This window comes from Cedecea sp. FDAARGOS_727 (genome assembly GCF_012273235.1).
GTDB classification, from domain to species: domain Bacteria; phylum Pseudomonadota; class Gammaproteobacteria; order Enterobacterales; family Enterobacteriaceae; genus Cedecea; species Cedecea davisae.
In genome coordinates this window covers 3,217,617-3,275,287 of sequence record NZ_CP050966.1, presented here as the reverse complement: position 1 = coordinate 3,275,287, position 57,671 = coordinate 3,217,617, and the positions used below count along the sequence as shown (strand labels likewise).

General features: G+C 51.8%; 50 protein-coding genes (1 of these 50 only partly in view). 18 read left to right on the top strand and 32 right to left on the bottom strand.

Annotated features, from left to right (window positions below; genetic code table 11):
• The 4 genes from menF to FOC35_RS15510 form a co-directional block, all read right to left on the bottom strand.
• A protein-coding gene (menF, locus tag FOC35_RS15525) for an isochorismate synthase MenF (RefSeq protein ID WP_172569393.1) crosses the window boundary here: on the bottom strand, positions 1-191 show its 5' end (the start). 1,111 nt of this gene lie to the left of the window's left edge; 191 of the gene's 1,302 nt are visible here — the first part of the coding sequence; the start codon lies at positions 189-191; its stop codon lies beyond the left edge, outside the window.
• A gap of 125 nt (positions 192-316) precedes the next feature.
• The gene (gene elaB / locus FOC35_RS15520) at positions 317-613 is read right to left on the bottom strand and encodes a stress response protein ElaB (RefSeq protein WP_016537423.1); all 297 of its coding nucleotides are present in this window, start codon (positions 611-613) and stop codon (positions 317-319) included.
• Between the two features lie 69 nt (positions 614-682).
• Positions 683-1,132 (bottom strand): GNAT family N-acetyltransferase, encoded by a 450-nt coding sequence (locus FOC35_RS15515; protein ID WP_172569392.1) that lies wholly within the window; start codon positions 1,130-1,132, stop codon positions 683-685.
• A gap of 37 nt (positions 1,133-1,169) precedes the next feature.
• Entirely contained in the window at positions 1,170-2,030 is an 861-nt protein-coding gene (locus FOC35_RS15510; protein ID WP_216845766.1) for an NmrA family NAD(P)-binding protein, read from the bottom strand.
• Positions 2,031-2,140: 110 nt separating this feature from the next.
• Between FOC35_RS15510 and FOC35_RS15505 the strand changes: the two genes are divergently transcribed.
• Positions 2,141-3,043 (top strand): LysR family transcriptional regulator, encoded by a 903-nt coding sequence (locus FOC35_RS15505; RefSeq protein WP_172569391.1) that lies wholly within the window; start codon positions 2,141-2,143, stop codon positions 3,041-3,043.
• Positions 3,044-3,097: 54 nt separating this feature from the next.
• On the opposite strand, the gene nuoN is transcribed toward FOC35_RS15505, so the two are convergent.
• The 14 genes from nuoN to lrhA form a co-directional block, all read right to left on the bottom strand.
• Complete coding sequence (nuoN, locus tag FOC35_RS15500) at positions 3,098-4,555, bottom strand: NADH-quinone oxidoreductase subunit NuoN (protein ID WP_172569390.1); 1,458 nt, start codon at positions 4,553-4,555, stop codon at positions 3,098-3,100.
• Between the two features lie 7 nt (positions 4,556-4,562).
• Positions 4,563-6,092, bottom strand: coding sequence for an NADH-quinone oxidoreductase subunit M (nuoM, locus tag FOC35_RS15495; RefSeq protein WP_016537428.1), 1,530 nt, complete (start codon positions 6,090-6,092; stop codon positions 4,563-4,565).
• A 121-nt stretch (positions 6,093-6,213) separates the two neighbouring features.
• Positions 6,214-8,055, bottom strand: a complete 1,842-nt coding sequence (gene nuoL / locus FOC35_RS15490) for an NADH-quinone oxidoreductase subunit L (protein WP_016537429.1) — start codon at positions 8,053-8,055, stop codon at positions 6,214-6,216.
• Positions 8,052-8,354: an NADH-quinone oxidoreductase subunit NuoK gene (gene nuoK, locus FOC35_RS15485; RefSeq protein WP_008459783.1), complete on the bottom strand. Its 303-nt coding sequence runs from the start codon at positions 8,352-8,354 to the stop codon at positions 8,052-8,054. The genes nuoL and nuoK overlap by 4 nt, the downstream gene beginning before the upstream one ends.
• Positions 8,351-8,908: an NADH-quinone oxidoreductase subunit J gene (gene nuoJ / locus FOC35_RS15480; RefSeq protein WP_016537430.1), complete on the bottom strand. Its 558-nt coding sequence runs from the start codon at positions 8,906-8,908 to the stop codon at positions 8,351-8,353. The genes nuoK and nuoJ overlap by 4 nt, the downstream gene beginning before the upstream one ends.
• A gap of 11 nt (positions 8,909-8,919) precedes the next feature.
• Positions 8,920-9,462 (bottom strand): NADH-quinone oxidoreductase subunit NuoI, encoded by a 543-nt coding sequence (gene nuoI, locus FOC35_RS15475; protein ID WP_016537431.1) that lies wholly within the window; start codon positions 9,460-9,462, stop codon positions 8,920-8,922.
• Positions 9,463-9,476: 14 nt separating this feature from the next.
• Complete coding sequence (gene nuoH / locus FOC35_RS15470; RefSeq protein ID WP_016537432.1) at positions 9,477-10,454, bottom strand: NADH-quinone oxidoreductase subunit NuoH; 978 nt, start codon at positions 10,452-10,454, stop codon at positions 9,477-9,479.
• A complete protein-coding gene (gene nuoG / locus FOC35_RS15465) occupies positions 10,451-13,174 on the bottom strand; it encodes an NADH-quinone oxidoreductase subunit NuoG (protein WP_039899371.1) in 2,724 nt (907 codons plus the stop codon). Before nuoG ends, nuoH begins: the two co-directional genes overlap by 4 nt.
• A gap of 128 nt (positions 13,175-13,302) precedes the next feature.
• Positions 13,303-14,649 (bottom strand): NADH-quinone oxidoreductase subunit NuoF, encoded by a 1,347-nt coding sequence (gene nuoF / locus FOC35_RS15460; RefSeq protein WP_016537434.1) that lies wholly within the window; start codon positions 14,647-14,649, stop codon positions 13,303-13,305.
• Positions 14,646-15,146 (bottom strand): NADH-quinone oxidoreductase subunit NuoE, encoded by a 501-nt coding sequence (gene nuoE / locus FOC35_RS15455; protein ID WP_008459776.1) that lies wholly within the window; start codon positions 15,144-15,146, stop codon positions 14,646-14,648. Before nuoE ends, nuoF begins: the two co-directional genes overlap by 4 nt.
• Positions 15,147-15,148: 2 nt before the next feature.
• Positions 15,149-16,960, bottom strand: a complete 1,812-nt coding sequence (gene nuoC / locus FOC35_RS15450; protein WP_172569389.1) for an NADH-quinone oxidoreductase subunit C/D — start codon at positions 16,958-16,960, stop codon at positions 15,149-15,151.
• Positions 16,961-17,046: 86 nt separating this feature from the next.
• Complete coding sequence (gene nuoB / locus FOC35_RS15445; protein ID WP_016537436.1) at positions 17,047-17,721, bottom strand: NADH-quinone oxidoreductase subunit NuoB; 675 nt, start codon at positions 17,719-17,721, stop codon at positions 17,047-17,049.
• A gap of 15 nt (positions 17,722-17,736) precedes the next feature.
• Positions 17,737-18,183 carry an NADH-quinone oxidoreductase subunit NuoA gene (gene nuoA, locus FOC35_RS15440; protein WP_016537437.1) on the bottom strand — a complete coding sequence of 149 codons (447 nt, stop codon included), beginning with the start codon at positions 18,181-18,183 and terminating at the stop codon, positions 17,737-17,739.
• A 631-nt stretch (positions 18,184-18,814) separates the two neighbouring features.
• A complete protein-coding gene (gene lrhA, locus FOC35_RS15435) occupies positions 18,815-19,750 on the bottom strand; it encodes a transcriptional regulator LrhA (protein ID WP_016537439.1) in 936 nt (311 codons plus the stop codon).
• Between the two features lie 1,005 nt (positions 19,751-20,755).
• Here lrhA and alaA point away from each other — a divergent pair.
• Complete coding sequence (gene alaA, locus FOC35_RS15430; RefSeq protein WP_016537441.1) at positions 20,756-21,970, top strand: alanine transaminase AlaA; 1,215 nt, start codon at positions 20,756-20,758, stop codon at positions 21,968-21,970.
• A gap of 80 nt (positions 21,971-22,050) precedes the next feature.
• Positions 22,051-22,650: a 5'-deoxynucleotidase gene (gene yfbR, locus FOC35_RS15425; protein WP_172569388.1), complete on the top strand. Its 600-nt coding sequence runs from the start codon at positions 22,051-22,053 to the stop codon at positions 22,648-22,650.
• Positions 22,651-22,768: 118 nt separating this feature from the next.
• Here yfbR and FOC35_RS15420 read toward each other — a convergent pair whose 3' ends face one another.
• From FOC35_RS15420 to yfbV, 4 genes are all read right to left on the bottom strand, one after another.
• Positions 22,769-24,601 carry an SLC13 family permease gene (locus FOC35_RS15420; RefSeq protein WP_039898505.1) on the bottom strand — a complete coding sequence of 611 codons (1,833 nt, stop codon included), beginning with the start codon at positions 24,599-24,601 and terminating at the stop codon, positions 22,769-22,771.
• A gap of 91 nt (positions 24,602-24,692) precedes the next feature.
• A complete protein-coding gene (locus FOC35_RS15415) occupies positions 24,693-25,352 on the bottom strand; it encodes a sugar phosphatase (RefSeq protein WP_172569387.1) in 660 nt (219 codons plus the stop codon).
• A 12-nt stretch (positions 25,353-25,364) separates the two neighbouring features.
• A complete protein-coding gene (locus FOC35_RS15410; protein ID WP_016537445.1) occupies positions 25,365-25,859 on the bottom strand; it encodes a YfbU family protein in 495 nt (164 codons plus the stop codon).
• A 152-nt stretch (positions 25,860-26,011) separates the two neighbouring features.
• Positions 26,012-26,467: a terminus macrodomain insulation protein YfbV gene (gene yfbV / locus FOC35_RS15405; RefSeq protein WP_016537446.1), complete on the bottom strand. Its 456-nt coding sequence runs from the start codon at positions 26,465-26,467 to the stop codon at positions 26,012-26,014.
• A gap of 338 nt (positions 26,468-26,805) precedes the next feature.
• On the opposite strand from yfbV, the gene ackA reads away from it, so the two are divergent.
• Both ackA and pta read left to right on the top strand, forming a co-directional pair.
• On the top strand, positions 26,806-28,008 hold the full coding sequence (gene ackA / locus FOC35_RS15400) for an acetate kinase (RefSeq protein ID WP_172569386.1): 1,203 nt from the start codon (positions 26,806-26,808) through the stop codon (positions 28,006-28,008).
• An 85-nt stretch (positions 28,009-28,093) separates the two neighbouring features.
• Positions 28,094-30,235, top strand: a complete 2,142-nt coding sequence (gene pta / locus FOC35_RS15395; RefSeq protein ID WP_038483321.1) for a phosphate acetyltransferase — start codon at positions 28,094-28,096, stop codon at positions 30,233-30,235.
• Positions 30,236-30,292: 57 nt separating this feature from the next.
• Here pta and FOC35_RS15390 read toward each other — a convergent pair whose 3' ends face one another.
• The 5 genes from FOC35_RS15390 to FOC35_RS15370 all read right to left on the bottom strand — a co-directional run bounded on the left by FOC35_RS15390 (position 30,293) and on the right by FOC35_RS15370 (position 34,291).
• Complete coding sequence (locus tag FOC35_RS15390) at positions 30,293-31,246, bottom strand: transketolase family protein (protein WP_172569385.1); 954 nt, start codon at positions 31,244-31,246, stop codon at positions 30,293-30,295.
• The gene (locus FOC35_RS15385) at positions 31,239-32,072 is read right to left on the bottom strand and encodes a transketolase (protein ID WP_172570378.1); all 834 of its coding nucleotides are present in this window, start codon (positions 32,070-32,072) and stop codon (positions 31,239-31,241) included. Before FOC35_RS15385 ends, FOC35_RS15390 begins: the two co-directional genes overlap by 8 nt.
• Positions 32,072-33,463: a PTS ascorbate transporter subunit IIC gene (locus FOC35_RS15380; protein ID WP_172569384.1), complete on the bottom strand. Its 1,392-nt coding sequence runs from the start codon at positions 33,461-33,463 to the stop codon at positions 32,072-32,074. The genes FOC35_RS15385 and FOC35_RS15380 overlap by 1 nt, the downstream gene beginning before the upstream one ends.
• Positions 33,464-33,487: 24 nt before the next feature.
• Complete coding sequence (locus FOC35_RS15375; protein ID WP_016537453.1) at positions 33,488-33,760, bottom strand: PTS sugar transporter subunit IIB; 273 nt, start codon at positions 33,758-33,760, stop codon at positions 33,488-33,490.
• An 87-nt stretch (positions 33,761-33,847) separates the two neighbouring features.
• On the bottom strand, positions 33,848-34,291 hold the full coding sequence (locus FOC35_RS15370; RefSeq protein ID WP_172569383.1) for a PTS sugar transporter subunit IIA: 444 nt from the start codon (positions 34,289-34,291) through the stop codon (positions 33,848-33,850).
• 256 nt (positions 34,292-34,547) lie between these two features.
• Between FOC35_RS15370 and FOC35_RS15365 the strand changes: the two genes are divergently transcribed.
• A complete protein-coding gene (locus FOC35_RS15365; protein ID WP_016537455.1) occupies positions 34,548-35,567 on the top strand; it encodes a LacI family DNA-binding transcriptional regulator in 1,020 nt (339 codons plus the stop codon).
• Positions 35,568-35,581: 14 nt separating this feature from the next.
• Here the strand turns inward: FOC35_RS15365 and FOC35_RS15360 are convergent, their stop codons facing one another.
• A complete protein-coding gene (locus FOC35_RS15360) occupies positions 35,582-36,523 on the bottom strand; it encodes a LysR family transcriptional regulator (RefSeq protein WP_016537456.1) in 942 nt (313 codons plus the stop codon).
• Between the two features lie 255 nt (positions 36,524-36,778).
• On the opposite strand from FOC35_RS15360, the gene FOC35_RS15355 reads away from it, so the two are divergent.
• From FOC35_RS15355 to FOC35_RS15345, 3 genes are all read left to right on the top strand, one after another.
• Positions 36,779-37,942 carry an MFS transporter gene (locus tag FOC35_RS15355; RefSeq protein ID WP_172569382.1) on the top strand — a complete coding sequence of 388 codons (1,164 nt, stop codon included), beginning with the start codon at positions 36,779-36,781 and terminating at the stop codon, positions 37,940-37,942.
• 399 nt (positions 37,943-38,341) lie between these two features.
• Positions 38,342-41,878 (top strand): ACP S-malonyltransferase, encoded by a 3,537-nt coding sequence (locus FOC35_RS15350; RefSeq protein WP_172569381.1) that lies wholly within the window; start codon positions 38,342-38,344, stop codon positions 41,876-41,878.
• 2 nt (positions 41,879-41,880) lie between these two features.
• Positions 41,881-43,365, top strand: a complete 1,485-nt coding sequence (locus FOC35_RS15345) for a hypothetical protein (protein WP_172569380.1) — start codon at positions 41,881-41,883, stop codon at positions 43,363-43,365.
• 76 nt (positions 43,366-43,441) lie between these two features.
• Here FOC35_RS15345 and yfcD read toward each other — a convergent pair whose 3' ends face one another.
• From yfcD to yfcF, 3 genes are read right to left on the bottom strand one after another with little or no spacing between them, the layout of a single operon-like run.
• Positions 43,442-43,984 (bottom strand): NUDIX hydrolase YfcD, encoded by a 543-nt coding sequence (yfcD, locus tag FOC35_RS15340; RefSeq protein WP_016537462.1) that lies wholly within the window; start codon positions 43,982-43,984, stop codon positions 43,442-43,444.
• Between the two features lie 58 nt (positions 43,985-44,042).
• A complete protein-coding gene (gene yfcE / locus FOC35_RS15335; RefSeq protein WP_172569379.1) occupies positions 44,043-44,594 on the bottom strand; it encodes a phosphodiesterase in 552 nt (183 codons plus the stop codon).
• Between the two features lie 57 nt (positions 44,595-44,651).
• Positions 44,652-45,296: a glutathione transferase gene (gene yfcF / locus FOC35_RS15330; protein ID WP_172569378.1), complete on the bottom strand. Its 645-nt coding sequence runs from the start codon at positions 45,294-45,296 to the stop codon at positions 44,652-44,654.
• Positions 45,297-45,828: 532 nt separating this feature from the next.
• On the opposite strand from yfcF, the gene FOC35_RS15325 reads away from it, so the two are divergent.
• The 6 genes from FOC35_RS15325 (at position 45,829) to FOC35_RS15300 (ending at position 53,390) form a co-directional block, all read left to right on the top strand.
• Positions 45,829-47,475, top strand: a complete 1,647-nt coding sequence (locus tag FOC35_RS15325; protein WP_172569377.1) for an alpha-keto acid decarboxylase family protein — start codon at positions 45,829-45,831, stop codon at positions 47,473-47,475.
• Positions 47,476-47,503: 28 nt separating this feature from the next.
• Entirely contained in the window at positions 47,504-48,649 is a 1,146-nt protein-coding gene (locus tag FOC35_RS15320) for an iron-containing alcohol dehydrogenase (RefSeq protein ID WP_172569376.1), read from the top strand.
• Between the two features lie 15 nt (positions 48,650-48,664).
• Complete coding sequence (locus tag FOC35_RS15315; RefSeq protein WP_172569375.1) at positions 48,665-49,579, top strand: malate dehydrogenase; 915 nt, start codon at positions 48,665-48,667, stop codon at positions 49,577-49,579.
• Positions 49,580-49,928: 349 nt separating this feature from the next.
• Positions 49,929-51,539, top strand: coding sequence for a thiamine/thiamine pyrophosphate ABC transporter permease ThiP (thiP, locus tag FOC35_RS15310; RefSeq protein ID WP_172569374.1), 1,611 nt, complete (start codon positions 49,929-49,931; stop codon positions 51,537-51,539).
• Positions 51,523-52,218, top strand: coding sequence for a thiamine ABC transporter ATP-binding protein ThiQ (gene thiQ, locus FOC35_RS15305; RefSeq protein ID WP_172570377.1), 696 nt, complete (start codon positions 51,523-51,525; stop codon positions 52,216-52,218). Before thiP ends, thiQ begins: the two co-directional genes overlap by 17 nt.
• Before the next feature lie 290 nt (positions 52,219-52,508).
• Complete coding sequence (locus tag FOC35_RS15300; protein ID WP_172569373.1) at positions 52,509-53,390, top strand: LysR family transcriptional regulator; 882 nt, start codon at positions 52,509-52,511, stop codon at positions 53,388-53,390.
• 318 nt (positions 53,391-53,708) lie between these two features.
• Here FOC35_RS15300 and FOC35_RS15295 read toward each other — a convergent pair whose 3' ends face one another.
• On the bottom strand, positions 53,709-54,542 hold the full coding sequence (locus FOC35_RS15295) for an N-acetylmuramoyl-L-alanine amidase (RefSeq protein WP_172569372.1): 834 nt from the start codon (positions 54,540-54,542) through the stop codon (positions 53,709-53,711).
• A 286-nt stretch (positions 54,543-54,828) separates the two neighbouring features.
• Here FOC35_RS15295 and FOC35_RS15290 point away from each other — a divergent pair, with 286 nt between their 5' ends.
• From FOC35_RS15290 to yfcG, 3 genes are all read left to right on the top strand, one after another.
• Entirely contained in the window at positions 54,829-56,196 is a 1,368-nt protein-coding gene (locus FOC35_RS15290; protein ID WP_172569371.1) for an MFS transporter, read from the top strand.
• A 26-nt stretch (positions 56,197-56,222) separates the two neighbouring features.
• Positions 56,223-56,627 (top strand): hypothetical protein, encoded by a 405-nt coding sequence (locus FOC35_RS15285; protein WP_172569370.1) that lies wholly within the window; start codon positions 56,223-56,225, stop codon positions 56,625-56,627.
• Between the two features lie 395 nt (positions 56,628-57,022).
• Entirely contained in the window at positions 57,023-57,652 is a 630-nt protein-coding gene (gene yfcG, locus FOC35_RS15280) for a GSH-dependent disulfide bond oxidoreductase (RefSeq protein WP_172569369.1), read from the top strand.
• Positions 57,653-57,671 lie beyond the last annotated feature (19 nt).

Genomic DNA, 57,671 nt, shown 5'->3' with positions numbered 1-57,671 from the left:
ACTTCTTCGTTACCGTTACGCTGCTGCCAGTAAAACTGAGGAAAGAGCGGCTGGGCGGTTAACCACGCCAGCGGGTCGGAGGCATCGCTGAGGGTGACCGCAACACACAGGCGCTGCAGGCCCGGCTCGTCGGCAAATTCTCCTGCTAATTCCTGCTGCATCTGCTGCAGTGCTACGGCTACTGAATTCACGACTACCTCACCCTTGCGTAAAAACCCCTGATTATACGTGGTCGTTGCCGCAAAAAAAAATCCTACCCTGGGGGTAAGATCTTTATTTGCTGCGCCCGTCTTTCACGGCGGGCGCCAGGCTAACGCTAACGACGCAGAAGTAGCCCTACGACCAGCCCAATGGCCGCACCGGCACCAATGCCTCTCCAGGGATTTTCGTGCACATAATCATCGGCACGGTAAACCGCTTTTTTGGCGCGATAGTAATAGTTATCGGAAGCATTGCTGATACGTTCTTTCACTTCGTGCAGCGCCTGTTCCGCTTTGGCCTTCAGCTCAATATATTTTTGGTCGGCCGGGTCGCCGGATGAACGCAGCACTTCTTCCAGGGTTTCGCTCAGCAGCGCCAGGTCATCATCAAGACGAGATTCATACGGTTGCATACCTGTTCTCCGTGTTAAAAAAATTTCTCGTCCGCTAACTATAGACAACCGGGGCTGATTTCGCCTGCGTTAGCCGTTGGCCATGCCGATATGCGGGATGCCGTCTTCGTCGTACACATCCGTTACCGGCTTAAAACCGAAGCGGGCATAAAACGCCTGCAAATGCGCCTGCGCCCCGAGGTAGATAGGTTTGCCGGGCCACTGGCGCTCGCAGGCGGCAAGGGCCTGTTCCATAAGCTGATTACCAAGCCTTTCTCCGCGAACGGAGGCGTCCACGATGACGCGCCCAATAACAACAGGTTCCAGGTCATTCTCACTCTTCAATATTCGGGCATAGGCGACAAGTTTACCCTCCTTCCAGCCAAGGATATGGCGGTTCTCGCTCACCAGATCTTCACTGTCAATGTCGAGATACGGGCAATTTTGCTCAACAACAAATACCGCGCAACGCAGCGCCAGCAGAGAATAGAGAGCGGCGACGCTCAGTTCAGAATGGTGTAAATCCTGCCATTTCAGCATTGAAAATTCCTTATAATTCAAGCGTCGCCGACCAAGTTTAGCGGTGACTCTGCATTAAGTGTTTTAGCACAGTTTCGAGTGGAGTGGCACCCTTGAGCGTCTCGCCTTCGAAGTCAATCCATCCCTCGTTAAAACCATCAAGCATTTGCATGCGTGGCAGAGGGTTTTTCATCCCCTGGGCGAGGAAATCCGCCTCCCAGTTTTCACGCGGAACCGCCTTCACCGTGACCGGGCGACCAAGTACCTGAGAGAACGCCTGCGCCGCCAGCTGTGGACTATAGCGCTGCGGGCCTTCCAGTTCGATGACCCGGGTCCCGGTTTGCGGCTGGGTTAACAGCTGCGCGGCAAGAGCGCCAATATCAACGGTTGCAACCATAGGAGTAGCGCGTTCCAGCGGCTGGAGATGGCTGTAAATAACGCCGGTCTCCTTCGCGCTATTAATATCCCACAAATAGTTTTCCATAAACCAGCCCGCCCGCAGAAACACGGTTGAATCGCAGATATCCGCAAGCTCCTTCTCCATCAGCCCCAAAGCATTGAGCAGGTTTGGCCGGGTAGCCTGAGCGCCTATCGTCGAGAGGCAGACAACGTGCTGCGGGCGGCTGGCCAGCAGCGCCTGCTTAATTGCGGCAATATTGGCGCGCGGCTCGGCCATATCTCCGGCAGGGTCAAAGACCGGCGGCAGCAAAATAAATACCGCCTCAGCGCCGCGGAATGCCTTAGTCAGCCCTTCGGCATCGTTCATTGCCGCAAGCGCCAGCTCGGCCCCCTGCTCAACCCAGGGCTGCCCTTTGGGTTCATTGCGCACCACGGCGCGAACGTCATGCCCGGCGGCTATCAGCGTTTTAGCCAGCGCACCGCCAACCTGCCCGGTAATACCAGTAATTGCGAACATCATGCTTCTCCATTGTCAGATTTCACCTTGCGGCGTGGGGAGCATTATGTTGAAACGGCTAAGGTGCATCGATAACATCATAGACAATTCACTGATGACTCCAGGGCACCAATATGATTTTTAACGATCGCACTTTTGATGGTCTCGCGGTCTTCACCGCCGTGGTGGAAAGCGGCACTTTTGCCGCCGCGGCCGAGGTCATCAATATGTCTCCGCCGGGCGTCAGCCGCGCAATTGCAAGGCTTGAAAAAAGGCTCGGCATCCGCCTGTTCGACCGCACCACGCGGGCGGTTTCGCTCACCGTCGAAGGCAGGGAGTTTTACCGCCAGGTGCTGCCGCTTCTGGCGGCGCTGGAAGACGTCACCAGCGGCGCGTCATTATCCAGTAAAGCGGTCGTGGGCAGGCTCAGGGTCAATATCGATCCTTTCTTTTCCAGCCTGGTGTTTGGCCCGCAAATTGAAAGCTTTATGGCACGCTACCCCGAGCTTGAGCTGGATCTGGTCACCCGCGACAGGCTGGGCGATATGGTTTCCGACGGCTTTGACCTGGCGGTCAGGTTCGGCGTCCCTCGCAACAGCAGCCTGGTAGCCAGAAAGCTGCTGGAAACGCGCATCATGACCGTGGCAACGCCAGCCTATCTTGAGCGTTTTGGTCGCCCCACAACCCCCGAGGCGCTGATGGAACACACCTGTATCCATTTTCGCGATCCGGAAACGGGCAGGCCGTTTGAGTGGGAGTTTCACCGTAAAGGTCAGGTAGTCAAAGTACCGGTCAACGGGAGGCTGACCCTGAACGATGCCCGCACCCTGCACGAAGCGTGCCTCAGCGGCCACGGCATCGCGCAGATGATGACATTTGGCTCGGAGGACCTGGTGAAAAAAGGCTTACTGGTTGATTTATTCCCGGACTGGCCCGACGAACGCTTTCCGCTCTACGCTTACTACCCTTCCCGTATCAATCCGGCGGCCAGAACGCGCTGTTTCCTCGATTTTATCCTCGGGCTGGCCAAAGCCTGAGCCCATAAAAAAACCGCCAACAAGTGGCGGTTTTGAACGGTTTCGGAAACCCGATTACATCAGAGGCTGCGCTAACTGCACCAGGCTGATAAGCGGCTGCGGGTAAACACCCAGCAGCAGAACCAGCAGAGCAGAGATAAGCACAACTACGCCGCCCGCGGTCAGCGCCCAGTTGGATGGGGTATCGCGGTTAAGCTGCTGAGGCGCGCTCAGGTACAGGCTCACGGTGACACGCAGGTAGTAGTAGAGGCCGATGGCGCTACCCAGCACCACGGCGCCGGTCAGCCACCACAGATGCGCCTGAACGCCTACTGCAATGATGTAGAACTTACCGATAAAGCCGAGGGTCATCGGGATACCGGCCAGGGAGAGCATCATCACGGTCATCACCGCAGACAGCACCGGCTTGTGCCAGAACAGACCGCGGTAGGAGAACAGTGAATCGGCATCCGGGCCACGGTACGGGCTGGACATCAGGCTAACCACGCCGAACGCACCCAGGCTGCTGAACAGGTAAGCGGCCAGATAAACGCCTACCGCTTCCATCGACATATTGCCGGTTTGCAGCGCAATCAGCGCCACCAGCAGGTAGCCGAGGTGGGCGATGGAGGAGTAGCCCAGCAGACGCTTGATGTTGGACTGGTTCAGCGCCATCAGGTTACCGAAGAGGATGGAGGTGAAGGCGATAATGCCCAGCACCACACGAACCGCTTCGCTGTTGCCCACAGGTGCGTAGAGGAACAGACGCATCACCACGCCAAAAATGGCAATCTTGCTGGCGGTTGCCAGGAAGGTGGAAACCGGAGCAGGTGCGCCCTGGTATACGTCCGGCGTCCACAGGTGGAACGGCACCAGAGAAAGCTTGAAGCCAAGGCCGACGATCATCAGGCCCAGACCCGCCAGCAGCAGAGGCTCGTGCAGCATGTTGTCCGCCAGGCTCTTACCGAGGCTGACAAACGACAGGCTGCCGGACTCGGCGTAAACCAGCGCCATACCGAACAGCAGGAAGGACGAAGCCGCCGCCGACAGGATGGTGTACTTGATGCTCGCTTCCAGAGAACGCTTCTGGCGGAAGGCATAGCCCACCAGGCCGAACAGCGGGAGAGAGATAAGTTCAATGCCGAGGAACAGCGCCGCCAGATGGTTAGCGTTAGCCAGCAGAATGCCGCCGAGGGAGGCAATCAGCACCAGCAGGTAGAACTCTTCGCGGTTGTCGGTGTAGCCCTGTAGCCACGGGTAAGCGAAAGTACAGGTCGCCAGGCTAGCCAGCAGCACCAGCCCGGTATAGAGCATGGCGTAGCCGTCAACGCGCATCAGCGGAGTCACGTCCATCGCCCCGGCCTGCCCCACAAACCAGAGTGAGATAAGCGCGGCGTTAAGGCCGATAACCGATAGCGTAGCATTCAGGAAATGATCGCGGCGCCACGCAATGGAGAGCATCACAACCACCACCGTCAATCCGACGATCAACAGCGGTAGCAGCGCGATCAAGTGTTGAGGAGTTAAAGTCATGAGCGAATTACGGCCTTGTAGTAGAAAGTGAACTGGTAAACCACTGCTGAATATTGCTCATCGCAGAATGAGAGGTATCCAGAATCGGCTGCGGGTAGAAGCCCAGCAGAACTAACAGCACCACCAGCAACAGAATGATAAAGAACTCGCGCATCGACATGCCCGGCAGTTGCTTATCGCTGATTTCACTTTTCGCTTTACCAAAGTACGCGCGGTGCAGCATTGCCAGCGAGTAAACCGAAGCAAACACCAGGCCGAAGGTAGAAATCACGGTAATGACCGGCACAACGTGGAAGCTGCCGAACAGGATCATAAATTCGCCGACAAAGTTACCGGTGCCCGGCATCCCGAGGGTTGCCACCGCAAAGAACATCGACAGCGCAGGCAGCCATTTAATTTTGTTCCACAGGCCGCCCATCATACGCATATCGCGGGTATGCAGACGCTCGTACAACTGGCCGCAGATGATGAACATACCGGCAGCGGACAGGCCGTGCGCAATCATCTGAATCACCGCGCCCTGGTAGGCCAGCTGGTTGCCGGTGTAGATAGCAATCAGTACAAAGCCCATGTGGGAAACGGAGGTGTAGGCAATCAGACGTTTAATATCGGTCTGAGCAAACGCCATCCATGCGCCGTAGAAGATACCGATAACACCCAGCCACATGGCGATTGGCGCGAACTCGGCAGAAGCTTCCGGGAACAGCGGCAGCGAGAAGCGCAGCAGGCCGTAAGCAGCGGTTTTCAGCAAGATACCGGCAAGGTCAACGGAACCCGCGGTGGGTGCCTGAGAGTGCGCGTCCGGGAGCCAGCCGTGCAGCGGAACCACCGGCATTTTTACCGCGAAGGCGATAAAGAAGCCCAACATCAGCAACCATTGCACGCCGTGGGACATCGGCGTTTTCAGCAGCAGCTCATAGTTAAAGGTCCACACGCCGGTAGCGTTGTAGTGCACAAACACCAGGCCGAGAATAGCAATCAGCATCACCAGGCCACTCGCCTGGGTATAGATGAAGAACTTCGTTGCCGCGGTAATACGCGTCTTCCCGTCGGAGGCTTTGTGGCCCCACAGCGCAATCAGGAAGTACATCGGCACCAGCATCATTTCCCAGAAGAAGAAGAACAGGAACATGTCGATGGCAAGGAACACGCCGATTACGCCGCCGAGGATCCACATCAGGTTGAGGTGGAAGAAGCCCTGATACTTTTCAATTTCATTCCAGGAACAGAGCACCGCCAGCACGCCAAGCAGGCCGGTCAGCACCACCATCAGCAGCGACAGACCGTCGAGCGCGAGGTGGATTTCAATGCCAAAACGCGGGATCCACGGCAGAACAAACTCAGACTGCCACTGCGGCAAACCTGCCGACTGAATCAGAGAGTAGCCGCCCTGCAGCCAAAGCTGCAGCGAGAGCGCCAGTGTCAGCCCCATGGTTATTAGCGCTATCCAGCGAGGCACTTTCACGCCAAAGCGTTCGGTCTGCCAGCAGAAGAAGCCGCCGATAAAGGGGATTAGTATTAGCCAGGGTAATAGCATGGCGTTTGTGTCCCTAAGTCAAAATAATTCTTAAACATCGCTCACTTCCCGGTGCCGGGTGACGGGTTTAGCCCTCACTCCGGCCCTCCCCCGTAAGGGAGAGGGGGACGAAGAAATCCTGTTAACGCAGAACCAGCAGCAGGCCAAGTACCACAACGGCCCCGATGCTCATCGACGCAACATACCAGCGCAGGTAACCGTTCTCGCTTACCAGCAGGCCGCGGCCTGCGAAGCGGGAAAGAATTGCCGGAATGTTCATCAGCGCGTTCAGCGGGTCACGACGCAGCAGCCAGGCAATGCCGAGGAACGGCTTGACGAATACTTTGTCGTACAGCCAGTCGAAGCCCCATGCATGGAACCACCAGGTGCCGAAGAAGCGGCCCGGCGCGCTGTTAGCAATGGAGGTAACAAGCGTGCGTTTACCCAGCCACAGGAAGGCGGCAATCAGGATACCGGCGATAGCCACTACGCCCGAGATGATTTCCAGGGTCAGCACGCTGCCGTGGGCAAGCTCCGTCGTTTCCGGCAGTACGCCGCGCAGCGGTGGAACAATCATCGCGCCAACGAAGGTTGACAGCACCAGCAGCACAATCAGCGGCAGGTGGTGAGTAATGCCTTTGCCCGCGTGAGCGTGGATTTTCTCTTCGCCGTGGAAGACAATGAAAATCATGCGGAAGGTATACAGCGAGGTCATGAATGCCCCGACCAGGCCCGCAACCATCAGGTTGAGGTGGCCGTTCGCCATTGCACCGGCAAGAATTTCGTCCTTACTGAAGAAGCCTGCGGTGATCAGCGGCAGAGCAGACAGCGCCGCACCGCCTACCAGGAAGCAGACATACACCAGCGGGATAGACTTGCGCAGCCCGCCCATCTTGAAGATGTTTTGCTCGTGGTGACACGCCAGGATAACTGAACCGGAAGAGAGGAACAGCAATGCTTTAAAGAACGCATGGGTCATCAGGTGGAAAATTGCCGCATCCCACGCCTGAACGCCCAGCGCCAGGAACATGTAGCCAATCTGGCTCATGGTGGAGTAAGCCAGCACGCGTTTGATGTCGGTCTGAACCAGCGCGGCAAAGCCCGCCAGCACCAGAGTGACCGCACCAATAATGCCGACCAGATGCAGAATTTCCGGGGTCATCAGGAACAGGCCGTGGGTACGGGCTATCAGATAGACACCTGCGGTAACCATGGTGGCCGCGTGGATAAGCGCAGAAACCGGCGTTGGGCCAGCCATCGCGTCGGCAAGCCAGGTCTGCAACGGCAGCTGAGCGGATTTACCCACCGCACCGCCTAACAGCATCAGGGTTGCCCAGGTCAGCATCTGATTACCGGCAGCAAAGTGCTGCGGCGCCAGCTCAACCATTTCGCGGAAGTTCAGCGTGCCCAGCTCGTTGTAGAGAATGAACAGGCCGAAGGCCAGGAACACGTCGCCTACGCGAGTCACCACGAACGCTTTCATTGCCGCAGCGTTGTTCTTCGGATCGGTGTAATAGAAACCGATCAGCAGGTAAGAACAGAGGCCCACGCCTTCCCAGCCGAGATACATCAGCAGCAGGTTATCGGCAAGAACCAGAACCACCATGCTGGCGATGAACAGGTTGGTGTAGGCGAAGAAGCGGGAGTACCCCTCTTCACCGCGCATATACCAGGAAGCAAACATGTGGATCAGGAAGCCAACGCCGGTGACCACGGAAAGCATGGTCAGGGAGAGGCCGTCCAGCACCAGATTGAAGCCGATATTGAAATCACCGACCGACATCCAGGTCCACAGCGGCTGGGTAAACGCCTGCTGGCCGTTGCTGAAGAAATCAACACCGGCAATCGCGGTCACTACCGCCGCCAGACCAACAGATCCCATCCCGACGGTAGCGGACAGGTTTTCTGACCAGCGCCCGCGGGAAAATGCCAACAGTACAAAGCCAATAAATGGCAGAACAATGGTTAACCAGAGAAGGTTCATCCACGCATCTCACTTACTGAATCGATATTCAGATTCTGGCGACGACGATGGAGCTGCAGTAACAGCGCGAGGCCAATACTGGCTTCGGCGGCAGCTAAGCTAATCGCGAGTATATACATCACCTGACCGTCAGCCTGGCCCCAGTAGCTACCGGCGACCACGAAGGCCAGCGCGGCGGCGTTGATCATCACTTCCAGGCTTATCAGCATAAACAGCAGGTTGCGACGGATAACCAAACCGGTCAGTCCCAGCACGAACAGAATGGCGGCGAGGATCAGTCCATGTTGCAGCGGGATCATACGTTCTCCTCCGTTTTTCTTCTCACGGCCATGTCGGACTGGCGGTTGCTCAGCACTTCACCGGCACGATCTTCACGCCCCAGATGGAACGCGACCACCAGGCCCGCCAGCAGCAGCATGGAGGCCAGCTCCACCGCAAGCACGTAAGGCCCGAACAGCGCGATACCGACCTGTTTAGCATCGATGGACGTGCCATCAATGCCCTGGTCGTTCACGGTACGGATAGCGTAAATCAGCACCACCAGCAGCACCGCAGAAAGGACGCCAGGCCCAATCCACAGCTGCGGCTTCAGCCACTCACGTTCCTGCTGCTGCACCGCGTTGCCGAGGTTAAGCATCATCACCACGAAGACAAACAGCACCATGATGGCCCCGGCGTAAACGATAATCTCCAGCGCACCGGCGAAGTAGGCCCCCAGGGAGAAGAATACCCCGGAGATAGCCAGCAGAGAGATAATCAAATACAGCAGCGCGTGCACCGGATTGGTGTGCGTGATCGTCCGCAAGGTAGTCAGGACGGCCACAATGGCGCAGATATAAAAAGCGAATTCCATTGCCTTGCTCCTTAAGGTAACAGGCCTTTGACGTCGATAGGCTTGGCTTCGTTTTCCGCTTCGCCCTTATCTTTGCCGTCGATTGCCATACCTGCCATCCGGTAGAAGTTATATTCCGGGTATTTGCCCGGACCGGAGATCAGCAGATCCTCTTTTTCGTACACCAGATCCTGGCGCTTGTACTCGCCCAGCTCGAAGTCCGGGGTAAGCTGGATCGCGGTGGTCGGGCAGGCTTCTTCACACAGGCCGCAGAAAATGCAGCGTGAGAAGTTGATGCGGAAGAATTCCGGATACCAACGGCCGTCCTGCATCTCGGCTTTTTGCAGTGAGATACAGCCTACCGGGCAGGCTACCGCACAAAGGTTACAGGCAACGCAGCGCTCTTCCCCGTCCGGGTCGCGCGTCAGCACGATACGGCCACGGTAGCGCGGCGGCAGATACACTGGTTCTTCCGGATACATGCGGGTTTCGCGTTTGGCGAAAGCGTGCATGCCAATCATCCAGATACTGCGTACCTGGGTGCCGAAACCAACCACTAACTCTTTCAATGTCATGGTTTTTTCACCCCTTATGGTGCCTGGTAAAGAATGACCGCAGCGGTCACCAGCAAGTTGACAAGCGTCAGCGGAAGGCAAACCTTCCAGCCGAAGGACATCACCTGGTCATAACGCGGACGAGGTAATGCGGCGCGAATCAAAATGAACATCATCATGAAGAACGCGGTTTTCAGCGCGAACCAGATGAACGGCGGTAACCACGGGCCATGCCAGCCACCAAAGAACAGCGTCACGATCAGCGCAGAGACGGTGACGATGCCGATGTATTCCCCGACGAAGAACAGGCCGAACTTCATGCCGGAATATTCGATGTGATAACCATCGGCCAGTTCCTGCTCGGCTTCCGGTTGGTCAAACGGGTGACGGTGGCACACCGCAACCCCGGCAATCGCGAAGGTCACGAAGCCGAAGAACTGCGGGATAACGTTCCACAGATTTGCCTGGTTGTTGACGATGTCGGCCATATTAAAGGAACCGGCCTGCGCCACCACGCCCATCAGGGAAAGCCCCAGGAACACTTCGTAACTCAGGGTCTGCGCGGAAGCACGCATCGCACCAAGCAGGGAGTATTTGTTGTTGCTGGACCAGCCGGCAAACAGCACGGCGTATACCGCCAGGCCTGCCAGCATCAGGAAGAACAGAATGCCGATGTTCAGGTCCGCGACTACCCAGCTCGGGCTGACCGGCACAATGGCGAAGGCCAGCAGCAGCGAGGTAAAGGCAATCATCGGTGCCAGAGTAAAGATTACGCGGTCAGAGAAGCGCGGAACCCAGTCCTCTTTGAAGAACATCTTGATCATGTCCGCAACCAGCTGGAGTGAACCACCCCAGCCTACGCGGTTCGGTCCGTAGCGGTTCTGGAACAGACCGAGCAGGCGGCGTTCGCCGAAGCTCATGAATGCCCCACAGGTCACCACGACCAGCAGAATGACAACCGCTTTGAGGATGCTCAGCAGAATGTCGATAACTTCCGGTGTCAGCCAGCTCATTGCGCAGCCTCCTGCAGATTTTCAAGACGAGCACCCGCAAGCACAGGCGCGATTCCCGGCATCCCCATCGGTAAACCAACCTGACCGGCAACCAGCCCTTCGGACAGCTGCAGCGGCAGGCTCAGCGTCTGGCCTTCGTAGCTGAAGGAGACCAGGCTACCAGCGTTGACGCCAAGCTTCGCGGCATCGGCCGGGTTCAGCTTGATGTACGGCTCAACCATACGCTTCTGGAACACCGGAGAACGCTGGGACAGCTCGTCGCTACCGAACAGATGGTAGTAAGGAGCGATGAGCCATTTGCCCTCTTCCGCATGGAAGGTTTCCGGAACGGAAGTGAAGTAGTCCAGACCGTTTTCAGAGGCTTCAATCAGGCGAACGCCCGGGTCGCCGTGGCGCAGGTGACCGCCCACTTCGGCCTGGAATTTGTTCCATGCCTGCGGGGAGTTCCAGCCCGGAGCCCAGGCAAACGGGATCTGCTGACGGTCGGCCAGCGGGCTGTTGTTCCCTTCCATAGAGAAGGCAAACATCGTGTCTTTATCCTGCGGCTGACGCGGCTCGTGCACGCTGATATTGGCGCGCATTGCGGTACGTCCGCTGGAGCGGATAGGAGAACGAGACAGCTTCTGGCCTTTAATGCGGAACGACGCATCCGGCGCGGCATCTTTGATACCGGCCAGCTGAGGCAGAGCCTTCACGCAGGCGTCGATAACGTCATCAAGCTGCGTCCAGTCAACTTCGCGGCTTTGCACGGTGCTGTGCAGCGAGTGCAGCCAGCGCCAACTTTCCAGCATGGTTACGCTGGTGTCGTAGTATGCCGGGTCGTATACCTGGAAGAAGCGCTGTGCGCGGCCTTCGTTGTTGATTACCGTACCGTCGCTTTCGGCGAAGCTTGCAGCGGAAAGTACCAGATGGGCTTTATCCATGATGTCCGTGCGCTGATGGTCGATAACCATCACCAGCGGCGCTTTGCTCAGGGCAGCATCGACGCGGGCGGCGGAAGCGTGGCGGTGCAGATCGTTTTCCAGCACCACTACCGCATCGGCAGCACCGCTTTCCAGCTCGCTTAATGCCTCTTCCAGAGAGCCACCGCCGATGATCCCCAGACCAACGCTGTTAACCGCGCGGGCAATCATCGTCACGCCAACGTCTGCGCCGCGGCCTTTCAGGGCTTTAGCCACGTTAGCGGCGGCCTGAATAACGGCTTCGCTCCCGGCGTTGGTGCCGGAAACAATCAGCGGCCTCTTCGCACCGGCCAGCGCCTGTACGATGACGTCGACTTTATTTTTCAGGTCACGATCGAGTTCAACCGCCGGAGAGTTGTTGTCCAGCGCGTTGGCAATCGCAAAGCCGAGACGCGCCTGGTCTTCTACCGGAGCGCGGTAGGTCCACGCGGCGATATCATCCAGACGGGTGCTGTCTACGTTGGTCACGAACAGCGGATGTTTGGCGTGCTGGCCGATGTTCAGGATTGCAGCAATTTGCCAGTCGGCTACTTTCTGAGCCGCCGCCATTTCGCGAGCCTTCCCTTTCACCGCCTGGCGAATCGCCAGCGCGGCACGGGCGCCGGTCTGGGTAACGTCTTCGCCCAGAATCAGTACCGCATCGTAGGATTCGATTTCACGCAGAGCAGGAGTATGGATCCCGCTTTCACGCAGCACTTTCAGCATCAGCTGCAGGCGAGCCTGCTCACCAGCAGCAATGCCGGTGTAGAAGTTATCTGCCCCGACCAGCTCACGCAGCGCAAAGTTGCTTTCCACGCTGGCACGAGGTGAACCGATACCGATAACTTTCTTAGACTGGCGCAGGATATCCGCCGCGCCTTGCATCGCCTGCTCGGCGTTGAGGGTAATGAAGTCGTCCCCGCGGCGCTGAATTGGCTGGCGTGGACGGTCTTTCAGGTTAACGTAGCCGTAACCGAAACGACCGCGGTCGCACAGGAAATAGTGGTTCACGGTGCCGTTATAGCGGTTTTCGATGCGACGCAGTTCGCCATAACGTTCGCCCGGGCTGGTGTTACAGCCCAGAGAGCATTGCTGGCAGATGCTTGGCGCAAACTGCATATCCCACTTACGGTTGTAGCGCTCGGAGTGGGTCTTGTCCGTGAATACGCCGGTCGGGCAAATTTCTACCAGGTTACCGGAGAACTCGCTTTCCAGCGTGCCGTCTTCCGGGCGACCGAAGTAGACGTTGTCGTGTGCGCCATAAACGCCCAGATCTTTGCCGTCCGCATAGTCTTTGTAGTAACGCACGCAGCGGTAGCAGGCGATACAGCGGTTCATTTCGTGAGAGATGAACGGGCCGAGATCCTGATTGCGGTGGGTACGTTTGGTAAAGCGATAGCGGCGGAAACTATGACCGGTCATAACGGTCATATCCTGAAGGTGGCAGTTGCCGCCCTCTTCACAGACCGGACAATCGTGCGGGTGGTTAGTCATTAACCATTCCACAACGCTTTCGCGGAACTGTTTCGCTTCGCCGTCATCAATAGAGATGAAGGTGCCGTCAGAGGCCGGTGTCATACAGGACATCACCAGGCGACCGCGGGTATCTTCAGCGTTCTGATATTGCTTCACCGCGCACTGGCGGCAAGCTCCGACGCTGCCCAGCGCCGGATGCCAGCAAAAATAAGGAATATCAAGGCCGAGGGAGAGACAAGCTTCAAGCAGGTTGTCCGCCCCGTTAACCTCGTATTCTTTGCCGTCTACATGAATCGTAGCCATAGTCAGCATGCTTCCAGTTGGCCTGAATAACTTCAGGCGTTAATCAAAAATTCTTGTGCAATGCGCCCTCACCCGACTTCGCTTTCTCCCTCGCCCCTTTGGGGAGAGGGCCGGGGTGAGGGGCTATATCACCAGCGCGTTTTTAACAGGTTCGGCTGAATGCCACTGATGGCACGCAGATTACCGAAGTCCTGTTTGGCAATGCCTGCTTCGAATTCGTCGCGGAAATATTTAATCGCACTCTGCAATGGCTCAACCGCACCCGGCGCGTGGGCACAGAAGGTTTTACCCGGTCCGAGGTGGCGGCACAGCTGCTCCAGGGTTTCGATATCCCCCGGCTGCCCTTCGCCACGCTCAAGCGCGCGCAGGATTTTTACGCTCCACGGCAGACCATCGCGGCACGGCGTACACCAGCCACAGGATTCACGGGCAAAGAACTCTTCCAGGTTACGCACCAGCGGCACCATGCCAATTTCATGGTCAACCGCCATTGCCAGCGCCGTACCGAGACGGCTGCCTGCTTTACCAATACTTTCAAATTCCATCGGCAGGTCGAGGTGCGCTTCCGTCAGGAAGTCCGTCCCCGCCCCGCCCGGCTGCCAGGCTTTAAACTTCAGGCCATCACGCATGCCGCCGGCATATTCTTCAAGGATCTCACGCGCGGTCGTGCCGAACGGCAGTTCCCAGACGCCAGGATTTTTCACGCGCCCGGAGAAGCCCATCAGCTTGGTACCGGCATCTTTACTCATGCCGCCGCCAATGCCCTGATACCACTCAACGCCGTTTGCGAGGATGGCAGGCACGTTGCACAGGGTTTCGACGTTGTTTACACAGGTCGGTTTACCCCATACGCCGCTTGAGGCCGGGAAAGGTGGCTTAGAGCGAGGGTTCGCGCGGCGACCTTCGAGGGAGTTAATCAGCGCGGTTTCTTCCCCGCAGATATAACGGCCCGCGCCGGTATGCACGATCAGCTCAAAATCAAAACCGGAGCCAAGAATGTTTTTGCCCAACAGGCCGGCTTCGGTCGCTTCGGCAATCGCACGGCGCAGATGAACCGCAGCCTCGATGTACTCGCCACGCAGGAAGATGTAACCGCGGTAGGCTTTCAGCGCGAAGGCGGAAATCAGCATGCCTTCCACCAGCAGGTGCGGCAGTTGCTCCATCAGCAGGCGGTCTTTATAGGTGCCCGGCTCCATCTCATCGGCGTTACACAGCAGGTAACGGATGTTCATGGACTCGTCTTTCGGCATCAGGCTCCACTTCAGACCGGTGGAAAAGCCCGCGCCGCCGCGCCCTTTCAGGCCAGCGTCTTTTACCGCATTAACGATTTCATCCGACGCCATGCTGGTCAGCGCTTTACGCGCGCCTTCATAACCGTTTTTACTGCGGTATTCATCCAGCCAGACCGGCTGTTTGTCATCGCGCAGACGCCAGGTCAGCGGATGAGTTTCGGCAGTACGAATAATCGTCTTCATTTATACTGCTCCAGCAAATCAGGGATTGCTTCCGGCGTCAGATGGCTGTGAGTATCCTCATCAATCATCATGGTCGGCCCTTTGTCGCAGTTGCCCAGGCAGCAGGTTGGCAGCAGGGTAAAGCGACCATCAAACGTGGTCTGGCCCGGTTTGATGTTCAGTTTTGCTTCAATAGCGGACTGAATGCCCTGGTAGCCGGTGATATGGCAAACCACGCTGTCGCAGTAGCGAATGACGTGGCGGCCCACCGGCTGGCGGAAGATTTGGCTATAGAAAGTGGCCACACCTTCTACGTCGCTCGCCGGGATACCCAGCACGTCAGCGATAGCGTAGATGGCGCCGTCCGGCACCCAGCCGCGCTGTTTCTGAACGATTTTCAGCGCTTCGATAGAAGCCGCGCGTGCGTCTTCGTAATGGTGCTTCTCGTGCTCAATCGCCTCACGCTCTGCCGCACTCAGCTCAAAAGCCTCAGCCTGGTTTTGTTGGTTATCGTGCATAGTTAGCGATCCACATCAGACATTACAAAATCGATACTACCCAGATAGACAATCAGGTCAGAGACCAGGCTGCCGCGGATCGCCGCCGGAATTTGCTGCAGGTGCGCAAAGCTCGGAGTACGAATACGCGTACGGTAGCTCATGGTGCTAGCGTCGCTGGTCAGGTAGTAACTGTTAATCCCTTTCGTTGCCTCAATCATCTGGAAGGATTCGTTAGCCGGCATTACCGGGCCCCACGATACCTGCAGGAAGTGAGTGATCAGGGTTTCGATATGCTGCAGCGTGCGCTCTTTCGGCGGCGGCGTAGTCAGCGGATGATCCGCTTTGAACGGGCCGGCTGGCATATTTTTCAGGCACTGCTCAAGAATGCGCAGGCTCTGGCGAAGCTCTTCAACCTTCAGCATCACGCGGGTGTAGCAGTCGCTGATACCGCCGCCAACCGGCACTTCGAAGTCGAAGTTCTGGTAGCCAGAGTAAGGGCGAGCTTTACGGATGTCGAAGTCGATGCCGGTAGCACGCAGGCCAGCGCCGGTGGTGCCCCACTCCAACGCTTCTTTCGCGTTATAAGCGGCAACGCCCTGGGAGCGGCCTTTCAGAATGGTGTTACGCAGCGCGGCTTTTTCATACGAGTCGAGGCGTTTTGGCATCCACTCGAGGAACTCTTTCAGCAGGCGCTCCCAGCCTTTTGGCAGGTCATGCGCTACGCCGCCGATGCGGAACCAGGCCGGGTGCATACGGAAACCGGTAATCGCTTCAACCAGATCGTAGATTTTCTGACGATCGGTAAAGGCGAAGAACACCGGGGTCATCGCGCCCACGTCCTGAATAAAGGTGGAGATGTAAAGCAGGTGGCTGTTAATGCGGAACAGCTCGGACAGCATCACGCGGATAACTTCAACGCGCTCCGGCACCACGATACCGGCCAGTTTTTCAACCGCCAACACGTAAGGCATTTCGTTCACGCAGCCGCCGAGGTACTCGATACGGTCGGTGTACGGAATGTAGCTGTGCCAGGACTGACGCTCGCCCATTTTCTCTGCGCCACGGTGGTGGTAACCGATGTCCGGCACGCAGTCGACGATTTCTTCGCCGTCCAGCTGCAGGACAATACGGAACGCACCGTGCGCGGACGGGTGGTTCGGACCAAGGTTCAGGAACATGAAGTCTTCATGCTCGCTGCTGCGCTTCATGCCCCACTCTTCAGGCTTGAAGGTCAGCGCTTCCATTTCCAGATCTTCTTTCTGTTTAGTCAGGATAAACGGATCGAATTCTGTGGCGCGCGCCGGGTAATCTTTACGCAGCGGATGGCCTTCCCACGTTGGCGGCATCATGATGCGCGTCAGGTGCGGGTGGCCATTGAAGGTAATACCAAACATTTCCCAGGTTTCACGCTCATACCAGTTGGCGTTGGGGAAGAGCTTGGTCAGCGTCGGCAGGTTCAGATCGTTTTCAGACAATGCCACCTTGAGCATGATATCGCGATTGCGTTCAATGGAAATCAGGTGGTAGAAAACGGAAAAATCCGCAGCCGGTAAACCGTTGCGGTGTGTGCGTAGACGCTCGTCCATGCCGTGCAGGTCGAACAACATGACGTAAGGCTTCGGTGATTTCTTCAGGAAATCGACAATTTCCAGTAACTGTTCACGCTTAACCCAGACTACGGGCACCCCGGTGCGGGTTGGCTGAACGGTAAAGGCATCCGGCCCAAAACGGTTACGCAATTCGCCAATGACCGGATCATCCAGATGATCCCTTGTCTGCCAGGCTGGCATGGCGGCTTCTTGCGCGGTTAAATCGGTCATATTTCTCACCATTGCAAATGGTTCTGTGGTGACTGCGCTCAGTGTCCTTGCTTTAATATTATTGATATACAAAGACTTTCACTGACCGCAGGCGCAAATTAAATTTCGTCCGGTGTCCGCAGATTGGTTACCGCAATACGTTCGCCGCGCTTACGCTCGCGTTCCGATTGCATGTTGGCGCGGTAAACACCCTGATCGCCAACAACCCACGACAGCGGGCGGCGTTCTTTACCAATCGACTCCTGCAGCAGCATCAGCGCCTGCATGTAGGCTTCCGGGCGCGGTGGGCAGCCTGGGATGTACACATCCACCGGCAGGAATTTATCTACGCCCTGCACAACGGAATAAATGTCATACATGCCGCCAGAGTTAGCGCAGGCACCCATGGAAATGACCCATTTAGGTTCCAGCATCTGATCGTAAAGACGCTGTATAACCGGAGCCATTTTGGTGAAGCATGTCCCTGCCACCACCATCAGGTCAGCCTGACGAGGGGAAGCACGTAGAACTTCTGCACCGAAACGAGCCACGTCATGTACAGCGGTAAACGACGTCACCATCTCTACATAACAGCAGGAAAGGCCAAAGTTATAAGGCCAGATTGAGTTTTTACGACCCCAGTTCACCATATCGTGCATGGCATGCTCGAGCTTGCCCATGTACACGCTGCGGTTAATCTCTTGCTCGAGGGGATCGGTTACGATCTCCTGCTTTTGCAGGGGGTAACGGTCATTCTCACCGTTGGGGTCTATGCGGGTGAGCGTATAGTCCATCTTATTGCCTCGCTGTTACTGCGTATGACGGTTAGTGCGACTGTCTGTTTCCGGGTTGATTTTCTCGCGGCGTGAACGCGCGGGAGTCCAATCCAGCGCACCAATGCGCACCAGATACACCAGACCAGCCAGTAGTACTAAAATGAAAATTGCGGCCTCGACGAAGCCAATCCAGCCGCTTTCGCGAATAGAAGTTGACCACGCGTAGAGATACAGGGCTTCCACGTCAAAGATGACGAAAAACATGGCAACCAGGTAAAACTTGGCGGAGAGACGTAACCGTGCCGTGCCAACGGAGTCGATGCCCGACTCGAAGGGGATGTTTTTGTGTCTTGCCTTTGCTCTTCCGCCGAGGAACCAGCCCCCGACAAGCATCAGACAGCACAAGCCAACGGCGACAATAAGAAAGACAGCGAACGCCCAGTGATGAGCGATAACTTCAGTGGATGTTGACATACTCATTGCTTACTCATCAAAAGTGGCGCCAAAGTCTCTGCTCTTACTGGCAGATGAACGCCACATCGATTCATGGGGAGGAACAATCAACCGTACAATAACTGCCGGAAATAATGCTTAGGCAGCCAATTGATGGGGTTTTTTACTCCTTTCTATAACCTTTTGTCAACTTTAACAAAAGTATCCACACATTAATTTACACCGACAGCAATTCATTAACATTTAATGCGTTAAAACTCATCAAAGCCGGCAAAATGCCCAGATTTAAATGAGGGTGAATCGTGTCCGTTCCGTGTGAAAAAAGAAACAGCCCCTATATTTTGGCAGGAAATCCCAACTATTCCTCCCCCCAATTGGGAGTATTTTCTTGATCTGAGACACGCTTTTGTTAATCCACTTCAAAAAGAAGCAACATTGTTATGCTTTTTTTGACATTAACCGGCAACAACCTCAGGTTTTTGTACACAAAACGCCCAAACCACAAAAATATCGCAATTATTTGAATTTATTGGAAATTATCAGGAAGGCCGGCACTTACCCTAAATTGAGCGTAAAAAATGGGCCGTTGGTGCAAAAAGCATCTCCAACGGCCCATTTTTACATTTAATATTTTGTTACTAACTAGACTGCCCGCCGGTTATTCAAAATCCCCTTCTACCAGCAAAGTATCGCCACCTTCGTTATCAGCGGCTGAATACTGGTAAGGATTAGACGGCGTTCCCAGGGCGCTGAAGATGGCCTGGGCCAGCTCATTGCTGGTTTCCGGGTTCTTGCACAGCAGATATTCCGTCTCAGGCAGAATCGGTAGCCCTTCGGAACCGCCCAGAACCCGCAGTTCCGGGCTCATCATCTCAACCGGCCGGGCGGTAACGCCCAGCCCGGCTTTAACCGCCGCACGCACGGCAGCGAGCGTAGAGGCCACGTAAGAAATTCGCCATGGGATCTGATTGGCGTCAAGGTGCTCAATCATCATATCGCGGTACGGGCTGGGTTCATCCAGCATCACCAGCGGTAGCGCCTCTCCGTTCTGGAAAACGTAATCCGCCGCGCAGTACCAAAGCGTCGGCGAGGTACGCAGAACCACGGCATCAAAATGCGATGGATTAGACGTGGTTACAACCAGGTCGACTTCATGCTGGCTGAGCATTTCAATCATAAACGGGTTGCGCTTAACCCTGACATCCAGCGCCAGCTTCGGGTACACCGAGCTAATGCGGTTTAGCAGGAAAGGCAGAATAGTGTCTGCCGTTTCATCAGAAGCGCCGAGCGTCAACGAACCCTGCAGGTTATTAAACATTAACGAGGAGCAGGCTTCGTCATTGAAACGAAGGATTTTACGCGCGTAGCCAAGGAGTTGAATGCCGTGCTCGGTCAGGAGTTTATTACGACCATGTCGCGCAAAAAGCTCTTTCCCGACTAATTGCTCAAGGCGCTGCATCTGCTGGCTGACGGCGGATTGAGTTCGGCACACCGCTGCTGCTGCTGCGGCAAAGGTATTGAGATCGGCGACCGCAACGAATGTCCTCAGCAGATCGAGGTCGAGATTCAGTATCGGACGATTTGCGTTAATCATAATTTTTTCACTAATAGGTTGCTCTTTCGAGTCTGCCCTGGTTGTATTGCTATGATTTATCAAAGAGATAAAGCAATTCCTTTTTACCGAATGTCTCCGGTAGTGTTAGCCGTGATACGTTAGCGGCGCTTCTGTTTGTTATTTTTTTGTATTCCCCGGCGTGAAGCAATTACCCGAAACGCTCTCCTTCGGGGATATAACTCAGGTCGAATAAGATACAAACCCCTATCTCATCTGACCAGTCGACTATTTTAAAACCGGGTAATAACGGTCAATCAGCGACAAAACGACTTTTAATAAGCTCTTATATGATTATTTAACGGGTTGAATGACTATCCAGAGCATATCCCGTACCAACTCCACAACCAGTTGAATAATAATAGTAATATTAAGCAACGCTAACTAAGTTCAGGCAACGCTTTGGAGGCGACACCAGAGCACACGCCGTTTTTCGCCGCTTATCTTACCTCAAAACTATATGTTTTATAACACATATTGCGAATTATCTGCCCGCATTCTCTTGCCACAATTTCATCACAGTTGATTATTCACAACGTTTTTTGAAGCGTAAAGCGCTCTATAATAAAAGGCTCTTAATTATTGCCAGGGTATTTAACGCTTCACCAGCCCCGCCTTTTGATATACATCTCTTTACCCCCTTCTGTCATTAATCTCTTAATGATTTTAGCGTAAATATTAATTTTTCCTTATGTTTAGCCCCTGTTTTATGACTGGAGCAGCACCTCTCACTCGGCCAGCGCCACATTTGCAGAGCATCGCGTCATACAAAAAGCCAATGGCCAGATTTAAAATCCTACACAAGATAACTTAAAAGAATATTTGACTATCAAAATTTATTTAAACCGCCACTACCTTTACATTGTGCTGGGCAGATAAATTACATTTCTACCCGCCCCTGCCTTCAAATCTCGACGCGGCAGGAGTACATTGTTGCGGTGCGCTTCCACGGCAGGACGCGAAATTAACAACAAAGGTCGAAGCTTCATGTCCCCCATCGAAAAATCCAGCAAACTTGATAATGTCTGTTATGACATCCGCGGCCCGGTTCTGAAAGAGGCTAAACGCCTTGAAGAAGAAGGCAATAAAGTGCTTAAGCTCAACATCGGCAACCCTGCGCCTTTTGGTTTTGAAGCGCCGGACGAGATCCTTGTTGACGTGATCCGCAATCTCCCAACCGCTCAGGGATACTGCGACTCAAAAGGGCTGTTCTCCGCCCGCAAGGCCATCATGCAGCACTATCAGGCGCGCGGGATGCGGGACGTCACCACCGAAGATATCTATATTGGTAACGGCGTTTCCGAACTCATCGTTCAGTCAATGCAGGCGCTGCTGAATAGCGGCGATGAAATGCTGGTTCCGGCACCAGACTACCCGCTGTGGACGGCGGCCGTTTCCTTGTCCAGCGGCAAAGCGGTACATTACCTGTGCGACGAAAGCTCAGACTGGTTCCCCGACCTCGATGATATCCGCGCCAAAATTACCCCACGCACTCGCGGCATCGTGATTATCAACCCGAACAACCCTACCGGCGCTGTATATTCAAAAGAGCTGCTGTTAGAAATTGTCGAAATCGCGCGCCAGCATAACCTGATAATCTTTGCCGATGAGATTTACGACAAGATCCTTTATGACGAAGCGGTGCACCATTCCATCGCCGCGCTGGCGCCGGACCTGCTGACCATCACCTTTAACGGTCTGTCAAAAACCTACCGTGTTGCGGGCTTCCGCCAGGGCTGGATGGTATTGAACGGGCCGAAAAAACACGCCAAAGGCTATATAGAAGGTCTGGAAATGCTGGCCTCGATGCGCCTGTGCGCCAACGTACCGGCCCAGCATGCGATTCAGACCGCGCTTGGTGGCTACCAGAGTATTAGCGAATTCATCGTTCCCGGCGGCCGCCTGTACGAGCAACGCAACCGGGCATGGGAACTAATCAACGAAATCCCGGGCGTTTCCTGCGTTAAGCCTCGCGGGGCGCTTTACATGTTCCCGAAAATTGACGCTAAGCGCTTTAATATCCACGACGACCAAAAAATGGTGCTGGACTTCCTGTTACAGGAAAAAGTGCTGCTGGTTCAGGGCACCGCCTTCAACTGGCCGTGGCCGGACCATGTGCGTATCGTTACGCTGCCGCGCGTTGACGACCTGGAAATGTCTATCGCCAAGCTTGGCCGCTTCCTCGGCCATTATCACCAGTAAACCCGTGGCTAAGGGGGATTTGCAATGTCCCCCTTTTTCGCCGCACAATGACTTCACCGAGTTGTAACCGCGAGAACGTCATGAGTCAGAGCCACTTCTTTGCCCACCTCTCCCGCCTGAAATTAATCAACCGCTGGCCGCTAATGCGCAATGTTCGCACCGAAAACGTGTCTGAACACAGCCTGCAGGTCGCGATGGTTGCCCACGCTCTGGCGGTCATAAAAAACCGAAAGTTCAGCGGCAATGTGAATGCCGAGCGTATTGCGCTGCTGGCGATGTACCACGATGCCAGCGAAGTGCTGACCGGGGATCTGCCCACACCGGTGAAATACTTCAATTCGCAGATTGCCCATGAGTACAAAGCGATTGAGAAAATTGCCCAGCAGAAGCTGATTGAGATGGTGCCGGAAGAGCTGCGCGACATCTGGGAACCGCTGATCGACGAGCACAGCTACAGCGAAGATGAGAAAGCGCTGGTCAAGCAGGCTGACGCGCTCTGTGCCTATCTGAAGTGTCTGGAAGAGCTGTCGGCGGGTAATAACGAGTTTTTACTGGCAAAAGGACGGCTGGAAAAGACGCTTGCCGAGCGCCATAGCGAAGAGATGGACTATTTTATGCGTATCTTCGTCCCGAGTTTCCAGCTTTCTCTGGATGAGATTAGCCAGGACTCACCGCTTTAAACACTTCCCCCTAGCTCTGCCCCTCCCCCCAAAAGGGCGAGGGGACTAAAAACACACCCCATATACTCAGAGCGGCTTTCTCCTTTCCCCAAAGAGGAGACAGGGATGAGGGTAAGTATCAGAACGGGAATAACATCGGCACCATGACCACGCTGACGATCATCACAATGATAGTAAACGGCACGCCCAGCTTCACAAAGTCGCTAAACTTGTAGTTCCCCGGAGCCATAACCAGCGTATTCACCGGCGATGAGACCGGCGTCATAAACGCCGCGGACGCGGCCAGGGCTACAATCATCGCGAAAGGATAAGGCGAAACGCCCATCGACTTCGCCGCGGCCAGCGCAATCGGCGCCATCAATACCGCAGTAGCGGTATTAGAGATAAACAGCCCGATTGTCGCGCACATCACGAACAGGCAAACCAGCATAATGTAAGGCCCGTAGCCGCCGCCAAACTCCATCAGCCCGCGGACAATTAAATCCACCCCGCCGGTTTTTTGCAGCGCCAGGGCAAAAGGCATCATGCCGACGATAAGGATAATGCTCGGCCAGTGAATCGCCTTGTAGGCGCTCTCCATATCAATACAGCGGAATTTGCCCATCAGCATACAGGCGATAATGGCGGCAATCGGGTTAGGAATTTCATCGGTCAGCATCAGCGCAACCATCAGCGCCAGGCAGAAAATAGCGTGCGGAGCCTGGCTATGGGCGGGAGACGCGTCCCTCTCTTCCACCGGCAAGTTCAGCACCAGGAAGTCACGGCTCTGCTGCGAAAGCTCCTTGATTAACTTCCAGTCGCCGACCACCAGCATGATATCGCCAAGCTCAATGGGTTCATTAACCAGCGCGCCTTCAATGGCCTCTCCGCTGCGCCGCAGCCCAACAACGTTAAGCCCGTAGCGGGTTCGGAACGCCATCTCTCTCAGCGTTTGCCCGGTCAGCTCTGACTCCGGCACCAGCGACACTTCGGCCATGCCGACGTCGAGGGCCTGGTCAGAAAAATATTCGCCACGCAGGATGAGCGGCTCCAGCATTTGCTCGCCGCAAAACTCCCGCAAATCCACTTCAGAAGCAGACATGTCTATCAGAAGAACATCACCGGAACGGAACTCGGTAATGCCGGTAACGTTGACGATGACCCGGCGGAACCTGCGCCAGCGTTCAATACCGATAACGTTGGCCCCGTAACGCTCGCGCAGCTTCAGGTCATCAAGCCTGCGGCCAACCATGGGCGAGCCGGAGCGAATCGCCAGCCGACGCGCCCGCCCGGTAAGGCGATAATCTTTGATCAGATCTCGAAAAGAACGGCGCTTCCAGCTCTCTTTCCCAGGCTCTTCGCCCTGCCCTTTAAGCGCAAAGCGCACCACCAGCATATAGAGAACACCCAGCACCAGAACCGCCAGGCCGATTGGCGTCACGCTGAAAAACTGGAAGCCCTCCAGCCCTTCACGCAGCAATTCGCTGTTAATCACCAGGTTCGGCGGGGTCGCGACCAGCGTCATCATGCCGCTGATTAGCCCGGCAAAGCTTAGCGGCATCATCAGTCTGGAAGGCGGGATTTTCATTCGCATTGAAACGCTAAGAACCACCGGGATAAAGATAGCCACCACGCCGGTTGAGCTCATAAACGCTCCCAGGCCGGCCACGGTGACCATTAACAAAACCAGCATTTTGGTTTCGCTGCTGCCTGCAACCTCAACCAGCCAGCTGCCCATTTTGGTTGCCACGCCGGTGCGGACCAGCCCGTCGCCGATGATAAACAGCGCGGCTATCAGGATGACATTAGGATCGCTGAACCCGGAAAACGCTTCACTGAGGCTCAAGGTGCCGCTGAGAACAAAAGCGACGATCACCAACAGGGCCACCGCATCCATTCGCATCTTCCCGGTAGCGAACAGCAGCACGGCAATGCCCAATAATGACAATACCCAAATGAGTTCCGAATTCAAAACGAGTCCCTGTATGGCAGAAAGTAGATGAATTGAATGTAGACGAGAATGCCATAAAAAAACCCCGCAAATGCGGGGTCAAATCATGGGATTAGTGTTTTCTTAACACTTCGACGCTGCCGTCGGGAGATTTTTGAATCAGCAATTCGGTGAGCGAGGAAAGGACATAATCCACGTGCTCCAGCCGCGGCGTATCCGCCGGGGCATTAACCGCGATAACGTGGCAACCGGCCGCAAGACCAGACAGCACGCCAGCGGGCGCATCTTCAACAACTACGCACTCTTCCGGCTCAAGGCCCAGCAGCTGAGCACCCAGCAGGTAAGCGTCCGGCTCCGGTTTGCCACGCGCAACGCGCTCTGCGGTAACAAAAACTTCCGGCTCCGGCAGGCCACCCGCTTTACGGCGAGCGGATGCAACCGGCACGGAGCCGGAGGTGACGATAGCCCACGGAATACCGGCCTCGTTCAGATGAGCCAGCAGCTCTGCGGCACCCGGCAGCGCAACGATGCCGTCGGTGTCTTCAGACTCCAGCTTCTCAAGGCGCAGAAACTCCTGCTGGATCTCCTCTTCAGCGGCACCGGCCATAAAGTGGCGCAATGAAGTAATCGCCTGCTTGCCGTGGATGAAGCCTAATACCTCTTCCGGGGAAATATCAAAACGCTTCGCCCAGTTAACCCACGCGCGCTCAACGGCAGGCAGGGAATCGACCAGCGTACCATCCAAATCAAACAAGAAACCTTTACACTTCACTACGCTCTCTCCTCAGGCATTGGTAATCTGCGCAATCTCGTTGGCGCTTAAATGATACTGGCGCGGGCAGGCGTGCCACACTTTCAGCATTCGTTGGTATTTGTCCCACATTGGGGTTTGCGCGTTGAAGCCGTGCGTTCCCGCGTCGAAATGGGTGTAACGCCCTTCGATATTCACCATAAAGCGAACATAACCGAGGAAACGGGCTTCGGTCGCGGCATCAAAGCCCATAAAGGTGACGCGGCGTTCGTCGATGTCCTGGCTATCTTTCAGGTTGGTCCAGGAAACGTGCAGCGCGTGGTACATCTCCATGATGTCGATGACGATGCGGCAGGTCTCTTCTTTCAGCTCGCCAAATTCACGATCCAGCTCGCGCATTTGCAGGCCATAGCCGCGTTCGATAATGGTTTGCAGACGACGATAGCGCTCGGCGTTATCCGGGTCCATCATCGTCATCATCTTGTACTGGTTGGATAAAATCAGACGTTGCGCGTTAGTCATTTCCATTTCCTGACTCCTTTAGTGCATGGAAAATTCAGATGAATTACCTTAAATAATTCGGGTTGCAGAAAGGCGACTGCGCCTCTGCGCGCCCGAAATATGGCGGGTATAACCTGTAAGAAAGTATGCCTTCCTTTATATGCGCAACCGAGGGGTAATTACAAATCATCCAGGAAAGTTTTATCCAGCTGCTTGAAAGCGCGCTTAAGCACGTCCGCCAGCGCCTGATAGTCCGGCTTGCCTTCTACCGGTGCCAGCGCCTGGCCCGCTTCCTGAAGTTTCACACGAACTTCATAAAACCATTGTAAGGTCGTCGGCGGGAGCGGCGTAACCGAGCGCTTGCCCAGCCACCATAAGCCCTGCATCGGCAGGCTACAGGCAAAAAGAGCTGTAGCCACCGCCGGGCCAAGCTGGCCGCCAAGGGCAATCTGCCAGCTCAGGGTGAATACCGCCAGCGGCGGCATAAAGCGAATGGCGTAGCGGGTGGCACGAATCACACGGTTTTCGATAAAAACCGGCGCCAGGCGCTTATCCAGCGGCCAGGTCTTCGAGTAATGTTGCCCACGTCCGAACAGGCTAAACCAGCTTACATGGCTATTCTGGGGTGTCGACATGGCTCATACCTCAACTCTACATATAAAAAATAAAATAATTTTGCAACACAGCAACTCTAAATGACATCGTTCAAAAAATTTTGTCTTTACGAGCCTCTATCTGCTACCCTGTGCCGGCCTTTGATGGCCGTAGTTGGGAAACAACACGCTGTCAAACATTCTTTTACATCGCCGTGACCTGCAGCTTCGGTAATATGGCGTAAACTCTGAGTAATTTTATTCGCCATGCCAAAAAACGCTTCTGGCATGACGTTAATCATAAATGTCCGCGTCATCATGCGCTACGCTGATAGACTAACTGACGTTTTTTTAGCCACGTATCAAAAATAGGTACTTCCATGTCGAGTAAGCTAGTACTGGTTCTGAACTGCGGTAGCTCATCACTGAAATTCGCAATTATCGATGCTGTAAACGGTGAAGAGTACCTTTCTGGTTTAGCAGAATGTTTCCATCTTCCTGAAGCCCGCATCAAATGGAAACTGGAAGGCGCTAAACAAGAAGCGGCTCTGGGTGCAGGTGCCGCTCACAGCGAAGCTCTTAACTTCATCGTTAATAAGATTCTGGCAGAAAAACCAGAATTGTCTGCTCAGCTGACCGCTATTGGTCACCGTATCGTACACGGCGGCGAAAAATACACCAGCTCAGTAGTGATTGACGATTCTGTTATTCAGGGTATCAAAGATTCTGCCTCTTTTGCACCGCTGCATAACCCGGCACACCTGATTGGCATCGCTGAAGCGCTGAAATCCTTCCCTAATCTGGCTGATAAAAACGTTGCCGTGTTCGACACCGCGTTCCATCAGACCATGCCGGAAGAGTCTTACCTCTATGCCCTGCCGTACAAATTGTACAAAGAGCACGGCGTTCGTCGCTATGGCGCACACGGCACCAGCCACTTCTACGTGACTCAGGAAGCAGCAAAAATGCTGAACAAGCCGGTTGATGAACTGAACATCATCACCTGCCACCTGGGCAACGGCGGTTCCGTTTCCGCTATCCGTAACGGCAAATGCGTTGACACCTCCATGGGTCTGACCCCGCTGGAAGGCCTGGTCATGGGCACCCGTTCCGGCGACATCGACCCGGCAATCATCTTCCACCTGCACGACACTCTGGGCATGAGCGTGGAAGACATCAACAAAATGCTGACCAAAGAGTCCGGCCTGCTGGGTCTGACCGAAGTCACCAGCGACTGCCGCTATGTTGAAGACAACTACACCACTAAAGAAGACGCTAAACGTGCAATGGACGTTTACTGCCACCGTCTGGCGAAGTACATCGGCTCCTACACCGCGCTGATGGAAGGCCGTCTGGACGCAGTAGTCTTCACCGGCGGTATCGGTGAAAACGCCGCAATGGTACGTGAGCTGTCTCTGGGCAAACTGGGCGTACTGGGCTTCGACGTTGACCACGAGCGCAACCTGGCCGCACGTTTTGGCAAGTCTGGCTTCATCAACAAAGAAGGCACTCGCCCGGCGGTGGTCATCACCACCAACGAAGAGCTGGTCATTGCGCAAGACGCATCCCGCCTGACCGCCTGATTCCCTCGCCGCCAGCCTTAGCTGGCGGTGTTGTTTTCTGAGTCGAGTGAGCCTGAGTGCTCGCGAAAACGAAAGAGGTTATACCGTGTCCCGTACTATTATGCTGATCCCTACCGGAACCAGCGTCGGCCTTACCAGCGTAAGCCTAGGCGTTATCCGTGCTATGGAACAAAAAGGCGTTCGCCTGAGCGTCTTCAAACCTATCGCCCAGCCGCGTACCGGTGGCGATAGCCCGGACCAGACCACCAGCATCATCCGCGCTAACTCCACCATCCCGGCCGCTGAGCCGCTGAACATGGGCCACGTTGAATCCCTGCTGTCCAGCAATCAGCAGGACGTGCTGATGGAAGAGATTATCGCCAACTACCACGCCAGCAGCAAAGATGCTGAAGTGGTGCTGGTTGAAGGCCTGGTGCCTACCCGCAAACATCAGTTTGCTCAGGCGCTGAACTACGAAATTGCCAAAACCCTGAATGCCGAAATCGTCTTCGTTATGTCTCTGGGCAACGACTCTCCGGAGCAGCTTAAAGAGCGTATCGAACTGACCAGCAGCAGCTTCGGCGGCAGCAAAAACACCAACATCACCGGCGTGATTATCAACAAGCTGAACGCCCCGGTTGATGAGCAGGGCCGCACTCGCCCTGACCTGTCTGAAATCTTCGACGACTCCAGCAAAGCCAGCATCGCGAATATCGATCCTAAGCAGCTGTTTGCCGACAGCCCGCTGCCGGTTCTGGGCTGCGTGCCGTGGAGCTTCGAGCTTATCGCCACCCGCGCTATCGACATGGCTCGCCACCTGAATGCGACCGTGATCAACGAAGGTGACATCAATACTCGCCGCGTGAAGTCCGTAACCTTCTGCGCGCGCAGCATCCCACACATGCTGGAACACTTCCGCCCTGGCTCCCTGCTGGTTACCTCAGCAGACCGCCCGGATGTGCTGGTTGCCGCCTGTCTGGCCGCAATGAACGGCGTTGAAATCGGCGCAATCCTGCTGACCGGCGGGTACGAAATGGACCCGCGCATCAGCAAGCTGTGCGAGCGTGCATTCGCGACCGGCCTGCCGCTGTTCATGGTTGACACCAACACCTGGCAGACTTCTCTGAGCCTGCAGAGCTTCAACCTGGAAGTCCCAACCGACGACCATCAGCGTATCGAAAAAGTGCAGGAATATGTGGCAAGCCACATCGATGCCAACTGGATCGAATCCCTGACCGCGACCTCCGAGCGTAGCCGCCGCCTGTCTCCTCCTGCGTTCCGCTACCAGCTGACCGAACTGGCCCGTAAAGCCGGTAAACGCGTTGTGCTGCCGGAAGGTGACGAGCCGCGTACCGTTAAAGCCGCTGCAATCTGTGCAGAGCGCGGCATCGCGACCTGCGTGCTGCTGGGTAACCCGGATGAAATCACCCGCGTTGCTGCCGCTCAGGGCGTAGAACTGGGCGCCGGCATTGAAATCGTTGATCCTGAAGTGGTTCGCGAAAGCTACGTTGCTCGCCTGGTTGAGCTGCGTAAGAGCAAAGGCATGACCGAAGCCGTTGCCCGCGAACAGCTGGAAGACAACGTGGTTCTGGGTACGCTGATGCTGGAACAGGACGAAGTTGACGGCCTGGTTTCCGGTGCGGTTCACACCACCGCGAACACCATTCGTCCGCCTCTGCAGCTGATCAAAACTGCACCGGGCAGCTCCCTGGTTTCTTCCGTGTTCTTCATGCTGCTGCCTGAACAGGTTTACGTTTACGGCGACTGTGCGATTAACCCGGACCCAACCGCTGAGCAACTGGCAGAAATCGCGATTCAGTCCGCTGACTCCGCTGCCGCATTCGGTATTGACCCACGCGTTGCAATGCTGTCTTACTCCACCGGCAACTCCGGCGCGGGTAGCGACGTTGAGAAAGTGCGTGAAGCAACCCGTATCGCTCAGGAAAAACGCCCAGACCTGGTTATCGACGGCCCGCTGCAGTACGACGCAGCAGTTATGGCTGACGTTGCCAAGTCTAAAGCGCCAAACTCTCCTGTTGCCGGGCGTGCTACCGTGTTCATCTTCCCTGACCTGAACACCGGTAACACCACTTATAAAGCGGTACAGCGTTCTGCCGACCTGATCTCCATCGGGCCGATGCTGCAGGGTATGCGCAAGCCGGTTAACGACCTGTCCCGTGGCGCGCTGGTTGACGATATCGTCTACACCATCGCTCTGACCGCGATTCAGTCCGCTCAGCAAGAGTAATCTCGTTGAGATAAAAAAGGGCAGCCGCCTGGCTGCCCTTTTTATTGCTATTGCCCGCTACAGCAGCTCTTTAGCCGCTTTCACAATCTCCCGCGCCGTCAGGCCATATTCCTGCTGCAAGAACTCCTGAGTTCCCACCTGGCCGTAACGTTCCTTCACGCCCACCCTGCGCATCGGCACCGGGCAGGTTTCAACTAGCACTTCCGCTACCGCTGAACCCAGCCCGTTATGGATGCTGTGGTTTTCGCAGGTCACGATACGCCCGGTTTTTTCCGCATAGTTCTTCACCAGCATGCGGTCGATAGGCTTGAGGGTGAACATATCGATAACCGCCGCGCTTACGCCCTCTTTCTCCAGTTCCTGAGCCGCCTTAAGCGCCTCTGTAACCATAATGCCGTTGGCAATCAGCGTGATATCCGTGCCCTCGCGCAGCACGTTGCCCTTGCCGATGGTAAATGTCGAACCTTCCTCATAAACCGTCGCGGCCTGCTTGCGGATGGTGCGCACCCAGTAGAAACCTTCCAGTTCGATAAGCTGACGCAGAATATCTTTAAACATCACCGCATCGGTCACCTCCAGCACCACCGAGTGGGCCAGCCCGCGCACGATACCCATATCTTCAAAAGACATATGAGTGCCGCCGTTGTGGCAGGCGGTCACCCCGGCATCCGAGGCGATAACCTTAACGTTGTTGCGCTGGTAATCCAGCGACATAAAGAGCTGGTCGAAGCAGCGACGGCTGGCGAAGGCGGTAAAGGTATGAACGAACGGTTTACGTCCGGTCAGAGACAGGCCCGCCGACACGCCGATAACATTGGCTTCCATAATGCCGCAGTTGATAACGTGCTGCGGGTTGTCGCGCTGTACGCCATCCATTGCCATAGAACTCATCAGATCGGCTTCCAGGGCGATAATGCCGCTATCGGCTTTTATCTGCTGCTGCACAAAACCGGCGTAAATCTTACGCATCTCTACGGCGTCCTGAGCGCCCGACTGGCTTACCTTAATCATGTCTCGCCTCCAGTTGCTCAATGGCCTGCTCAAGCGCCTGCTTTGACTGCTCCGTCAGGCGCAGGTGGTGTGAATTGCCCAGTTGCTCAAGGTATGGAACGCCCTGCCCTTTAATACTGTCGAGGACAACCAGAAGAGGACGCTGCTCGCCGCCGCGGGCGGGTTTAACCGCCGCCAGCAGCCCGGCGACGTCCTCGCCTTTCACCTTCACGACGTCGAAGCCAAAGGCGCTGAACTTCTCTTCCAGACTGAAAGCGCAGATGATTTCATCCAGCTCGCCGTCCAGCTGCTGCTTGTTCCAGTCCACGAACACCGTCAGGTTATTAAGCCGGTGATGAGCGATAAACTGGAAAGCCTCCCAGCACTGCCCCTCATTCAGCTCCCCGTCTCCCACGATGCAGAACACGCGGTTGCGGCGCTGCGCCAGTTTGTGCGACAGCGCGATACCGGCGGCAATTGAAATCCCCTGCCCCAGCGAACCGGTCGTCGCATCCACCCCTCGCGTCTTCAGCCTGTCAGGATGGCTAGGCAGCGTGGTGCCGTTCTGGTTCAGCGTCGCCAGTTGCTCAACGGGGAAGTAGCCTTTCAGCGCCAGCGTGCTGTACAGCGCCGGGCCAGCGTGCCCTTTTGAGAGCACGAAGTAATCGCGCTCCGGCCAGTCCGGGTCGCCCGGGTCAACGTTCATCACCTCGCCGTACAGCACCGCCAGCGTTTCGACCACCGACATACTGCCGCCGTAGTGGCCGAATCCCAACTGGGTGAGCGCCTTTAGCGTCTCCACCCGAATATCACGCGCAAACCGCGTAACGTCAGCCAGTTCACTCATCATTTAGCCCCCGTATTGTCTTCAGTTTGCGCGGCAGCCGCGCCTTTTCCCTTACCCAGGTAGTTAAAGCCGACCAGCACCGCAAAGATGGCAACCACCAGCGCGGTAATCGCCGTTGGCGACAGGAAGCGCGCCAGGTTACCCAGCACGATGCCCACCACGCCGAAATCGGCATCCGAGAAGGTGGTGTTAGCGAAGCCGAGCGCGCCAAGCACAGGCAGCAGCAGGACCGGCAGGAAGGTGATCAGCAAGCCGTTGGCGAAAGCGCCGACCATTGCCCCACGGCGACCTCCGGTAGCGTTACCAAACACGCCAGCAGTAGCGCCGGTGAAGAAGTGCGGCACCACGCCGGGCAGGATAAGCACCAGCTTCATCTGCCCGAGCAGGAACAAGCCGACCAGGCCGCCAAGGAAGCTGAACAGGAAGCCAATCAGTACGGCATTTGGCGCGTAAGGATAAACCACCGGGCAGTCCAGCGCCGGGCGGGCGTTTGGCACCAGCTTCTCGGAGAAGCCGGTAAACGCCGGGACTATCTCAGCCAGGATCAGGCGCACGCCCTGCAGGATGATGAACACCCCGGCCGCGAAGGTAATTGCCTGAATAATTGAGTAAACCAGGAAGTTTTGACCGCCGCTTAGCTTCTCTTCTACATACGACTGGCCGGCGCAAATCGCGAGGATCATGTAGATAATTATCATGGTCAGCGAGATGGAAATGGAGCTGTCGCGCAGGAAGCTAAGGTTCTTCGGCAGGTTCATCTCTTCCGTTGAACGTGAGCCTTTCCCGCACTTGCTGCCTATCCAGCCGGAGAGCACGTAACCCAGCGTACCAAAGTGACCAAAGCCGATATCATCCGTGCCGGTAATGCGGCGCATATAGCGCTGAGCGATTGCCGGGAAGAAGGCCATGATCAGGCCGAGGATCAGAGATCCGGTGAACACCAGCCCCACGCCCTCAAAGCCCGCCACCGTCAGGATCACGCCAATCATACAGGCCATATAGAAGGTGTGATGCCCGGTCAGGAATATGTATTTCAGGCGCGTAAAGCGGGCGACAATAATGTTTGCCACCATCCCAAAAGCCATAATTAATGCGGTTGATGCGCCATATTTTTCTAGCGCAATAGAAACAATCGCCTCGTTATTTGGAATAATCCCCTGAATATTGAAAGCGTGTTCAAACATCCCGCCCAGCGGATTTAAAGAACCGACTAATACGGTTGCGCCGCCGCCCAGAACAATAAAACCTAAAACCGTTTTAATGGAGCCTTTGACGACATCAGAAAAGGACTTCTTTTGCGCCACCAAGCCAATAAGTGCGATAAGCCCTACGAGAATCGCCGGGACTTTGAGTATATCGACTATAAAATTCAGCGTGCCAAGGATAAACATATCCGCCTCCGCTTATTTTTATGATTAACGGCTGGCAAAATAAGCACTAAGCTTATTTTCCAGTTCGTTGATATCTATTATGTTATTGATAACAACCAGTTGGCTATCCGGCAGGCTGGCGCTGGCGGCAATGTCCTTCGCCATCACAAACACATCTGCCGCGCCCGGCGTCGCGGAGGATAAATCTGAATGCTCCACCTCGGCTTCAATATTGAGTTTTTTGAGTACTTTTTTAATATTCATCTCGACCATAAAGCTGCTGCCGAGACCGGAACCGCAGATTGCCATTATCTTCATGATTATTACCTTATTGTTTTAAGTAGAGTACAAACACATCGCATTTTTCAATGCAACGTAAAATACCTTGGTGTTAAGTTTATAAAATCAGAATCGATTAATGATTTCTGTTATTTCCTCCAGGTTCGTTGCCTGATGAAGTAATGCCATGTCATGCTCGCTGGAAAATAATTCAGAGAGCGCTGAGATCATTTCAATATGGCTGTGGCTATCGGGCGCGGCCAGCATAATAATAACGTCTACCGGGTCGTTATCTTGCGAACCGAAGCTCACTCCCTGCTTCAGCTTAAGCAGCGAAAGTCCCAGCCCGCTTGCCCCTTCTTCAGGGCGAGCATGCGGCATCGCCAACCCCGGCGCCAGTACATAGTAAGGCCCAAGCTTTTGATGCTGCTGCATGATGGCCGTCAGATAGCACGGAGCAATCACGCCCGCCTCCAGCAGCGGCCTGGCGCTAAGCTCCAGCGCCTGCTGCCAGTTTTCCACGCCATCCTGAAGCAAAATAGTCTGCTGATGCAGCCATTGGTTAAGCACGAAAACCTCTCGAATTAGACGTTGATGATGGGCAAACTTTATTCAACGGCCTCGGGTTTAACTGTGATTGATATCACAAAGATAGCGCTACCAATGACTATCATTCGGTTTTGTGATAGCGCTATCAAAATGCAATCATTGCGTTAAATCGCATTAAGCACCACGATTTCAGGCGTATACTTGAGCGATATTTCCCCTTCCTTTTCAGGGGCCAACGTCAGCCTGGCGTTTTACAGGATCAGAATCAGGAATCACAATGTCCATAACCCGAAAGCGGCGTAGTACCGGTAAGGTGACGCTTGCAGATGTGGCTCAGCTCGCGGGCGTCGGTACGATGACGGTATCGCGAGCGCTACGAACTCCGGAGCAGGTTTCCGACAAATTACGCGAGAAAATTGAGGCCGCAGTTTCCGAACTCGGCTACATGCCAAATCTGGCCGCCAGCGCGCTGGCTTCAGCGTCTTCGTACACCATTGCGATGGTGGTGCCGAGCCTGGCAGAATCCGGCTGCAGCGAAATGTTTGCCGGATTGCAGCAAGTCCTGCAGCCCGCGGGGTTTCAGATTGTGCTGGCCGAGTCCCAGCACCGGCTGGAGCAGGAAGAGAAGCTGCTGGAGACGCTGCTGGCCTCGAATATTGCGGCAGCGATCCTACTCAGCGTCGAACATAGCGATACCGTGCGGGGCTGGCTAAACCACGCCAGCATTCCGGTGCTCGAAATTGGCGCTACCCGCTCAGATCCGCTGGATATGAATATCGGAATTGATAACGTCGCGGCAATGTTTGAACTGACCGAAATGCTCATCCAGCGCGGCTACCAGAATATCGGCCTGCTGTGCGCTAACCAGGAGCAGTGGATTTTCCAGCAGCACCTGCACGGCTGGTACAAAGCCATGCTGCGCCACCATATGTCTCCCAACAGGGTCATTAACGCCGCCGCCCCGCCAAATTTCTCCACCGGTGCTGCCCAACTGCCGGAGTTTTTGCTGGCCTGGCCGGAACTGGATGCCCTGGTATGCGTTTCGGACGAGCTGGCCTGCGGCGCGCTGTACGAATGCCAGCGCCGGCGCATCAAGGTGCCGGACGATTTAGCCGTAGTGGGGTTTGGCGATAGCGACGTAAGCCGGGTTTGCCAGCCCGCGCTGACCACCATCTCGGTCCCACATCGCAAAATTGGAATTGAAGCCGGGCGGGCGCTGCTGGCGAGGCTCAACGATGAAGAATGGAACCGCAGCCCGACAATTGCTTCATCGCTGTGTATGCGGGACAGTTGCTGATTTCTCCCGCCATTCTACCTCTCCCCCCAAAGAGGCGAAGGGATCTGAGACGTTCCCTCGCCTTCCACCGAGCGTACTATCAAATCCCTCAGCCATTTATGAGCCGGTTCGCGGTGCAGGTGCTCATGCCAGAGCATATTCATATCGAAGCCGGGAATATCTATCGGCGGCGGGAAATACTGCAACTGCGGGTTATTCTTAACCAGGCGCAGCGGCAGCATGCCGACCATATCTGTCGTGGCGATGGTGAAGACGGCAAACATAAAATGCGGTACAGAAAGCACCACTTTCCGGCTTAGCCCCATTTCAGACAAAACCTTATCGGTATTGCCCCAGAACCCACCGCCGTCCGGCGATATCATCACGTAGTCCAGTTCAAGAAACTGCCTGAGCTTTGGCGCAGTTTTCAGCAACGGGTGGCCAACGCGGCTTGCCAGGACATACTCTTCTCTGAAAAGCGTGCGGCTACGCAGCCCCTGTGGCGACTCTTCGGGAATATGAAAGAACAGATCAACCTTGTCCTGACCTGCCGATTTCGCCATATAAGAATTAGCGCCGCTTAGAATAGCCAGACGGGTTCCGGGCGCATCACGCCGCAGCATTTGTAGCACCGGCAGCAAAACCGTATTCTCGCAGTAATCCGCCGCAACCACCTGCCAGGTGTGGGACGACTCGCCGGGAATAAACGGCCCGGGAGGAGAAATAGCTTTATCGAGCATTCCCAGCGCCTCGCTCAGCGAGGCTCGCAGCAGCTCCGCACGGGCGGTAGGCCGCATGCCACGCGGGCCGGGCAAAAATAGCGGATCGTTCAGGCTTTTGCGCAATTTCGCCAGCTGCACGCTGACGGTAGGCTGCGAAAGGTTCAGCGCGCGGGCGGCACGCGTCACATTAGGATCCTTTAGTAACGCTTCCAGAGTGAGAAGAAGGTTGAGATCCAACTTTCTGAGATTATCCATTGCAATACCTGGTATCAGGGAAATTCATTTCTACTATACCGAACAACACAATAACATTCATCCCTGATGAAGTCCTGACGGAGAGCGCGATACGCTCAGCCCTCAGCGATATTTCTTAATATTACTATAAGCGCCAGTACAATTATTTCCAGTGCTGAAGAAAAAATTATTCATGACCCAAAATATGAATAATTACCCACCTTTTTAATTGTTATTCAAAACCTGAATAGCAAAATAATAAAACAGGAGATTAAAATGCCAACGGGTCTTTTTGCCTTAGCACTTGGGGCGTTCGGAATTGGTCTGACGGAATTTGGTATCGTCGGCCTGCTTCCGCAAATCGTTGCCGAATTTAATATTAGCGAGCAGGTAGCTGGCTATCTGGTTTCCGGTTATGCAATCAGCGTGGCGGTAGGCGCAATTGCCTTAACCTCAATTATGATCCGCATGGAACGTCGCTTAACGCTATTACTGCTGACCGCATTATTTATTGTTGGCAACCTTATTTCCGCCATGTCCACTAGCTACGAAACCCTGCTGTTTGGGCGTATCGTTGCGGCCCTGTGCCACGGCGCATTCTTCAGCGTGGGCGCGGTCGTTGCCTCTGATATGGTTGCGGGCGATAAAAAAGGTGCCGCTATCTCTCTGATGTTTGCCGGTCTTACCGTCTCCAATATCGTCGGCGTTCCTCTTGGCACCTTCGTTGGCCTCGAACTGGGCTGGCGCACCACCTTCTGGGCACTGTCTATTATCGGCCTGGTTACCATAGTCGGGATCAAAACCCTGGTTCCGCCGATGCCCGCTCATAAAGACACGAACCTTGGCCGCGAGTTTGCCGTTTTCAACCGTCCACAGGTCTGGGTTTCCGCTCTGCTTAGCGTGCTCTCCTTCGGCGGCGTAATCGGCGGCTTCACTTACATCGCCTTCACCCTGACTCAGGTTTCCGGCTTTGCCACGCAGACCGTACCATGGCTGCTGGTGCTGTTCGGCGTGGGGACTTTCATCGGCAATATCTACGGCGGCAAAGCTGCGGATAAATCGCTGAATAAATCTCTCGGTGCCATTCTGCTGCTGCTCACCCTGGTGATGGCCTCCTTCGCGATGTTCGCCCAGAGCCAAATCATGACGGTCATTCTGATGCTGCTGATGGGCACCGTTGGGCTGGCTACCGCGCCAGGCCTGCAGCTGCGTATGATGAAATACGCCAGCGACGCGCCTACCGTGGCCTCCGGTACCAATATTGCCGCGTTTAACATCGGTAACGCTCTGGGGGCATGGCTCGGCGGCATGGCGCTGGATAAAGGCTTCGGCTTTGTCTCTCCGCTGTGGGTCGGGGCTGCACTGAGCCTGGCCGCGCTGGCTGTGGTTATCCTTGGCAGCGTAAACGGCGGGCTGAAAACCAGCCGCGTGCAGGGATAAGCCTTAACACAACAACTCAATAATTCTGTTATATCAGTGCTTATTAATACCATCAGAATAAACGCCGGTGAGAACTAAACATCCGTTCTCACCATAATTACTGATTAACATAAATAAGATAGCAGCCGTACCCGGTTATAAAACTCTTTCTCCACAAGAGCCTTTTCTGTTTTTTATAAAACAGGAACGGGCACGGCTGCTTTATAAATATGTCAATATTAATGAGATAAACAGATGAAAAATTCCAACATAGCAAAAGAGAGTGTGGCTGGCAGAAATAATATAGTGGGATTTTTCCCGGGCTTAGGCAGCCGGGTTATGTATAAGGATATTGGTGATTGCCTGTTACGTTCAGGAAATAAAGAAGTCGAACAAATATATTGTGAAGCGGCTGCTGCTATGGGGTACGGAAATCAACCAGAAAAAATGCTGATTACTCAGGCAACGCTTCCTTCCGGGAAAATGGAACAGCAAGGTTTTATCGGCGCCAGTTTCCTTATTCATAATTTAGCTCTGGCCGCCCTTTTGCGCGCAGAGGCTCACCGGCAAAATCAGGATCTTCATTTTCTCGCTTACAGCGGGGAAAGCTTCGGCATCATTAACTCGGCGGTAGCCAGCGGGGCGCTCAGCGTCAGCGACGGCGTAAAAATCGCCAATTTCTTTACCCCGTATATTCTACTGGCCTCCGATAAGCAGGACGATGCATTCAGCCAGTCTATTGCCGCCTGGTATCCGGCGGCGCTGCAAGCGCAAAACTTAATCCCCGAACCCTATTATGTCGTCGCCCTGCGCGGCAAAGAAAAACAGCTGGCGGAGGCATACGCCGCGCTACAGGAAGAATTTCTCAGCACCGAGATTGAACAACATAAAGCCTATAGTCCATGCCAAATCAATCTCTATGTGAAGACCAGCATCAAGTCATGCTTCGATATTTTTATGAAGAGCTACCCGGCGGTTGAGGTGAACAAGCTCAAAGAGCCGACCACGTTTCTCACCCATTCGGCGCAGCTTACTCCGCTTAAACAGGGGCTGGAGCAGTTCTTCATTGAGCGCCAGATTGTCTTTTGCGACCCGCATACGCCGGTGATTGCCAACCACAGCGAGCAGTTGCTGACCAGCAAAGAAGAGATACGCGCGGCGGTGCTGGCAATCATTGATTGCATTATGCTCTCGGCTACCACGGCCAGCATGGCAGATGCTCTGGGCGCTGACGCGATTGTTGAATTGGGTCTGGGAAATAAATCCGTCCAACTGCTGCGCGACAACGATATTCACACTCCGGCTTTATCCTTCACCGGCGCTCCCGGCGAAGCCGCGCTGATGGTACAGGCGTTGGGTGCTTTAAGCCGCATTCGTGACGGCAAAGAAGCCGCCGATATCTGTTCAGGTATCGACAGCTGGTTGAACGTAGCCCGCCAAAACGCCGAGTTCACCAGTCGTTTTTCAACCAAAATCGTGGAAGCTATCCAGCAGGTTGCGCCGCTCAGGCTGGAAATTAGCGGCTGCGCCCCGGTTAGCGTGGACAGCATCTACAAAAATAGCTGGCGCTATCGCGACTATTTGCAGCCGGGCGAGCGGGTATTGATGTCCCGCCTGAGACGCAATATTCACGGCACGGAACTCGATAAAAACCAGACCTACGCCGACCTCAAAATTCAGCGCAAGGATGGCGCAATTCGTTATCTGAAAACGCCGTTTATCATCCATGCGGAAAAAACGCTGTTCTACTTCTCCAGCCTCGATGAACTCAGCAATATTGCGGTGTTTAACTACCTGCAGGATTTAGCCTCCGCCCCAAATTACGCTGAAGTTTGCAGCCGTATAGCGGCGGAGCGCAATCATGGAGAGCCGCTGGACGGGTTGTTGCAGCTGCATACCGCTGAGGCGCCGCCTGAAACTCAGGTTATCCGACGTATCATCTTGCAAACGCTCGCTTTCGAGTTAATGCAGGTTCATCGTCCGGCGCTGGTTCAGCAGGCCAATACCTGCCTGGCGACCCGAGATTTTATCGGCTGGCTAGCCTGCCTCGTCGCCGTCGGGGCTGCATCGTTCGACAGCACGGTGCAGCTATGCCGCGATTACTACTCTTCACACAGCCGTAAAATGCTGCCGTGGGGCGGCGTTAAAAAATTTGCCGCCGAGCTTGGCGACGCCCGCGTTCCCGTGCTTTCCGTCAACGGACTGCCGCTGCTGGGGCACCGCGATCTTGAGGTCAACACGTTCAAAATCTTATTGGGTGATTTCCCCAATGAGCGCGTACAGGCTGCTCTCGACTGCCATCTGTCGGTGATAACCCTCGACGGCAGCCTGGTCGATAACTCGCTGGAAACCGAGCCTTATCAATCAGACATCATTCTTATCGCCTCCGCCCCGGAAATCTGGCTGCGTAAGCCGGAGCTGGCGCTGGAGCAGCGCGAACGTGAAGCGCAGACCTGGCTGACCGAAGAACATCGCCAGGTTTCCGACTACGCCAGCCGTCGTAATCTGCTTTGCAGCACCGTTAATGCCTACATTGAGGCGGACGAAGTCCCGCTGCAATTCTGCAACGGCGGCAGTGAATCGATGACCATGTTTATTCAGCGTGCGCCGCATGAGCCGGTGGTGGTTCGCAAAATATTAAGCGAGGCGCTAACCGCCGCCAAATGGCACGCGGGCGGCACTGGCGTGATGCTGCCTCCGTTCGCCAAAGCGGCACGCCAGGTAGACTATTTGCGCGCCCTGCCGGACAGCGTTAAACCGTGGTTCCCGCAGGTTTATGCCGTGACGGAACGCGAGATCCTGACCCCCGCCAGCCAGTCACGCGTGGGGAAAGCGACCTGCAAAGAAGTCATCTATGAAATGAGCCTGGTGGAAGGCGAGGAAGTCAGCCAGTTTATCGAGCGCAACGACCTTTCTCCGCGCCTGATTGCCCGGCTGTACGAAATCATCTTCACCTTCCTGCGAGACAACATCCATCGCGAAAACCGGGTAGCGGCCAGCGGCAACACGCTGGAGTCGTCCTATTTCCGCAAAATTGAAGATCGCCTCGCCCTGTGCCGCCAGACCGCGCCGGGCTGCTTCAGCCCTGAACTGCTGGATAGCGAGAAGATCGTTATCAACGGTCGCGAATACCTTAACAGCAAGGCTCTGCTGAGCGCCTTCCGCTCGCGCCCGGAGTACCAGCGCATGCTTGAGCCGGTTTGGCACTCTCTGGTGATGGGCGATACCAACACCGAGAACATCAAGATGGGCAACACCGCCCCGCTGTTGGCCGCTCAGGTGCTGATTAACCAGCACAGAAGCGAAGATGAGATAGCCCGGGCTCTGGCGGCCATCAGCGCCGAAGATATTCAGCTCCGGTTCCTCGATCCGCGGGCCATCGGCTACCAAAGCGAAGGTGCGGACTGCCGCGACGACTACATGTACGACAACAAGCCGTGGCACAACTCCCTCGGCCACTATGACGAAATTCATAACGAGCTGTTTAACCTCACCATGAGCCTGAACGCGGCCAAAAACCCGGTGGTTACCATCCAGTTCGCCGAAAGCAATGACTACCAGCGGACATACCGGATAACCGACTGCGCCGAAAAAAATATCAACCCGCTTAGCCAGCATGAAGTTGTGGGTATGGAGCGATATTTCGCCCAGGTGATGAGCACAGTCTATGACACCGCTAGCCCGGACTCGGTTTTCCTGCGGGAAGATCCGCACTGGCTGGTGCGCTTCGTGTTCATGATGGGCACGCACTTTACCGCCATGCCGCCGTTCCACTTCAGCTCCGAGCTGGACGGCACGATTAAAGACAGCATCCGTACCCAGCGCAGGCCGGTAGCAATCTACTGCGAAGGGATTAAGTGGCTCAATTGGGCCTTAGAAATTTTACAGGGCAAGCGCGACCAGTTCCTTGGCGTCAGCGTGCCTTATGTTGAACAGTTCGCCAAAGAGGCAATGTAACTATGCAGCGATTTAACCAACAGGTACTCGAACACAACCTGAACAATGCCATGGCACACCTGGATAACGAAAGCCGACTTATCGCCACGCCGTGGAGCAGAATAGTCAGAGGACTGGGCCTGGGTCAGTATCCGGTGTCCTACAACGAGACTATTTCTCTGTGGATCCAGAATGCCTTTGATGAGCTGAAGGATAAAACCGAGTCTAAAAACAACTACGTTAACTTTTCGTCGCTGCTTTGCGACTTTATCTGCCTGCTGGTTAAGCCGGGTCAGACGCTGAGCGAGCACGACAAACAGGTCTATATCTTTAACATCCTGTTTTTAATCAATTATGAGTTAGACCCGTACCGCCGAATTATGCAATACAGCATCACCATTGATGCGCTGGCAAAATTGAATATCAACCTGTTTGATTTGCTGGAAAACACCATCGACCTTCCCGGGCTGCTGTTCCGCAGCATTAACGAGATCCAGTCGAACGGCATCAAAGATGAGAACAGCGGCAGGCACGGCGACTATGAAAAACTCTCCGCCTATACTTCAGTATTCTTTGCGCTGGCGGCCTGCGATAAGGCAGATCTTGCTGTCACCCGCAGCCGTAACCACATTGCGGATGCGCTGAAAACCTTAGAGAACATTCCTTCACCGTTCTTCCGCGGGCGCGGCGGCAGTATGTTATTCAGCGCTATTAGCCTGCTCGGCTATTCCGAAGTGCTGTATAAACACGGCCGCGACTACATTATCGAAATGCTGGACTACCTCGACAGCGCGGATACCCTCGGCATCAATCCGTCATTCCCGCAGAGCATGTCGCCCGAGTTTGTGAAAGTTTACCCGCTGCTTACGCTGCTAAACTCTATCGCGGCAACCGGGCATCATCAGGCGCTTAACTATCGTCAGGATCGCGTGCGCCAGGCGAGCGAACTGCTGGAAGCGCTGACGCCGGTAGAAAGAACCCACATGGGGCTGTACTACATTACGGCGGTGTACAACCTCGGCCTGATCGACCAGGAAAAACACCGCGTCAACGCGCTGGTAGAACAGCTGGGGCAGACGGCCGAAGTTATCGACCCGTCAGAGAACTATTTCCTGCACGGCATCGCCTGCTCTTATGTTATCGAAACCGCGATGATAACCGGCAAACAGCACCTGATTACCGACCGCCTGCTCAACACGCTCGCCGACAGTTTCTCCACCATGGACAAGCGATTCGAGGATGAAATCAACCGCCCTTATCCTTTCGCCTATGCCCTGACAATGCTTGCCGAAGCGGGCCATGTGGATAAGCTGTTTGAGCCTTCACCGCGCTATGATAATCAGTCGGCAACCAGCTGGATGATAGGCAATCTTGCCCAGATTGGGGACGGGACGGACGGCAGGCTTTATATGTTTAACCACGCGCTTATCAACCTGATGCTGCGCATGCGTGGAACCCGCTTCCCGGCGCTTAACGCCTATAGCGGTTTTAACTTTAAGGCGGCTTGATGCTTTGCCCTTTTCCGTTAAGGGAAAGGGCAACCTTCTTTCACCCTCTCCTTCTCAGGGAGAGGGCCAGGTCTGACTACTCGCTATCTTCGCTCTGAGACTCATTCTTCGCGTTGCGGGTCATCCACAGCGCCAGCGCCTTCAGCGAGTCAGGGGTGAATTCATCGCAGCGGGCGGTTATCTCTTCTGGAGACATCCAGCTCACTTCGCTGACTTCTTCTTCCTGCAGGGCGAACGGCCCGTGGGAAACGCAGCTGAACAGCCCGCCCCAGACGCGGCAGTTTTCGTCTTCAAAATAGAACTGACCGTGTTCGGCGAACGGAACACCGGCGATGCCCAATTCCTCTTCCGCTTCGCGGCGGGCGGACTCCAGCATCTGTTCGTCGGCCTGAACCACGCCGCCTGCGGTGGCGTCCAGCATGCCCGGCATAAAATCTTTTGTCTCGGTACGACGCTGCACCAGAATTTTGCCCATACCGTCGGTGACGACAATATAGGTTGCACGGTGACGTAGACGCTGCGCGCGCATTTGCTCGCGGCTGGCCTGTGCGATGACCTCATTGTCTTCATTGACAATGTCTACCCATTCCGTGCCGACAAAATGACTCTGATCCACCATCGGGAAAACCTTATTCAGGGGCGCTCTTACGGCGCGTTATTGGATTAACCTGCCAACGTTACGGGGTAATGCTCACCTGCGCAATAACCCCATTGCTCTTCAGCGTGCGAACGCTCAGAACGCCATCATCCAGCATGCCGAAGCTGGCCTCAAAACCGCCCTTCGGAATGCTGACAGAACCTGGATTAAACAAATAGATCTGTTCGTGCTTTTGTGCAACCGGAAGATGAGTATGGCCGAATACCAGCACATCGTTAGCGGCCAGAGGCGGCCTGTGGTCAGGATTATAAAGGTGCCCGTGAGTGAGGAAAAGGCGCTGCTGCGCCAGCAAAACCTGCTGCCACGGCGCTGTTATCGGGAAGTGCAGCAGCATTTGGTCAACTTCGCTGTCGCAGTTTCCACGTACCGCGATGATTTTATTAGCAAGCTGGTTGAGCGCTTCTGCTACCGCCGGAGGATTATAGCCGTCCGGCAAAGCATTACGCGGGCCGTGATTCAGAATATCGCCAAGCACCACCAGCCATTGCGCATCGCTTTGGGCGAAACGCTCAAGCACTTTTTCCGTTGCGGGTAGCGAACCGTGCAGGTCCGAAGCAAACATCAGTTTCATATATCCCTGGCTCCTGTAGTGATAATGGGCCAATGATAACCAATTCCCGGCTCGCTATCAGCCCGTGGATTTAGCCGAAAGCGCTACCCAAAGCTGCACGGAGGCGCGCTGCCACTGGAACGCCGCGTACTCCTTCAGGCGCTCTGGTACGTCATCACCATTAAGAATCAAACGGTTGAGCATCAGCGCCAGGTCGGTATCGGCAATCGACCACTCGCCAAACAGGTTTTGCTGCCCCTGCGGCAGCAGGCCCATCGCGGTCTCAATCAGCTTGTTCGCGGCCTGCTGTCCGGCGGCGCTTAACGGAGGCATTTTCGCTCCGGCAAACACAACCGCCGTAGAACGCTCTTCTCTGATGGGCATCAGGTCGCTGCGCAGCCACGCCTGAATCTGGCGGGCGCGGGCGCGTTTTTCTATGTCGTGCGGGTAAATTCGCTCCCAGGTTGGCGGCGAAAAGCGCTCTTCAAGATACTCATCAATCGCGGAAGATTCGCTCAACACAAAATCCCCAACCGCCAGCACCGGCACGCGCCGCGTCAGGTCATATCCCTTCCAGCCCGGCTTTAAATTTTGGCCGCTGGCGAGGTCCACGGTTTGCAGCGAGAAGGCGAGTCCCTTCTCTTTCAGCGCTACATAAACGGAAAGCGCATAAGGGCTAAAATAGTGGCTGTCAGACCACAGGGTAACGGCAGGCTGGCTCATCGTAATCTCACTTATTAGCGCGTCAGGTTATTGAACATAGAGCGAAAAAAACGTTTTGTCATCTATAGTACAAAGCACTTATGTCCATATACTGAACTCAGTGTGAAATGATTATATTTAACGTAAATATGCATATTTTTCACCCTACATGACACGTTTGACCTAAACATATTTAAGACATTTTCTAAAGACAGTCATCTTTTATACTGATAAGAATAAAACTCATCAGGGTGAATATAATACATATCAATCACTCCATTATATATATTCCCTTTGAAATTAATACGTTACAAACCATAAACCTCAACATTATTTTCCATCCACATACATGAATCATTACCTACAGTTTAAATTATCAGAACGTTAATCTCACTTATCTTTACAGCACTAAAAAACAACTGAATGGTTCCATATTTGAGATTGGCATTATCATATTTGGCTGTTTACAACATAAAAACCATTCCCTTATTATAAATATGTCGTCAAATGACACATCTCATATCTTATCGAATTATACGATTAAGGGAATCAAATGATTACTGTTGCAGAGTATCTTTTCAGACGTTTACAAGAGCTAGGTATTGAAGATATTTTTGGTGTACCTGGAGATTATAATCTTTCATTTGTGGATATGTTAGAAAACCATAAAAACATTAATTGGATTGGGAATTGCAATGAGTTAAATGCTTCCTATTCCGCTGATGGTTACGCTCGCGTAAAAGGTTTTGGTGCTGTCATAACTACTTATGGAGTTGGGGAACTTAGTGCATTAAATGGTATAGCCGGAGCATTTTCCGAACAAGTACCAATCGTGCATATCGCAGGCGGACCTGCATTACATAAACAAGATCTGCGACGTAAAATTCACCATAGCCTTGGAAATGGGGATTTTAATTGTTTTGAGAATATTTACAAAAATGTGTGCCATACCACTGCAAGTCTCAATTTCTACAATGCTTGCGATGAGATCGATAGAGTAATACTGGACATTTGGAAATATCGTTATCCCGTATACATTCTGTTACCTGAGGATGTTGCAACATATCTTGTTTTACCACCAAAAAAACCTTTAGATTTAGCACTTCCGATCAGCGATGAGGCACAACTTTCTACAGTATATGAGAAATTAAAGGGTCAGCTTTCTTCCGCAAACAAGGCATGTGTTATTCTTGGTGAGGAAATAAATCGTTATCAAATCAATGATCAGTTAGTGAAAATGCTGGAGAAAACTCAGCTACCATTTGTAACCGTATGGGGGAGCAAAGGTGTCATCGACGAAAGTAATAAAAATTATTGCGGCTTATATCGTGGAGCAATGTCATCTGCAGAAACACGAAGTTTCGTTGAGAATGCTGATATTGTACTTGCTTTTGGCGTTAGCTGGGATGAAATCAACACAGTCGGATTTTCTCATAATATCGCCAAAGAGCGTCTGTACGATTTCCACTCTTGCGAAACCATTATTCATGATCGTACGTATCATGAAACATCCATGTTCAATGTAATTGATCTGATTTCAAAAGATAATTATATTTACGAAGGGCTACACCCTACAATTACGACAGACTCACTTCCTAATCCACTTACAGGAGAAATCCTACAAAAACATCTACCATCAGTATTTAATTCTCTCATTACTGACTCAACCGTTCTATTATCCGAAACAGGAACATCTTTATTCAACTCAGGTGAGTATACTTTCACAGGTAATAGTAAACTTATTATAGGTAAAATGTGGGCCTCTATTGGATATGCTACACCTGCAACTTTAGGTGTATCTATAGCTTTAAAGGGACAAGGTAGAGCTATCTTAATCACAGGTGATGGCGCACTCCAAATGACTGTTCAATCTATTTCTACCATGCTTAACAAACACGTTAACCCAATAATTATCATCATTAACAATCATGGTTATACTATCGAAAGAATGTTTCATGGAAAACATGCCAGTTATAATGATGTTCAGGAATGGGATTATACCGCATTACCTGCAACATTTGGTGGGGATGCTTATACTGAAAAAGTTTTTACTATGGAAGAATTGTATTCAGCCATTGCTAAAGTTCAAAACCATCATGACAAACTTTGTCTAATTGAAATTATGATGGATAAATACGACCAACCACAACCACTTTTGTCTTTTGTTGCTGCCTTAAATCCTGATAAAAGTAAAGATTAGCTAATTTCATTAACTGGAGGTTTTATTAATGGATACCAGTACACTTTTTTGCTCACCAGCGATGAATTTCTTAGGTTCAAACTCATTACAAAATGCGTTGAAACATTCATCTGAAAATTACCACCGTATTTTCTTCGTGTGCGATAGTTATCTCCTTGAATGCGGACTGGCAAGTTTAGTCATTGACGAGTTAGAAAAACTTAAACTTACATTTTGTATATTTAAAGATTTTCAAGCCAATCCTGGTTGGCATCATGTTCAGTCCGCCATTAGTACATTAAAATCTTATAAACCAGATTTGATTGTGTCGTTCGGAGGTGGTTCGGCACATGATTTTGCTAAAGCTATTGCATTTTTTTCCGCTAATGAGGGAAGTCTGGACGATTATCAAATTCCAGATTGTCATGCAAATAACACATTACCAATAATGTGTATTAACTCCACAGCAGGTACCGGGGCTGAAACAACTCGCGTATCAATCATTACTGACGAAGACAGCCATATTAAGCGCGTTCTACTTAATTATCGGATGCTTCCTTTAATCTCAGTAAATGATCCTAATTTAATGCTTAATCAACCCGAGATGCTTGCTGCAGCTACAGGACTTGATGCATTAACACACGCTATTGAATCTTTTTTGGCAAAAAATAATCATCCATTAACAGATGCCTTAGCAACACAAGCCATCAGGTTAATATTACGGCATCTACTTCCTACGATTATAGAGCCTACTAATGTAATTGAAAAAGATAAGATGGTTAATGCAGCAATGATGGCTGGCTTAGCGACGAACGCAGGGCTTGGTTATGTCCATGCTCTTGCGCATCAACTAGGCGGAATTTATGGTTTACAGCACGGTGTATGCTGTGCACTGCTATTACCTTCAGTTTTGCATTGGTTGTCAGAGGCTGATCCAGATCGACTTACTCTGCTAGCGTATGAGTGTGGTTTTAACAGTGAAAATAGCGCACGTGAAAATATGTTTAAATTAATTCACGCTATAGAAAAACTTATCGACTTAGCAGGTATAGTACTAGGTTTACAAGCATTCGGTGTTCATAAAAGTGATTTCAATATGATTGCTAACAATGCACTAAAAGATATTTGTTCATCATCCACCATAACCCCCCCCACACATGATGATTATATATTCATGCTCAATCATGCTTACTAAAGAATTGGAGTTCATATGAAAATAACAATTATTGGAGTTGGTAGTGTTGGCAGTCTGTTATCTTTCCAAATGGCCACATCAGGACTGGTTAGTGAAATAGTACTTTTTGATATTAACAACAAACGATCTCAGGCAGAAGCATTGGATATTAATCATGCAATGCCACATTACAATGGCTTTTGTAAAATATATGCCACTACTGATTATGAAGAAACACGTGATTCTGACTTTATCGTACTCACGGCATCGATCCCATTTCCTGTAAAAAAAGATGCGCAGGGAAATCTTATTAGCACAAACAGAGAGGATATGGCAGAAGCAAATATTAAATTATATAATAACATCATTCCTGAACTGATTAATTACTCACCAGATGGATTTTATATTGTTGTTGCCAATCCTAATGATGTTATTGTTCGTTTGATTTCTGAAACAACATCAATACCAAAGCACCGAGTTATTGGAACAGGAACAACTATTGATACCGGAAGAATTTTAAATATTCTTAGCAGACAGTTAAATCGCCAACTTCACACCCCTGAGATTTTCGTTATTGGAGAGCATGGTGATCGCCAATTTATACCACAATGTTATAACTCAGAAAAAGAAGCAGGAAGTAACTCAGCATTCATCTTGCAAGCACTTAATGAAACCCAACAGATTTTTGTAAATAAAAACTACTCAACCAACTTTGCTATATCCTCTGCCTGCAGAGCTTTAATAATTGCGATCATCAGAGATGACCACATTATCATGCCATTGAGTAGTCATTTTGAACTCGATAATTTACATGGTTATCTCAGCATGCCTCGATTAATAACAGCTAAAGGTATCGAGCACACAATCCAACCAGAACTCAACGAAGACGAAATAAAACTACTAAAAGAGTCTATACAGGCTGTTAAAAAATATGATTTAATATCACATTAAAACACATTCAATAATTTATCATATAGGTGACACTGGAAATTAAACTCCGCTGTCACCCAATTCAACCCTCTACTTCCAACAGCATTTATTTCCGACTATTAAAACAAGTTAATGAATCGACCGCGGCAAAGAAAAAATATAACTCAACCACTCTCACAGCTTATAGTATTTTCTCAGGATTTATATTTCAGATGAACATAACTTATCTCTCTTCTTATTGTGGTAACTGGATATATTCTTTTGCCGATATGACGTACATTGCACGATTCGAACAGCAGTTTAAACCGAAGCCAACACTGAAATTCACTTTACAACCGGTGACGCTAAAACGTGAGAACTGGACTCTGATATGTTGAGCAACCGTCAGTCAGTAATTCCATGTTGGTTTATTCCAGGGCTGATAGCTTCTATCTTAATGTTCGCCGTTGCACTGGCAGCCTTTTTGGCCTTGTGGTTCAAGGCTCCCGCCGAACCCTGGAGCTATTTGCTGCAGGACAAATATATTCAGCATGTAGTGTATTTCTCGTTCTGGCAGGCTTTACTCTCCGCTCTATTCTCAGTTCTACCCGCCATTTTTCTCGCCCGTGCGCTCTACAGGAGACGTTTTCCTGGCCGTAGAATCATGCTGCGCCTATTTGCGATGAATTTAATTCTACCTGTACTGGTGGCAGTGTTCGGCATTCTGAGCGTTTATGGTCGTCAAGGCTGGGTCGCAACTCTCTTTCAGGCGCTGGGCTGGAAATGGAATTACTCACCTTATGGCCTACAGGGCATTTTGTTATCACACGTCTTCTTTAACCTGCCAATGGCAACACGCTTTTTTTTGCAGATGTTGGAACAAATCCCCGGTGAACAGCGCCAGCTTGCTGCACAGCTTGGGATACGTGGGCTCAATTTCTTTCGCCTGATTGAATGGCCCTGGCTGTGGCGGCAAATACTTCCTGTATCTGCATTGATTTTTACACTCTGTTTTTCAAGTTTCACGACTGTGCTATCACTCGGAGGTGGTCCGAGAGCCACCACCATAGAGCTAGCGATTTACCAGGCGCTGACCTACGATTATGATCCGGTAAGAGCGGCTATGCTTGCAGTGATTCAAATGGCCTGCTGTTTAGGAATAATGCTGATAAGCCAATCTCTCAGCACAACTATTGCACCAGGCACTACGCAAATGAGTGGCTGGCATGCGCCCGATGATGGCATTTATAGTAGGTTTGCAGATACACTTTTAATCGTTCTTGCCCTGTTGTTGCTTTTTCCTCCACTGCTGGCTGTAATTGTCGATGGCCTCAACCCTCGGTTACTACAAGTATTATCACAGCTGGTGCTATGGCAGGCACTGTGGACCTCCCTGCGTATTGCGTTAGCAGCGGGGATACTGTGCGTGGTACTGTCCATGATGCTGCTGTGGAGCACTCGCGAGCTTCGTGCCCGAGGCCGTCCGCTGATCGGACAGATGATGGAGCTCAGCGGTATACTAATTCTTGCAATGCCCGGTATTGTGCTGGCCACAGGTCTTTTTCTGTTGTTGGAAAATACCGTTGGTCTACCTGAATCGGCGAATAATATCGTCATTTTCACAAACGCGTTGATGGCGATCCCTTATGCACTAAAGGTGCTGGAAACGCCTATGTTTGATATCAGTATACGTTACGGCCTACTTTGCAAGTCGCTTGGCATTCAGGGGATCAATCGTTTACGTCTTGTTGAACTGAGCGCACTAGGCCGCCCAATCACGCAGGCTTTTGCCTTTGCCTCCGTATTGTCGATTGGTGATTTTGGAATAGTGGCATTATTTGGTAATAACAGCTTCCGTACGCTGCCATTCTATCTATTTCAGCAGATTGGTTCATATCGGGACAACGACGGTGCGGTGACAGCTTTACTGTTATTACTACTCTGCTTTAGTCTTTTTGCCTTGATAGAAAATATTCCGAGAAATGATGCTAGAACTCAATAATATTACCTGGCAGTACAAACAGCTGCCTATGAATTTTACCCTCTCTGTACGTGAGGGTGAGAGAATTGCTGTACTCGGGCCCAGTGGTGCAGGAAAAAGCACGCTGCTAAATCTGATTGCAGGCTTCCTCACTCCGAAGAGTGGCACAATTTCGATAAAAAACCAGACTCATACTGACACACTACCGTCGCATCGTCCGGTATCCATGCTGTTTCAGGATAATAATCTCTTCAGCCACCTTACAGTACGCCAGAATATAGGGCTGGGACTGGACCCAGGCCTGCGACTCAATGCTATCCAATGGCAAAAGCTTGAAGCAATTGCTATGCGGATGGGGCTCTCATCAATGCTTGATCGCCTCCCTGGCGAGCTTTCAGGTGGGCAACGGCAACGTGCGGCACTGGCGCGCTGCCTGGTACGCGAACAGCCAATATTGCTGCTGGATGAACCCTTTTCGGCACTTGATCCAGCACTACGCCAGGAGATGCTAACGCTAGTTAAAGACGTCTGTCTCCGCCTGGATTTGACGTTACTGATGGTTTCACACAGCCTTGAGGATACCGCACACATTACCGAACGAGCACTGGTGGTGGTAGATGGGCATATTGGTTGGGATGGCACTACAAACGAATTACTTAGCGGCGAAGCCAGTGCCTCGCAATTGTTAGGAATCTCATGAGGCAAGTATTAGTGATGCGCCATAAATGGAAACTTTAAATGATTAAAAATAATATCCGAATACAATAACTCACATAATATTGAATACGGGCATCAATTGAAACATTTAATAATCAATTAAAATACACATAATATAATGTAACACATTATTCGTATGCACCCCCTGATAAATACATTGATTTCTCTCATTACAAAACTCAAACTACTATAGTCTATTACAGCTAGAAAATCACAACTGCCGGAATTGCGAAGATAGTGTAAGTTATTACAAACTTAAAGTAGAGAACCTCAATGAGAATTAATTTAAATGACATGCTAATATTTGGAATTATAGTAAAAGAAGGCTCATTAAAAAATGCATCTTTGAAACTAAGCATACCCATATCAACAATAAGCCGAAGACTAAAAGAGCTTGAGTCGAACATGAATAGAAAGTTACTTCACCGAGATAATAAAAAAATATTGCTTACACCTCTCGGCGAGACTCTATTCCATGAATGCTTTCCGCAATTACTATCAATTAATGAAAAATTGATCCAATGTATAGAGTTCGATTCTGACATGTCTGGACGAATAAATATCTCCGCACCGCAGGGATTATATAATGATTTATTTTATAATAAACTACTGGATTTTCAAAAAATAAACCCAAAAGTAATTCTAGATATTGAGCTAACGTCTAAACCCATTACCAACAATAAAGATATTGTAATTTGCAATGATGTAGAAACCTATCTCTACCCGGATTTTAGAGTAAAAAAAATTAGAACAATAGATTTATTGCTATGTGCATCACCGAATTTTCTCTCGCTAGCTAAATTACTTTCCCCTGAAGATATTTTAAAATACAAGACAATTTCATGCCCCCCACATAAAGCGTGGTCATTTTGGCGAGATATAGATCATGAGAATAAAGTCATTACGCCAAAGTCAAGCTTCTATGTTGATACTTTTGAACTTGCAAAAAAAATGACACTTGATAGTTTTGGGTTATGCTTGCTTCCTGGTCCACTTGTGAAAAATGAACTCAGAGAACTCAAATTAACTCACTGCCTCCCGGATTGGGTATCCTCTCGTGTTTCATACAGTCTTCTTTACCCAAATAGAGATATTATACCTTATAGGGTGCAAATGCTGATTCGATGGTTAACTCAGGATGAGATAGTAAAATAAGCGATATAATATTCACCGCACTTTCCTAAAGATCTTATTAATTGATATACGAGCCCCATTTTATTTACATGTTCTGTTCAAAAGAATATTCTCACGTTTTTTTTCAGTAAAGTTTTATTACATCATCCTTATGGAAAAAATTATTTTGACCAATACACCATTAGTTTAAATAACAAATAATTAAACGCAATTTTCAGTGTCAAATATTTTAATCTAATTATTACCATAAAGATACCTCCGACATTGTAGGTAAATTATACTACTGATTGAATACATCACTCTTCACTCCAGATGAATAGAATCATTGTGCGAACCATTTTAATAACTCTTAAAATAGTTAATAATACCGCTGGATATGGCACAAGAAATTTTATAGCGAAATGCTGCTGTGCCTAATAACTTTTCCTCTTCAGGGTTAGTAATAAAAGAGGTTTCTACTAGCACTGAAGGAATATAGGGGGACTTGAGTACGACGAAAGCAGCCTGTTCCGTCTGGCTTGAATGCATGTGGTGTACAGGGGCGATGTGTTGAACTATATGAGCCCCTAGCAAAAGACTTTCCCTAATGGTTTCCGTTTGTTTTAAATCAAAAATGGTTTTATTTAGATATTTATCCTTATAAACTAAACTATTACCAACAATATCATCAGCCTCATTTTCACTTTTAGATAGATATTTTGCCATTGCACTACTGGCCCCCTGAGTTGAAAGAGCATATACGGAAGCTCCGTGCGCTGCCGGGCTGGCAAAACCATCAGCATGAATGGACATAAAAAGCGAGGCATTATGTGCATGTGCAATCTGGATGCGATGGTAAAGCGGAATAAATGTATCATCTGAGCGTGTCAGTAAGGCATTGACGCCGTGTCTTTTTAAAATAGTTTTGACCTTATTGGCGATGTCCAGGACTACATGCTTTTCCAACGTTCCTTCAGGACCAACAGCCCCCGAATCAATACCACCGTGTCCAGGATCTAGCATAACCGTATATTTTCCTTGAGCATCAGCTTTGGAATGTGGATACGTTAACCGATCCAGTATTTTCGCAGAAGATGACGGTGCTACGAAGGTGTTAGTTGCAAGTGCAGCTAAACTTGCAAGGATAAGTTTCCGTCGAGTTGTTTTGTCGTCCAATATTATCACCTCACGCATCCATTTTGGTATGTTATAACATAACCAGAAATAACGAGCTAGATTTTGAATGTTTTCTTTTGTTTCTTAATGTTGCTTCATATTTTTAAGTCAGTAGTAATAAGTCCATAAGCAATCATCAATCCACTTCAGATAAAATGCCATCGCTGGCTGAAATATATTGATATAGATCCTTTCAAATTATAATTATCACCACCTGCGATGTTATGTTATAACATAATAACACCAACAAATAAAACAGATAATAATCAATCTACTATTCAATTATTTGCCACGGAGAGGGATCATGTCCAACAAACTGATCAAAGAAGATAAATTAAACATTGGTGCCGTATTAGCGGTTTCACTGAGTACGGTTATGTCCATGCTCGACAGTACGATTGCCAATGTTGCTTTACCGGTTATAGCTAAAGATTTTGCCGTATCTGAATCGTCCTCCATTTTGATAATCAATGCTTACCAGTTTGCTGTTATTTCTTCTCTACTAATATTTTCTGCTTTTGGTGGGAGATTTGGAAACAAACGTATTTTCATTATAGGCGCCATTCTTTTTGCATTCTCCTCTCTCGGATGTGCGCTCTCTGAAACACTAGATATGCTGACAGTATTTCGCGTTATACAAGGTTTTGGCGCCGCAGCGATCCTAAGCGTGAATGCTGCTCTTATAAAAGACATCTATCCAGAAAAATTATTAGGTAGAGGCTTAGGAATTAATGTTATGGTGGTATCAGTGTCCGCTGCTGCCGGGCCTTCGATTGCCTCAGCTATTCTTTCCATAGCGAATTGGAACTGGTTATTTACTATCAATGTACCAATAACCTGTATTTCGCTAGTGCTGAGTATCCTGTCGCTTAAATCAACTCAATCTACGCAGTCGCAATTTGATAAAGCTGGAGCAGGATTAGTTTTTTTGACGTTTATTTCATTTTCGACATTAATGCTAGGTTTAACGAAAGGTAGTCTTATTGAAATAGTTTCAAGTGTTATAATTCTTACGGTACTGGCAACAATCCTCTATGCTAATCAAAAAAGAAAACTTGATAACGCACTGATCCCAATCGCAATGTTTCACAGTAAAGCTTTTACATTATCTCTGTTAATGTCGATGCTGTCATACAGCACACAACTGTTGGCCTTTGTCTCTCTACCGTTCTATTTCCATAATATATTGCACCGTAATGTGGTTGAAATTGGTATGCTGTTAACCGCATGGCCGCTCGCAACGATGTTGACCTCATTGGTCGCTGGGGATTTTATCAAAAAGTATAATCCCAACCTGGTAGCACTCTCGGGATTGTCATTGCTCTTAGTAGGAACACTGCTTATGACATGGCTTCCTGCAGAACCTTCCAATATAGAGATCATATGGCGCGTTGCTATTTGTGGCTTTGGATTTGGTCTTTTTCAGTCTCCCAATAACTATATCATCATGACTTCGGTCTCTCATGAACACAGCAGCATTGCCAGTGGGCTATTGGGTAGTTCGCGCCTGATCGGGCAAATTATTGGCTCAGCTCTGGTGGCGATCTTCTTCAATCTCTACGCCAACAATGGTACTAGCATTAGCCTGTTAGCAGGAGCATTATTTTCGCTTATGTCCCTTGCTATAAGCTACCTTCGTTTTAAATCTGGTCATAGCTTGCAAAAGTATTAGCATAATAAAATAACGTGAGGTTATTCATGGACTTTAAAGTAGTTACGACGTCATTCTTAATTATTATCTTTTCAGTGCTCTCAGGTTGTTCAACTTACAACCCGGTGAATATAGAAAAGAAAAGTATAACTCTTAATAGTCATTACTATGACTTCCTGCCAGAGATATATGTAGGTGACCACGTTAAATATAGTTTATTGAACGGTTATCACGGTGAAATAACGATATCAAAAATTAATCCTTGCTATATAACAGATGATAAAGGGGTGGTTATACCTCTATCAGAGGTGTCTAGGATGGAACGAAAGGATTTTTCAACTGGTAAAACTGCTGCATTGGCTGGTGGAGGAGTGGCTGCCACGGCTGTCATTATCGTCCTGGCAGGGATAGCTATCATTGGCTTTGGTACAATGGCTGCCCTAACCTCATAAATAACTATACATGCAATTTGCAATGGAATTGTTCACTATGACTAGTTACAGTGAATCATATAATTTTTCATCATTTTCTGTAACCAGTCGGACAAATGGTTGATTTATAATGAATTCACACAAAAACCACATATGATGTCATAATAAATGCATTGCCACAAAATAGCAGAGCAACTTTATTAAGTATGCTTATCAGAAATGGCATAGTATAAAAACCTTTATTATAACTCACTGTAAATATTAAATATATTGAAAAATTAATTCTGATCCAGTGTAAAAGATTGAACTTAGCATCAATATTCACCCGCTGAAAATGCACCATCCCGGTGCAAGGCTGACAAAAGCTCCTATACTCGAAAAGTTTGCCAAAAAATAAGCTAACCCCTGGAGTGACCATGATCGATCTTTATTATGCGCCTACCCCAAACGGCCATAAAATCACGCTATTTCTTGAGGAAGCAGGCCTGGACTACAAAATCCACCGGGTGGATATCGGTAAGGGTGAACAGTTTCTCCCCGAGTTCCTGGCTATTTCACCGAATAATAAAATTCCGGCAATTGTCGATAACAAACCGGCGGACGGCGGTGAACCGCTGAGCCTGTTTGAGTCCGGCGAGATCCTGCTTTATCTGGCGGATAAAACCGGCCAACTGCTGAGCAAAGATCTGCGCGCCCGCTCCGCCACGCTCCAGTGGCTCTTCTGGCAGGTTGGCGGCTTTGGGCCAATGCTGGGCCAGAACCACCATTTCAACCACTTTGCCCCTCAGCCGGTGCCTTACGCTATAGAGCGTTACCAGGTCGAAACCCAGCGGCTGTACGGCGTGCTTAATAAACAGCTCGAGAAAGCGCCGTGGCTCGGTGGGCATGATTACAGTATTGCGGATATCGCCACTTACCCCTGGGTAGTTTCCCACGAGCGCCAGCGTGTCATACTGGCCAATTTCCCAGCGGTGCGTAACTGGTTCGAACGGATACGCACCCGCCCTGCGACCGTAAAAGCTTATAAACAGGCAGAAAAGCCGTAACCTCCGGTTCAAGTTTTTT

Excerpts from the sequence above, each read along its gene's own strand:
- elaB (WP_016537423.1), bottom strand. The coding sequence starts at position 613 with ATGCAACCGTATGAATCTCGTCTTGATGATGACCTGGCGCTGCTGAGC.
- FOC35_RS15515 (WP_172569392.1), bottom strand. The coding sequence starts at position 1,132 with ATGCTGAAATGGCAGGATTTACACCATTCTGAACTGAGCGTCGCCGCT.
- FOC35_RS15510 (WP_216845766.1), bottom strand. The coding sequence starts at position 2,030 with ATGATGTTCGCAATTACTGGTATTACCGGGCAGGTTGGCGGTGCGCTG.
- FOC35_RS15505 (WP_172569391.1), top strand. The coding sequence starts at position 2,141 with ATGATTTTTAACGATCGCACTTTTGATGGTCTCGCGGTCTTCACCGCC.
- nuoN (WP_172569390.1), bottom strand. The coding sequence starts at position 4,555 with ATGACTTTAACTCCTCAACACTTGATCGCGCTGCTACCGCTGTTGATC.
- nuoM (WP_016537428.1), bottom strand. The coding sequence starts at position 6,092 with ATGCTATTACCCTGGCTAATACTAATCCCCTTTATCGGCGGCTTCTTC.
- nuoL (WP_016537429.1), bottom strand. The coding sequence starts at position 8,055 with ATGAACCTTCTCTGGTTAACCATTGTTCTGCCATTTATTGGCTTTGTA.
- nuoK (WP_008459783.1), bottom strand. The coding sequence starts at position 8,354 with ATGATCCCGCTGCAACATGGACTGATCCTCGCCGCCATTCTGTTCGTG.
- nuoJ (WP_016537430.1), bottom strand. The coding sequence starts at position 8,908 with ATGGAATTCGCTTTTTATATCTGCGCCATTGTGGCCGTCCTGACTACC.
- nuoI (WP_016537431.1), bottom strand. The coding sequence starts at position 9,462 with ATGACATTGAAAGAGTTAGTGGTTGGTTTCGGCACCCAGGTACGCAGT.
- nuoH (WP_016537432.1), bottom strand. The coding sequence starts at position 10,454 with ATGAGCTGGCTGACACCGGAAGTTATCGACATTCTGCTGAGCATCCTC.
- nuoG (WP_039899371.1), bottom strand. The coding sequence starts at position 13,174 with ATGGCTACGATTCATGTAGACGGCAAAGAATACGAGGTTAACGGGGCG.
- nuoF (WP_016537434.1), bottom strand. The coding sequence starts at position 14,649 with ATGAAGACGATTATTCGTACTGCCGAAACTCATCCGCTGACCTGGCGT.
- nuoE (WP_008459776.1), bottom strand. The coding sequence starts at position 15,146 with ATGCACGATAACCAACAAAACCAGGCTGAGGCTTTTGAGCTGAGTGCG.
- nuoC (WP_172569389.1), bottom strand. The coding sequence starts at position 16,960 with ATGGTGAGAAATATGACCGATTTAACCGCGCAAGAAGCCGCCATGCCA.
- nuoB (WP_016537436.1), bottom strand. The coding sequence starts at position 17,721 with ATGGACTATACGCTCACCCGCATAGACCCCAACGGTGAGAATGACCGT.
- nuoA (WP_016537437.1), bottom strand. The coding sequence starts at position 18,183 with ATGAGTATGTCAACATCCACTGAAGTTATCGCTCATCACTGGGCGTTC.
- lrhA (WP_016537439.1), bottom strand. The coding sequence starts at position 19,750 with ATGATTAACGCAAATCGTCCGATACTGAATCTCGACCTCGATCTGCTG.
- alaA (WP_016537441.1), top strand. The coding sequence starts at position 20,756 with ATGTCCCCCATCGAAAAATCCAGCAAACTTGATAATGTCTGTTATGAC.
- yfbR (WP_172569388.1), top strand. The coding sequence starts at position 22,051 with ATGAGTCAGAGCCACTTCTTTGCCCACCTCTCCCGCCTGAAATTAATC.
- FOC35_RS15410 (WP_016537445.1), bottom strand. The coding sequence starts at position 25,859 with ATGGAAATGACTAACGCGCAACGTCTGATTTTATCCAACCAGTACAAG.
- yfbV (WP_016537446.1), bottom strand. The coding sequence starts at position 26,467 with ATGTCGACACCCCAGAATAGCCATGTAAGCTGGTTTAGCCTGTTCGGA.
- ackA (WP_172569386.1), top strand. The coding sequence starts at position 26,806 with ATGTCGAGTAAGCTAGTACTGGTTCTGAACTGCGGTAGCTCATCACTG.
- FOC35_RS15390 (WP_172569385.1), bottom strand. The coding sequence starts at position 31,246 with ATGATTAAGGTAAGCCAGTCGGGCGCTCAGGACGCCGTAGAGATGCGT.
- FOC35_RS15385 (WP_172570378.1), bottom strand. The coding sequence starts at position 32,072 with ATGAGTGAACTGGCTGACGTTACGCGGTTTGCGCGTGATATTCGGGTG.
- FOC35_RS15380 (WP_172569384.1), bottom strand. The coding sequence starts at position 33,463 with ATGTTTATCCTTGGCACGCTGAATTTTATAGTCGATATACTCAAAGTC.
- FOC35_RS15375 (WP_016537453.1), bottom strand. The coding sequence starts at position 33,760 with ATGAAGATAATGGCAATCTGCGGTTCCGGTCTCGGCAGCAGCTTTATG.
- FOC35_RS15365 (WP_016537455.1), top strand. The coding sequence starts at position 34,548 with ATGTCCATAACCCGAAAGCGGCGTAGTACCGGTAAGGTGACGCTTGCA.
- FOC35_RS15360 (WP_016537456.1), bottom strand. The coding sequence starts at position 36,523 with ATGGATAATCTCAGAAAGTTGGATCTCAACCTTCTTCTCACTCTGGAA.
- FOC35_RS15355 (WP_172569382.1), top strand. The coding sequence starts at position 36,779 with ATGCCAACGGGTCTTTTTGCCTTAGCACTTGGGGCGTTCGGAATTGGT.
- FOC35_RS15350 (WP_172569381.1), top strand. The coding sequence starts at position 38,342 with ATGGGGTACGGAAATCAACCAGAAAAAATGCTGATTACTCAGGCAACG.
- FOC35_RS15345 (WP_172569380.1), top strand. The coding sequence starts at position 41,881 with ATGCAGCGATTTAACCAACAGGTACTCGAACACAACCTGAACAATGCC.
- yfcD (WP_016537462.1), bottom strand. The coding sequence starts at position 43,984 with ATGGTGGATCAGAGTCATTTTGTCGGCACGGAATGGGTAGACATTGTC.
- yfcE (WP_172569379.1), bottom strand. The coding sequence starts at position 44,594 with ATGAAACTGATGTTTGCTTCGGACCTGCACGGTTCGCTACCCGCAACG.
- yfcF (WP_172569378.1), bottom strand. The coding sequence starts at position 45,296 with ATGAGCCAGCCTGCCGTTACCCTGTGGTCTGACAGCCACTATTTTAGC.
- FOC35_RS15325 (WP_172569377.1), top strand. The coding sequence starts at position 45,829 with ATGATTACTGTTGCAGAGTATCTTTTCAGACGTTTACAAGAGCTAGGT.
- FOC35_RS15320 (WP_172569376.1), top strand. The coding sequence starts at position 47,504 with ATGGATACCAGTACACTTTTTTGCTCACCAGCGATGAATTTCTTAGGT.
- FOC35_RS15315 (WP_172569375.1), top strand. The coding sequence starts at position 48,665 with ATGAAAATAACAATTATTGGAGTTGGTAGTGTTGGCAGTCTGTTATCT.
- thiP (WP_172569374.1), top strand. The coding sequence starts at position 49,929 with ATGTTGAGCAACCGTCAGTCAGTAATTCCATGTTGGTTTATTCCAGGG.
- thiQ (WP_172570377.1), top strand. The coding sequence starts at position 51,523 with ATGCTAGAACTCAATAATATTACCTGGCAGTACAAACAGCTGCCTATG.
- FOC35_RS15300 (WP_172569373.1), top strand. The coding sequence starts at position 52,509 with ATGAGAATTAATTTAAATGACATGCTAATATTTGGAATTATAGTAAAA.
- FOC35_RS15295 (WP_172569372.1), bottom strand. The coding sequence starts at position 54,542 with ATGCGTGAGGTGATAATATTGGACGACAAAACAACTCGACGGAAACTT.
- FOC35_RS15290 (WP_172569371.1), top strand. The coding sequence starts at position 54,829 with ATGTCCAACAAACTGATCAAAGAAGATAAATTAAACATTGGTGCCGTA.
- FOC35_RS15285 (WP_172569370.1), top strand. The coding sequence starts at position 56,223 with ATGGACTTTAAAGTAGTTACGACGTCATTCTTAATTATTATCTTTTCA.
- yfcG (WP_172569369.1), top strand. The coding sequence starts at position 57,023 with ATGATCGATCTTTATTATGCGCCTACCCCAAACGGCCATAAAATCACG.